Origin of the sequence: Paenibacillus nanchangensis (genome assembly GCF_046543445.1) — a bacterium.
GTDB classification, from domain to species: Bacteria; Bacillota; Bacilli; order Paenibacillales; family Paenibacillaceae; genus Paenibacillus_AQ; species Paenibacillus_AQ nanchangensis.
On record NZ_JBHOFD010000043.1, the window covers coordinates 1 to 53527 of the forward strand.

Here is a 53527-nt window from a genome sequence, read left to right on the forward strand (position 1 = left end):
CCTTCTGAGTCCGCACACTTGTCCCCCTACTTTCTCTGGCGGCTACAAAAAGGCGGGAATCTGGGATGAATTCCTGAAGCACGTTATCATTAAGCCGAACTTTGGTTACCATTGAGCCCGATTTCGAGCAGATGATGATGATGGATACAACCATAGTCCCAGTCCATCAGCATGGGGCCGTGCAAAAGGGGGCAAAGCAAGCGATCGGACGTTCCCGGGGCGAATTAACGACTAAGATTCATGCTGAAGGATACTTATAAAGAACGGCATTTAATCGAAAGCTTTTTAATAAAATGAAAAGTTATCTGCGTTTGTCAACCTTTATGACAAGACAGCGAGCATGTTCAAGGCTTTTTGGCGTTGATTTCGAAAGGTTATGGCTGAAATGAGTTTGCGTACAGGCTCTAAATTGGCGCTAATCCAGCAGGCTGTGCAGTTGTTCTTCATTGATGTTTTCTGTGAGCGTCTGCTGAATTTTCCCGGCTTCGAGATAGGCAACCGCCGGCACGGCAGGGATTCCCAGCTTTGCGGCAAGCCCCGGCGACTTATACACATCCACTTTGGTTACTTTTACCTCTGCGGCATGCTTCTCTTCAAAGCTTTCGATCAGCGGCAGCAGCTCGCGGGATTCCGGCTCGGTCGCATTCCACAGATACACAACCGAAGGTTTACCGTGATTCAAAATTTGATGCTCGTACACCTCACATTCCGAAATGTACCTCTCCGCCCCGTATCCGGCAATTGCGCCGTCGCCCACCGCGGTGGCAACCTGCTTCAAATACTTTTCGCAGATATCGCCGGCCGCAAACACACCGGGAATATTGGTCTCCATTTTTTCATTCACCAGCACATATCCGCGCGAATTCAGGTTAATCTGGCCATTGTAAATCTCCGTATTTGGCGTATAGCCGATGAACAGGAAACACGTATCCGCTTTTACCGCCTGCCGCTCCCCTGTCTTCAGGTTCTTCAGCACTACTGCTTCCAGATGCTCCCCTCCCGCAAATGAATCCACCATTGTATTCCACAAAAATTCCATTTTGGGATTATCCAGCGCCTGCTTTTTGGCGATTTCATTGCAATCCATGTTTCCGTGATCATGAATGACCGATACCATTACTTTATCCGCAAACTTTGTCAAAAACATTCCTTCCTCAATCGCCGCATCCCCGCTGCCGATCACCATTACCGTCTTGCCTGCATTGGCCGCCGCGTCACAGGTTGCGCAGAAGGAAATCCCTTTGTCATACAAAAAGTTCTGCTCGTTCTCCGCTCCGGTCAAACGCGGTTTCCCGCCTCCCGCCACAATGACGGCCTTGCATTCATACCGCACCCGGAACGTCTCGACGACTTTCGTCTCCCCGGACAGCGATACCGCTTGGACATCGGTCATTTTAAATTCGACGCCAAACTTCTTCGCCTGCTTGTGAAACAATCCCATTAGCCCCGTCCCGGTGGTCCCTTCGGGAAACCCGGGGTAATTTTCGATTTCATTCGTATAGGTGGCAAGCCCGCCGACCAGCGTTTTTTCCAAAATCAGAGTTTTGAGCCGGGCGCGCCCGCAATAAATCCCCGCCGTTAGCCCTGCCGCACCTCCGCCGATAATGATCACATCGTACGTTTCCGTTCTTTTTTCCATTCCGGTCAGCCTCCGTTTTCGTGGTGATTGTCAAACAAACAGGCCGACCCCTAAACCATAAAGTCAGCCCGTTTGCACGTTCTTCTGTTTTTCGTTCCTTTACATAAAAAATTTGGCCAACAATTTGCTGCCGATAAAAGCGCCGATCAATAAAAACAACCAAAAGATCCAGCCCGACAGCGACAACGAGGAAATAGACGTAAATAAAGCGCCGATATTACAGCCATTGGCCAACCTTGCTCCGTACCCCATCAGCAAACCGCCTAATACAGCCGCAGCTACCTGTTTCCAGGAGCGAATTTTTTTAATCTTGAACTCCGACGCAAACAGCGTTGCTAACAATGCGCCCAAAATGATGCCTAAATTACGGATAGAACCCCCATCGTTCATAAAACCGCCGGACAGTGTTTTTTGCGCTTTCTCCGAACTGAAATAAGCCCAATTGTCCACATTGCCGCCTACCAGCTGGTACATCCATGCTCCCCAGTCCGCAAAAGCGCTTGTGACCCCCCAGCCTTTCGAAAAAACAGCAAGATGGGCGATCGAAAACACGGCAAGCAGGACAGCCCCCGTTACGTAGGTCAGCGGCTCTTTCAGCAGCTGCTTGTAAAACCGGTTGGAGGATATTTTTAACCAAAACGCGTTCACCGCTCCAACTCCCCCCTTCCTGACGATATGGCGAACCTATTTTAGCTTTTCGATCACAATCTCCCATTCCCCATCATCCACTTCTTCAATTTCCACGTTGTGCCCCTGCTTTCTGGCCCACTCCGGCACATTTTTCATCGCACAGCTGTGATCAATCGAGACCACCAGAATATCGCCGGTCTGAAGCTCGGCCATTTTCTTTTCCGTCCGCATCAAAGGTACCGGACAAGCTTCTCCCATACAATCGAGTGTAAATTCCGCCATTGTAATAACCACCTTCGTTTAGATTTGTTTAGATCTACTTAATTTTGTGAACATTTTCACTTTTACTGATAAAAAAGTCCGCTTCCGATCAACCTACAGCATGCTTCTATCATTGCCTGCTTCCTTCCTTCCTTCCTTCCTTCCTTCCTTCCTTCCTTCCTCCTCCCGGTCATCCCGTCCGCGTTCTTACTCCGCACTGCCCATCTTTTTCTCCTGCCATTTGACCGAAGCGATATAAAGCAAAATGATGATCAGAAACTGAACCAGCAAGGCGCCAAGCCAACCAAAGACATCCGGCAAAAATACCGCAGGCGCTTCCTTGATTACATGCGCCCGCCACCAACCCATGTCGTGCGCTCCCCACAGCGAGCCGATCACAAAAAACAACAGGGACAGCATCTGCATTGTAAAGCCTTCCCCCACCCGCATCAGTGTACCTGAAGCGCAGCCGCCGGCAATGACCATGCCCATCCCAAAAATCACAGCACCAACAACGAGGGCCAAGCTGATCTGCCCGACATTATCCATGCCCGGGATCGGGTTCCCTGCCGAAAACGCCGAGTATTTGATCGCCGTAAATCCGATCGTGGCCAGACTGCAGGCGATTAATACCGCTCTTGTGACGGACGTGCTGCCCGTAATCCACGGATCACGCATCGAGGCGGTAAAACAAAACCTCGCTCTTTGCAAAACTACGCCAAACGCCAGCCCGAAGAGCAGATACACCACCATTTTGTCGTTATAGTGGTTCAAATAAAACCCGAATCCCGCAACCACAGCCGCAGCCAGCAGCGCAAACGGCAATTGGCTTTTTTTCGGTTTTCTAGGCGCCCGGCTGCGGCCGGCCCTCGCTGCGGAAGCAGCGTTTTGCTCCATCCCTAAACACCCCCGGATTTGTTTTAAACTGACTATGTGAAAAGAATAACATTCTTTCGGATTCCGTAGTTATCGGTCTTTCTCATGCTACATAAGCTTTTCTAATAGCAAACCGGCGGCAAACGATTTATGCTATTCTCGGGCTACCGGAAAAGAAAGGAAGGCATAATCATGAATTTGGAAACGCTTAAATTATTTCTTGATATCGTGTCGCTCAAAAGCATCTCCAAAGCGGCGCAAAAATCCCATCTGACCCAGTCCGCGCTCAGCCAGCAGATCAAAACCTGGGAAACATCGCTGGGAACCCAGCTTTTGCATAGAAGCAACAAAGGAGCGGAGCTTACGGAGGCAGGCAGAATCGCCCAAAAATATGCGGCACAGATCTGCAAGCTCTATGAAGATATGGCCACTGAAATCGAACAGCTGCAGCCCGCCCGGCACCAGCTATCGATTTATGCGGTCCCGGAAGTGTGCAACTATGCGCTGCCCTGCACCTTATTTGAGGTGAAAAAGCATTTTCCGCACTGCCAGATTGCTTTAAATGAAGCGCCTACTCCGAGTGTTGAGGAGCATATTCTCCTGGGAGAAGGCGATATCGGCTTTATCTCCGGCCCGTCCTCCAGACCGGAAGTGAACGCCCGCAAGGTGTTTTCAGACCGGATCATGCTGGTGTTAAGCAGCGCCAAACCTGCTCCAGGGGAAATCGGCATACACGAGCTGCCCCGGTATCCCCTGATCTGGTCTTCCCAGCTTTCCTGCTTGCAGCCCCAGCTGGCGCAGGCGTTAACGGATCAAACGAAGCCCAACGTGCTCTACAGCCTAGATTCCATTGAAGCCGTAAAGCTGGCGGCCATCAAAGGGCATGGCGCGGCATTTTTACCCTACATGTCCATAAAAAAAGAGCTGTATACGAAACAGCTCAAAATTATCCGGATTCGCGGTCTGGAAGTGAATAACGACATTTATATGATTAAAAAAGAGGTTCAGCAATGCAGCCGTGAAGTGAAGCCGCTGATCCGGTATTTTGAGCAGACCTTGATCGACACGCTGTGTTAAGGCGCCCAGATCACGATTTCCCAGACTCCGTTCATCACTTCCTCTATCGAACACTGCAGGTGGGTCTGCCTGCAGTATTCGGTAATGGATTTTCTCGCACAGCTGTGGTCGGTGACCAGCAGCACCCGGCTCCCAAGCCGGATCGCTTGAAGATGCTTTTTAAGCAGCATCACCGGAACGGGACACACTTCCCCCAAACAGTCGATTTCAATCATCTCGTCGGATTCCCCCTGCCAGGCCGTTTCATGAGTTCAGTATAGCCTCGGGCTGTTTGGCCGCGTTATTGTAAATATCACAGTAACTTGGCCCGGAGAATCGGGTTCTGAATCATACTTCTGGTCATTCTTTCCGCCCCAATGCTTGCCGGCCCGCTTCCAGGGCGGCAATAATTTTATCCGTATCGTAGACACAGCCCTGCCAAGTTCCGCCGCTTGCGGCCTGCAGCGCGGCCCATAGTCTGGTATCGTCGGGCAGACCCGGATCTACAGCCAGGAACGGATGCGCAGTGCGGGCAGCCAGCAGAACATTTCCATCTGCGGCAGTGCCCGGCTGCTCGCCGTCGCCAACCAGATTTACGCTGCCCTCAAGCTTGATCGTATCGACAGCAACTTCTACCCAGTCACCGTCCTTGAGCCTGCCGAGGGGGCCGCCAACCAGTGCTTCCGGGCCGATATGCCCGATACAGGCCCCCGTAGAGACTCCGGAGAAACGCGCATCCGTTATCAGAGTAACGTATTTGCCAAAAGGAAGATGCTTTAATGCCGAAGTTAACTGGTAGGTTTCTTCCATACCTGTACCGCTGGGCCCGCGTCCGATGACGGCCAGAATATCTCCTGCCTGGATCAGTCCAAGCTTGATGCTGCGGATTGCATCTTTTTCCGCAGTAAATACCTTCACCCTGCCCGTATGGCGGTAGACGCCTTCACTGTCCAGAACCGAAGGGTCAATAGCTGCCGACTTGATCACCGAGCCCTCGGGGGCCAGATTTCCGGTTGGAAAGGTCATTGTCGAAGCCATTCCCTGCCGCTTCGCCTCCTGCGGACTCATAATCACGCTATCCGGGTCAATCCCGTCGGCTTCTCTCAGCCGGTTCCGCATGTCCTGGCGTCTGGCCGAGTTCTCCCACCAGTCCAGATTCTCTCCAAGGGTTCTTCCCGTCACCGTAAGAACCGATTCGTCTAACAGGCCCAGCCTCCGCAAATGCAGCATGACCTCGGGAACACCTCCGGCGAGAAATACCCGGATTGTCGGGTGCGGAACGGGGCCGTTCGGCAGGACGCTGACCAGCCGCGGCATCCTGCGGTTCACTTCATTCCAGTCCTTGACGGTTGGAATGCGCAGTCCGGCGGCATGGGCGATTGCGGGAATATGAAGGAGCAGATTCGTTGATCCTCCGAATGCGGCATGGACAACCATCGCATTGTGTATCGCCTGGTCGGTCAGAATATCCTTCATCACGATTCCGCTGTGCTCCATCTGCAGCAGTGCGCGGGCAGACTGGCGGCCGACGTCCTTCCATATCTGCTGCCCGGAAGGAGCCAGAGCTGCATGAGGAACCGACATGCCCAGCGCTTCGGCTACGACCTGGGCTGTTGCCGCCGTCCCCAGGAATTGGCATCCGCCGCCGGGTGTTGCGCAGGCGCGGCAGCCGAGGTCCGCCGCATCTTCCAGCGACAGCTCCCCGTTGCTGAACCTCGCTCCGATGCTTTGCACTTTACCGGCGTCTTCCCCCTCTACAGGCGGCAGCGTGACACCTCCCGGAACAATAATTCCCGGTAAATGATGCATGCCCGCCAGGGCCAGCATCATCGCAGGCAGCCCCTTGTCGCAGGTGGCCACCCCAAGCACTCCCTTGCGTGTCGGCAGCGAACGGACTAAACGGCGCAGAACGATTGCCGCATCGTTCCGGTAAGGCAGGGAATCGAACATTCCTTCAGTACCCTGGGAGCGGCCGTCGCAGGGATCACTGACATAACCCGCAAAAGGAGTTCCCTCGTGAGCGGTTATTTCATGGGCAACCTCTTGCATCATCAGGCCGATTTCCCAGTGGCCTGTATGGTAACCAAGAGCCAGGGGACTGCCGTCCTCACGCCGGATTCCCCCCATGGTACCTAGGATAAGGTATTGCGGCCTGTTCAGCAGCAGCGGATTCCAGCCCATTCCCGCGTTCTGGCTCATACCGAAGATTTCCCCGCTCGGTGCGCTACGCAGCATATGGTCTGTAATCGGAAGACTGCCGGAGGGGCCTTCAGCAGCAGTATGTACAGGCACCGGCTCCCCGGCGGTCTCTTTCATAATATCCGACAAGCTGAGTTCCATTGTATGCCCTTCTTTCCCGTCTATATTGTAGTGCAGGTACCCGGAATTGTAGTGCAGGTACCCGAAACTTAAGCCCGGGACAGCTTTTTCCCCAGCCGGATGACTTCCCGAATTGCCGCTTGCTGTTTGTCCAGATAAGCATGGCGCAGCATGGATGTGCTTACCGCAGCAACTGCTTTACCGGAAGCATCCATCACAGGAGCTGCTACACAGTAGATCCCCTCTATAATTTCTTCCTGATCCACCGCATACCCGCTGGAGCGGATTTCAGCCAGTCTTTCTGTAAACTGTCCCCAGTCTGTAACAGTATGAGAGGTTACCGGAGACAAAAGGCTGTCCGGATACCTTCTGGTCAATTCATCAAGCGGAAGCAGCGCCAGCATCATCTTGCCCATCGCAGTCGCATGGGCCGGGAACCTCATGCCGGGACTCGATTCCAGCTTCACCAGCGAAGGACCTTCCTGCTTGGCGAGATAAATAATTTCACTCCGGTCCAGCACCGACAGCTGGAAGGTTTCCCCAACGGCCTTGACGCTCTCCTGGGATTTCTGCAAAAATTGCTCTACCAGATTGTAATTCTGCTTATACGATTCATTAAATACAGCATTAAGGTACGCCATCCCCGCTCCCAGAGAATAGACTTCCTGTTCATCCCGCTTGACCCAGTTCAGCGCCTCCATGGTCCGCAGCAGCGAAAACATGGAGCTTTTGTTGATCGCGGTGGCCTCGCACAGATCTGTAAGTTTGTACTCCCCCTGCTTCCGGGAAATCGCCGTCAGAATTAAATCGGCCCGTTCCAAAGCGGGAACCCAATATTTACGGTCCACCCCTTCAATCCCCTCTCTAAAAACAACAATTGATTAACCCTTTCAGGTTCAATATACTAATTTTATGTTTATAATATCAAACTCGGAGGCAAAAACAAATGAAAAATATTCGATTCAATGCAGGTATCATTCCTCCTGTACCGACAATTTTGAACGAAAACCGGAAGCTGGACCGTCCCGGAATGAAGCTGCTGATTGACAGCCTGATTGACAAAGGGGTGCATGGCTTGTTCTTCCTAGGCACAGCTGGGGAATTCAACCAGTTCGATGCAGGTGAGCGGGAGGAAGTTGCGGAGTTCTGCATCGAGTGTACCGCCGGACGCCTGCCGGTCTGGATTGGAACCGGCAGCAGCACGACTTCAGAAGCGCTCCGTCTTACCAGGCATGCTGCACACAGCGGGGCAACCGGTGTGGTGGTCATCAACCCTTATTACTGCAAGCTGAGCGATGACAGTCTCTTCGCCCATTATGCCGCAATTGCCGAAGCCTCTGAGCTGCCGATGATGCTGTATAATTTTCCTGCGCTGACCGGTCAGGATTTAAGCCCCGCCTTTGTCAGACGCCTTGTGACAAGCTATACCCAGGTGTGCGGCATCAAGGAAACCGTGGATCAGCTCAGCCATATCCGTCAAATGATATTGCTCGTCCGGGAGGTCAATCCGGATTTTGCCGTGTTCTGCGGCTTTGACGAATATTTACTGCCCACCCTGGCGGCCGGCGGAGCCGGTGCGATTGCAGCCAGTGCCAATTTCGCCCCGCAGCTGATGCTCGGCCTGTACAAGAGCTATCAAAATAACGACCTCCCGGAGGTGCTTGAGTATCACCGGAAGCTGATCCAGATTCCTCCGCTGTATGCGCTGGATGAACCGTTTATCCCGACCATCAAGGAAGCGGTCCGCCTGTCGGGCCTTGCCCTCCCTACCTTCAGTCATTCTCCGGCAAATCCCTGGAACGATGGAAAGGAGCAGCAGCTCAAGCAAATTTTCGACAATGCAGGCATATCTTATCCGGATACAACAAGCTTATAAAAACCCCCGAAGCAGACAGGGCCGTGCTTCCCTTGCGGGAGCCGCTGCCCTGTTTTTTTATGGATACATTCCGCTGACAGCGCAAAATAATATGATTATAGATCAATAACTGATGAGGATTGGTCATTGTTTGAACAGATTTGATAACTTATTATAATTCCATAATTATGAAAGCGTTGTCATATTAAACATCCGGAAAATCACGATTTGCTGCATCATCACACAGCTGATTTTGGATGGAGGGAGGGTAGTCCGGATTCAATTCAGCAAACAGCACTTGTAATGCAATTCTTCTAAGTTCAGTCTTTCAAAGAGAATACGAAGAGGAGTGAACCGATGCGAAGTCACAGCGTAAGACGCAATTCGATCAGAAACTTTCTTTATATCTCGCCCTTCATGGTTTTACTTGCTGTCTTTGCATACTATCCGCTCTATGGATGGGTTTATGCATTCTTCGATTACATGCCTCCGATCCCGCTGTCACAGTCGCCGTTTGTCGGGCTGAAATGGTTTCATTCCCTGATTGAAAACGAGGTGAAGATTGACCAGCTTGTTCAGGTAATCAAAAATACCTTCGGCATCAGCGGGCTGGGCATCCTCTTCTCCTGGCTTCCGATGGTTTTTGCAATCTTCCTGACGGAAATCAAAGCCGTCCGGTTTCGCAAGTTTATACAAACCGTAACCACCCTTCCTAACTTCATCAGTTGGGTGCTCGTGTATTCCCTGGCCTTTTCCATGTTCTCAAGCGAAGGCATTGTCAACGGATTTTTGAATCAAATCGGGTTTATTGATTCCCCTGTCCTTTTTCTGCAGAGCTCGGAGCATGTCTGGATTACGATGTGGATATGGGCTACCTGGAAGACACTGGGCTGGTCGGCCATCTTGTATATAGCAGCCATTATGAGCATTGATGAGTCCCTGTATGAAGCAGCCTACGTGGACGGCGCCACAAGAATGCAGGTCATCCGGCATGTGGTTTTACCGAGTATGCTGCCAACCTATTTTGTACTCCTGATGCTGCAAATCGCCAGCTTCCTGAATAATGGCCTGGAGCAATATTTTGTTTTCCAGAACGCTTTTAACAAAGACACCATACAGGTATTGGATTTATATGTCTACAACCTGGCCATGGGGGGCGGCAGCTATTCCGTTTCCGTCGCGATCAGCATGCTGAAGAGCCTGATTAGCGTCGTGCTTCTTTTCTCGGTCAACGGGCTGTCCAAATTGTTAAGAGGTGAGGGCATCGTATGAGTAACAACCGAACCGGCCTGGAGCCGAATGCCGCAACTGTCCTTGTCTCCGCAAAAACCAAAATGCAGGTCAGTGCAACCGACAAGCTGATTTCGGTAACGATTTACTTCCTGTTTTCTCTCTTTGCATTTGTATGTGTCTATCCCTTCTACTCTATCATTATCAACACCATAAGCGCTAATGATCTCAGTGCCAAAGGTGAAATTGTATTCTATCCCAGGGGTCTCCATTTCCAGAACTACATTGACGTATTCAAAATCCCGGGACTATGGAACGCCTTTGTCATTTCTTTGGGAAGAACGGTGATCGGCACTTTTTTAACTGTCGGGGCATCCGCCTTTCTAGGATTCATGTTTGCCCAGAAGGACATGTGGGGGAGAACATTCTGGTACCGCTTCACCATCATCACAATGTTTTTTAATGCCGGTATTATCCCGTGGTATTTGACGATGAGATCCCTGCACCTGACCGACAATTTTCTGGCTTACATTCTGCCGTCCATTGTAGCTCCCTTCTTCATCATTCTTGTCAAAACATTCGTGGAATCCACACCGAAGGAACTGCAGCAGGCAGCCAGCATTGATGGAGCGGGGATCATCACGATTTTTTACAGAATTATTCTGCCGATCAGTAAACCGATCCTGGCGACCGTCGCCATATTCTCGGCAGTGAACCAGTGGAATTCCTTTCAGGATACATTGCTGTTGGTTACGGACAGCAAATTGTACAGCCTGCAGTTTATTCTGTATAACTACATCAATCAAGCCAGCTCCTTGTCGACTATGGTCAATCTGCAAAATGCCGGATCAACCGCTATGGCTAGTCTGGCCACCAAGCAGACCTCAACCTCTATCCGTATGACCGTTACCATCATTGTTGTGGCACCTATTTTGCTGGTTTATCCGATATTCCAAAGATTTTTTGTCAAAGGGATTATCATCGGTGCAGTCAAAGGCTGATGTGTATGATTTTAAATAAAATAATCTTTCGGGGGGCTGTCCATGTTTACTAACCGTAAGCTGGCCAACAAAACGGCGATGTGGCTCGGGACGACTATGCTTTTTTTAACAACGGTTTTAAGCGGATGCAGCGGCAACTCCAACAATGCGGCAGGCACCTCAGCAGGACCGTCCGATTCCGGCAAAACCTCAGAGTCATCCGGTCCGGGCACCGGAATCGATCACAGCAAGCCCCTGACGATTACCGTGTTTAACAACGCGTCCAATTACCAGGGGGAGCAGACCGGATGGTACGGCAAGCTGATCAAGGACAAATTCAACATCACACTTAACATTCTATCCCCGCAGGTTGCGGGCGATCAGTTGTACAAAACAAGATCGGCATCGGGAGACTTGGGAGACCTCCTCATTATTGAGAACAGCCAGCTGGAAGAGCTGATTCCGGCGGGAATGATTATGGATCTGACGGATAAGCTCAAGAATACCGAGCATCTGTCCAAATATGTAGACAATCACTTCAAACCTTTCAATGCCGCCTTCGAGAGCGTTAATCCGGAGGGCAAAATTTATGCGCTGCCGACCTTTGTATCGGACACCTCCCCGACCACCTTCTCGGAGGAGCTGCCCTATTCCAGTCCGATTATGCCTTGGGATTATTACAAAGGTATTGGCTCACCCAAGCTGAACAACCTCACTGATCTCATGAATGCCCTGAAGCAGATGCAGGAGAAATATCCCAAGACACCGGACGGGAAACCCATTGTTCCAATTACGCTTTGGAAGGATTGGGATAACGGAAGCATGGAGAATGTACGCTGGTTAAGCAACTGGTACGGTTACGAGCAGCCTAACGGAACCTCCACCATCCAGTTGAATGCCAAAGGCGATATTGTCCCGCTTGTTGACGACAACAGTATGTACAAGAAGATTCTGCAGTTCTATTTCGACGCCAACCAGATGGGCCTCGTTGACCCTGACTCCCCGTCTCAGGACTGGAACAAAGTCGCCGAGAAGCTGACCAACAAACAGGTTCTCCTCCTGTGGTACTCCTGGCAAAGAGGCTTCTACAATACCATAGAAAGAGGCAATCAAGGCGACGGCAATGTGGCTATTCCGATCGCGGACACTCACCTTATCCAGAACAGTGACGCCTACTTTGGAAACGGAAGAGTATTTGCTGTCGGTTCTAAGGCCAAAAGTCCGGAAAGAATCATCGAATTTATGGATTGGCTGTCTTCCCCTGAAGGTCTGCGTTACTACACGAACGGCTTCGAAGGCTTTAACTATGAAAAAACGCCGGACGGCAAGTTTAAGCTGACGGAAATTGGCCAAACGGCTTTCCAGGAAAACACTCCGGTTCCCGATGAATACGGAGGCGGAGGATATCAGGACGGACAAAGCAAGCTCAACACAATGATTATGAGTGACTTTGTCAAAGATCCGGAAACGAATGAGTTCTATAACAGCACCTACTGGAGCTCAACCATTGAGGCGAACAAGACGGTTCTGACTACCGAATGGCAGAAGGCTTATAATGCAGCGACGCCGACAGAATATTATCAGAAAAACAATATGATCGATATTGTGCCGAACATAAATACCAGTCTCGGATCGGACTCTTCGGATATCAAGAATAAACGCAGCCAGATTTCCGATTATGTGAAGAGCACCTCCTGGAAAATGATTTTTGCCAAGGATCAGGCAGAATTCGACCAGCTGTGGAATAAACTGAAGACGGATGTGACGGGTCTCGGCTGGGAGGATGTGCTTGCTGTCGATAAGGAAAGAGCGGAGAAAATCGTCAAAATGCGCGCTGATGCAATAGCCGGCAATTAACTTACGATAAATCGAATAGAGGCTGCTCATTAACTGAGCAGCCGACTCCTCACACCATCGTATGTACCTTCGATATACGGCGGTTCAACCGCATAAGTGCAATTTAAACAATTGCTCGTACTGTGCAGGGAAGTCATAAACCCGGCCTGTACGAGCCTTTCGTTTGTAATTCCCTGTATATTAATTGATATATCCAAAGGATTGAAAGGAGAAAGCAATGCCTAAGATATACTATGTCGAATATGACGCCGCTCATCCGGACGACTTTGTATACAGTATACCTGACGGTTTGAATGCCTGGCTTCTGCTGCTCACACAAACTGCGGCGTTGTTTGAAGTGAACGGGGAACTGAAGGAGTTTCCGGCCCATTCAGCTGTCCTTTATCCGCCCAAACACAGGATCTATTACCGCGCTTGCGCCAATAAATACGTTAACGACTGGGTCCGTTTCCATGCGGACGAACCCTTTATTACAGAAACTACCCTGCCGCTTGGTGTCCCGTTCTCATTGCCTGATCCCGGCTACTGCCATCAGCTGTTTCAATTACTGGCCACAGAGCACACCTTTAATAATGATTACCGCGAGCTTTCCATCGACTACTTGTTCAGAATTATCTTTAACAAGCTGTGCGAGGCTTCTCAAGACAAACTGAGTCCCCAATATTATAATTTATTGGAATTGCGCAAGCTGCTCTACAATAATCCCACCCGTCCCTGGACTATTTCTCTAATGGCTGAATATTTGCATATCAGTCCAGGTTATCTGCAGACGATCTATAAATCCACCTTCGGCATTTCCTGCATGGAGGATGTCATCCACTGCCGAATCCGGCTGGCCAAGGAAAAGCTCAGCTTCGGCCCGCATAAAATCGCCGAGGTTGCCGCGCTTTGCGGTTATGCCAATGTGGAGCATTTCTGCAGACAGTTCCGCCGGCTCACCGGCAGTTCTCCCCGCGCCTACCGGGACAAGCTAGCCTCCAGGGAACACACGGTCCAGACCGGCTTGTAGAACAATTGCCTTGGCCGCCGCCGTTCGCAAGTCTTTGTTCGAGTGTTGTCCGCGCAGCATCATCCAGTTCAGGTGTGTGCCCCATAGTGAAATGGTATATGTGATATACGATGATTGTTGGCCCAACAAAAACTGGTTTTTCGACAAGTCAGCATGGGCTAAGCCGGTTATGCAAGCACCATCACCTGCATGGAGCAATCGGCATAATCTGGGTGGACATCTCTCTCCCCTGCCACTTCAAGCACAGGCGTGCCCTTGACATTGAAGTGGACACGGTGCATCGCCGAGCATCGGGTTCCATGCTTCACTAGCTGCTCTTCTCCGTGATACAGAATAATTTGTAAAATCAAAAATCTATTCTATGCTTTTTAACGCTTCAATCATATTAATTTTCGTTACTTTTCTCTTCAGCAGCAGGTTAGCCAGAATGGTTAGGAGAAATGCAAGACATATTGACAGCAGTATAACGGCCATATTTTGTTGATCGGGAATCTGCTGGTGCGTACTGGATAATGCCTTTATAACAACCTTATATACATACCCGCTTACCGGTAAAGCAGCAAGGACCGCTGCTGTGGTGAGAACAATGGTCTCAACAAAAATCAGCCGGTTTATTTTATTTTTTTGATAGCCCAATACTTTAAGGGTTGCAAGCTCCCGGCTTCTTTCGTAGATGTTGATGGAAGTTATCGTATAGATCGCCCCAAAAGAGAGGACCACGGCACAAATGATAAACATGATAAATACAAAGCTGTTTTGCTCCATAATATATTGGGCTGTCTTCTTTAAGTCCGTTTTATCCGCAATGATATCTATATTGGGGTCTTGTTCAAAGAAATTGCGGATGCCTGCCAGATCTGCCGCCTCGTTAGCTTTAACTAAAAGCGAGGTGGGTCGGTAATCCAGCCCAAAGCTCTCCAAATAACCGGGAGTGATATAAAACGACGGGTTTGTGTACTGGGAAGATATTTTTGCAACCTTCATAGCTGCCGTTTTGTTCTTAAGCTCGGGTGCCGCAAACCTGATTTGAATGAGGTCCCCTTCCGAAATCCGGTATTTGTCAGCGTAAGATTTAGGCACCAGTACGCCATTCTCCTCCAGTTGAATTGGATTGTCATTTTCGTTAAAAAAATGAATAAGACGGTTTTCTTTTTCCGTTACCACTAAAGACGCCTTTTCGGCTTGATCGTTTTTAATGATTTCGACGGGATAGCTGGATAAAAAATAGCTGTTTTGTATACCGGAGGGAAAAGTAGCCGTATTCAAAAGGGTGCCCGTTTTATAATCTGCTCTTAGATCATAGGTGTATACCTGTTCTACTTGGTCGGCTACTTTTTGCAAAGAGGCCTGTGTGCTGAACGCCGTAATTAATAAAACCGTGCTCACCACGACTCCGATCGAGCTTGCCAGAGCTTTTTGTTTATTCAGGAAAATATTCCTCAAAATGAGCTTGTAGCTGTATGGAATACGGCCCCATAGGCCCGGATTTCGTTCCAGGAGGATTTTTTTCATCGTTTTTGGCGGTTTCGGGCGCATCGCCTGGGCTGCTCGTTCTTTTAATAGGCTTCTGCCGCTGAAGTAACAGGATAATATTCCAAAAACACTGGAGGCAAGAAGAGGAGGAAATATCAATTCATACGATAGCGGAAATTGGATACCCGGCAGCGAATAAGACCTTGCATTCGATTCCACGATCATGGGGATAAACACAACTGCGGCAATTACATAACCGAGAAGGGTGCCTGCAATACCGACCAGCACGGGATAACCCATATAGTGAAGCATAATTTTTCCATTACCCACCCCTAGAGCTTTCATGATACCGATTTGGTTCCTTTGCGAATCGATGATCCTAGACATCGCAAGAAACAGGATAATCGCCTCAATCAAAAAGAGTACCAAAGGAATAACCTTGCTCATCAGCTTATTATTATGAATGGTGGCATTCAATTGCGAATAACTGAACATCCGTTCTTTACTTATCTCGTTCAGGTAGGTATGTGGATTGGAGTTCTCCCTGATGGATTCTCCTATTTGTTTAATGTCGTAACCGTCTGCCGCATCAACCAAAATCTCATTGTAAAACAAGCCGCCTGCAACTTCTGGCACGCTCTCTTCGCCAATGTAAGCAATCCCGTGAGCTTTATGATCCTGTACTTCATTTTTTTTCGCATACTCCACGTTTTCGGCCAAGCCGCTAAGGGTGAAGGTCAGATCTTTATCGTTTGCACGTAAATTCAGTTCATCTCCAATGCGGTATTGATGTTCTGCGGCATAATGGGAATCTACTACAATTTGGCCTTTGCTGGAAGGGAGTTTTCCCTCGATCAGAGTAAGCGTGTTGATTTCATTATTTTCAGGAATCGAGTGAATCTTTAACGCAGCTTTGTTCCCTTCAAAAGTTTGCACAGCATCAAAAGTATAACGCCCTTCCATCTTATTGATGCCGTCCACTCCGCGTAAGTTCTCCACCTCCTGCTTGGTAATTTGACTGTAATACACATTCAAGTCGCTTAGATTATGCTTTTTATAATAAGTATCCTTGTATTCGTTCAGATTACCGCTCAAGGTGACCAGCCCCGTATAGAAAAAGGCTCCAACAGCAATCACCAGCACAAAGGACAAAAATTGGCCGGCAGACTGTTTGATATCCCGAAGTAATTTCAACCCTAACTTCATATTTACCACTCAATCCCTTCAACACTTTGTTTTTGTTTATTGATGGTTATACTTTCAATTTTCCCGCTTTTCACCCTAATAATTTTATCAGCCATAGGAGCAATCGCTGTGTTATGCGTGACCAAAACGACACATTTCTTCATCTGCTTGTTCAAATCTTCAAGCAGCTTTAACACGGATTTGCCCGTAACATAATCCAACGCTCCAGTAGGTTCGTCACAAAGCAGCAGCATTGGGTTCTTAGCTACGGCCCTAGCAATGGCCACCCTTTGCTGTTCGCCTCCGGAGAGCTGGGAAGGGAAATTTTGAATCCGGTCCGTTAATCCGACTTGATGCAGGGTTTCTTTAGCATCCAGATGGTTTTTGCATACTTCAGCGGCAAATTCAACATTTTCCAGGGCGGTTAGATTCGGGATCAGGTTGTAGAATTGAAATACAAACCCCACCTTCTCCCCCCGATATTGCGTTAGTTTTTTTTCACCTGATTTGGTTAGTTCCCGGTCGCCAACAAGCACTTGCCCTGAAGTAGCCGTATCCATCCCCCCAAGAATATTCAGAATGGTGCTTTTCCCCGCCCCGCTAGCGCCCAGAATAACAACAAACTCCCCTTCTGATATGGAAAAGTCAACGCCATCCAGCGCTTTGATTTGCACTTCCCCCACTTTGTATTCCTTCGTTACATTTTTGAATTCAATTAATGGATTCACTTCTTTCCTCTCCTTTGGTCCCGAGTTCTGAAACTGTGCTTTCTCTATCATGCCAAGCAGCTTATTCCCGGAATGTTAGTGTGTTACTCATGTAGCATACTGTAATACCCGATTTAATTATTGTCAACAAACGATTTTATGTTCTTGTATAAACTCATTGACCTTTGTCCCGGAGCCCATCCTCAAATGTTGACAAGGATTTGTGCATGAATTATGGTATGTTAGATGAGTAACATACCAATATGATGAATGGAGAACTAATGAGCGTTACTTTCGACGATAAGCAACCGATTTTTCAACAGGTCGCCCACATTATTGAGGATGATATTCTAAACGGCACTTTCCGTGTGGATGAGCAGGTTCTTTCCGTTGCCCAGTTCTCTCAGCTGTTTCAGATCAACCCGGCAACCGTAGTCAAGGGGATCGGCCTGCTCGTAAATGAAGGTATCCTGTACAAAAAAAGAGGGCTTGGCATGTTTGTCTCCACAGACGCAAAGGAGAAAATTCAGTGGAAACGAAGAGAACGTTTCTCCAAAGAGCTGTTGTCTCATTTGGTGGATGAAGCCGACAAGCTTGGGCTGTCAACCGAAGAGATCATCAGCATGATCAAACAGTTGAGAAAGGAGGAATAGCAGGTGGGGATCGCATTGTCTTGCGAGAATTTGGATAAAAAATACGGCCGGGTCCACGCCTTGCGCGGTCTGAATCTGCAGCTGGAGGAAAACGTGATTTGCGGCTTGCTCGGACGAAACGGCGCCGGCAAAACGACGCTGCTTGACATCGTGGCGGGCGGTATCTTAGCGGACGGCGGAACAGTCGAGGTAAACGGAGGAAAACTGCGAAAAGGAGAACTGCCTAAGGATTTCTGTTACGTCCGCGAGAAGTTCAAACATTTTGGCGGAAGGCGCGTTATCGAAGTATTGCAGTTTGCCGCCGGTTTTCATCCCAATTGGAACTGGGCGTTCGCTCACGAGCTGCTTGAAACCTTCCAGCTTGACCCCCGCAAAAAAATCAGGCAGCTTTCTAGAGGTGCAGAAACGATCGTAGGAAATATCATCGGTCTAGCCAGCCGGGCTGCGCTGACGGTATACGACGAGCCGGTGCTGGGACTTGATGTCTTGATGCGGGAGCGGTTTTACAAGATGCTGCTGGAGGATTACGCCAGCCATCCCCGCACCATTTTATTGTCTACGCATTTAATTGACGAAATCGTTCCGGTCGCAGAACAAGTCTATATCATCGACGGAGGGTCTTCCCTGCTTCATGATGAGATAGAGCGAATACAGACGGCTGCTCATCAGCTCCGGGGAAATTCGGAGGCAGTAGCTTCGTTTACAGCCGGAAAGCGGGTACTACATACGGAATTATATGGCCGGGGCACACTTGCCGCTATTTACGAAACATTGGATGAGGGGGATCGGCAGCGGGCGCGTGAGCTGGATATTTCGATTGAACATCTATCGCTGCAAAAGTTTTTTTCGTATTTGATCGAAGGGGGTCCCTGAATTGGGTTCAATGTCCGTTCATTTAAAGGCGACTTATTTACAGATGAGGTTTTACATCTGGTTCGTAATTATGGTGATCCTGCTTGGGAGAACGGCGGAGATCATTGTCAGTATCAGTACGGACACCTATGGACTTAGCCGCCTATCGGAAACCAACATGTTACTGCTGATCTTGCTTTTTTTCGCCAGCTTGCTCCCGCTTAATTATTACAAACGCATCGTTAACTTAGGTGCAAGCCGAGCACAATACTTTAAGGGCCTGCAATTTGTATTTACCGTTTGGGCAGCAGCCATTGCTTTGTGCAATTCCGTATGGTTTATGCTCGAAGTCCATGTGTTCCGGAATCATGAGAATGCCGTTGGCCTTATTCAGGCTTTTCATTGGGATGACTTTGGCTTGGCTGGTTCATTTCTTTACCAGACTGCCTTTTACTTAATGGTGATGGCCCTTCTAAGCATGCTGTTCTCCGGCTACTATCACCCTGTTGGCTGGCTTCTGTCGGCACTGCTCATCGCGGCAATTCCGGTCGGAACAGCAATTCCTTCCCTTCGAGTACACGTGGTTTCCTTTTTCCAAGCCCTTTTATTCAATCGCTCCCTGCTGGCGGGTATCGGATTTAACCTTGCCCTTTATTGCGTTTTTTCGGCCGGCTGCTGGCTTTTCACACGGAGAAGAACGCATTAAGAACATGGCTTGGAGCCATCTTGATCAAGACAGGAAATCCTAAAATTTTACTGTGAAAGCCTCGGAATGTTATCCAATGTAGTAAAGCACCTGTCGTATTGGCCAGGTGCTGTTTATTGATTATGACTTTCTTACTGGTCTGATATATTTAAAAAACTGTTCCGGATAAAAATAAAAGTAGATGATTCTACCAGGGGAAGTATCAAAGCAGTAACCAGTACAGGCAAAATCAAAAGTTGCCATGACTTTTTCAATCTTTTCCTCCACACTACGATTTTCCTGCTCATAATCAAATGGCCCGTGTTCAAAAACTATATATTCGGCTTCGGGAACATCAATCATGAGCATTGGCGAGGGTGCTTCATCTTTATAATCAAATGGCAGCCGTACACCGTAACATTCTGTACGTGGAAACCCCCAGTCGCAGATTCTTCCGTCCGGATCGTTAATGTACGCCATAATCTGACCGCTACCACCGTTAGATTCGCTCCCTCCACCATCATCTAGTTTACCTTTGATACTATCGAGTAAGCCGCAAATTGTTTCGCAGTCCTGACCCGGAATAAGACTTTGCTTTTGCCAAAAATCCCAATAGCCATTACTCTCATAGTTCTTTATGTGCAAAAATTTGTGTGCAGGAATGGTTACATAATAAATTCTAACATCATCACTAGATTTCGTCATACCAATCTCCCCCAATCCAAAAAAGTAACGGTCAAAAGGGTTTATTTTTGTACGAAGAACGACTGGTTTAGGCTTTTTTCGGTAGTTGCTTGGAGTTACACCGTAGGCTCCTTTGAAAGCTCTGGTGAAAGCTTCATTTGATGAAAAACCATAATCAATTGCAATTTCCAAAATACTTTTTTCACTATCTCGAACCTCCTTTAGTGCGAACGCTAATTTCCTGTGCCGTAGATAATCCCTTAATAACATACCCGATATTTCCTTAAATTTTCTCGTCATATGAAATTCGGAATAACCCAACTTACGAGAAAGAAACCTCAGCGTTACGGCTTCACCATTACGGTGCTTAATACACTTGTCAATTTCATCAACGATTACTTGGATTTGCTTATACCACTCGTACATTCGTCGGTTCACCTCGTCCCAACCATTCTATAGTCATTATAGAATAATGAAGATCGCACTACTTGATTTCACTTGTGCAAAACCTTGAAAGTTCCTTATATGCAAAAAACCCCTGAATTTCCTCGAAGGAAAATCAAGAGCTTGTCATTGTTAGGCTAATGCGGTCGAGAGGACTCGAACCTCCACGGGGGGTTAGCCCACACGGACCTGAACCGTGCGCGTCTGCCAATTCCGCCACGACCGCATATTTGAAAGTGATATCTGCGTTCCGCAGTCACAAGATAGATCATATCATGAACAATAATCACAGTCAATAGTTTTTCACCAACAGTGCTGCTGCACAAAAATTGGCATAAATGTTGCAATTAATGGGTGTTCGGATTATAATAAGAACAAAGGTTCGCATCCTAAGATTTGAGGTGATTCTTATGGCAACTGCCGTTGAAGTTACCCAGGAAGAACTGTCCCTTATCCGAAGTTACCTGTTACTGACGTTTATTCATAAAGTGTTCGAACGCGACTGCCGGGTGATCGGCAAGAGCGGTCTGTTTAAGACCCCTCAGCTGTACATGGAGCTGGTGGGCAACGGAGCCAAGAAGACTTCGCTTATGCTGCAAGAGGTTTCCCGCGAATTGGACCGCCACAAGCTGAAGATTAGCAGCGTGCGCCAGGACCAGCGGGGTGTAGAAGCTTCGTATGTATGCCGGGGAATTACCGGCGATCTGAAGATTCAATGGCCAAGCTTCCGGCGGGAGATGATGGTGCGCATGCGCGCCTATCTGGGTCTGGCTAATGAGTTCTCGATCAGCAGCCGCGAAGAAGAGCTGAAGACTTTGGCCGCTGTGCCGGTATAAACCAATTATGGGGCAGTTCGTTCCGCCGCCGTTACAACAAGAGGGTGATAAGCGCTTGCGCTTGTCACCCTCTTGTTGTTTCATGTTTTATTCATCCTCCAGACGGTCGATGGCTTCGTTCCACTATCCCTCTCCACCTATGGACGATCCGCCTGTCGTCTATCCCGTTATCGCTCCCCGAGCAGCCTGCCTTACGGTATCTACCTGGCTGAGCAGCGCAGGAGGTTTTTCAAGCGTTCACCTTTATGTGCTTACTCCCTCATATATCCGCTTCGGACAGCATGTCCGGTCTGGGCTCGCTGAATGGCTGGATCCGGTAGCTGCGGTCCAGCTTCACCACTCTCCGGTTGGGCCGGCGGATCATGACCTGCTGCTCGTCCCAGGCAAGTACAATCCCCACCACATCATTACTGGCCAGCCCGTCGCGGATTACCCGGACCTTCTCCCCCGATAACCGGTAAGCGTTCAACAATTCGTCGCTAATCATGATACTCCCCCTTTTTCTTCGGATTCTGCTCATAAAGAAAGACCCCAATGAATGGTCATTCGGGTCTTCATCATTAAGAAAAATAAATGCGGCTCACTATATTAGCGCTGTGCGTGTTCGATGCTGTCGTTCTTCTCGAACCAGAAATCGAGCACTTTGGCGGACATCACCCGTTGTTCCAGATACTCCACTTGCTTCGCAGTGAACGTCTCTCTCCAGGAGTAGGACAGTTCTTCGCACAAGCCGGCGATCGTCAGCAGTTCCGACCAGGCTACGTAGCGTTTGTACCAAAAAAACTGAGGATGTTCTATCATATAGGGATACAGATCGTCAAATTCGGTATGCTTACAATCCAGCGCCCGTTCGAAATGATCCTTAGCCTCGGCCAGCTTATCTAAAAGAAATTGTTCGGTCACCGGTTCTTTCCCCATTGTGACGCCTCCTCTCCTCTGTCTATTTTTTATTATAATTGAAAATCTATAGGGAGGAAAGCCAATGTTCGAAATTGGGCGGTTGTTTTCGGATTCACAACCCCCTTATTCGTCGAATACGATTTGTCCATCTGCCAGCGACAAGATCCGCACTAGAGATTCCAGCCGGATTCCCTGCTCCCGGATTGTTCTGGCGCCGGCCTGGAAGCTCTTCTCCACCACTACGCCAAGACCCGCCAACTCCGCACCGGAACGCTCGATGATCTTGATCAGACCCCGGGCAGCATCGCCATTGGCGATGATATCGTCGATAAACAAAACCTTATCCTCCGGACCAATGAATTGTCTGGACAGCATAATGTCCGTAACAATCCCTTTGGTAAACGAAGGCACCCGTTCGCACAGCGCATCCGGGTCGGCCAGCAGCGTTTTTTTGCGGCGGGCGAAGACCAGCGGCACATTCATGACCAGCGCGGTGGCAAATGCAACGGGGATTCCCGAAGATTCAACAGTTACGATCCGGGTTACGCCGGCCGCTTCAAACCGTGCGGCAAATTCACGTCCCATCTCCATAGTCAGCTCCGGATCCACCTGGTGATTCAGAAGCGCGTCCAGCTTCAACACCTGATCCGATACGACAACCGCCTCCTGCATAATCCGCTGTTTCAACAATTCCATGAACAAGAACCTCCCGGCCAATAATATTCCAACGTTTCTTTCCGCCGGATGCGTGTTTCATCACGCGTGTCCCGCTGCGGAAAGTCATGTCCTACTGTTCCTCATCATAACCTGTACTAAGCGGACAGCACAAGAACATCCGCTAAAGCGTCATGGAGGGAATCAGAGGGAGGCAGACCGTGAAAGCAATCATCCGAACACTGCAAATCGCTTTTACGTATATCGGAACTATCGTTGGGGCCGGCTTCGCCACCGGGCAGGAGATCCTTCAGTTCTTCACCCGATACGGCCATTGGGCTGTGTTTACCATTATGCTGGCGACCGCCCTGTTCATCTGGCTTGGGACCAAAATGCTGGTGCTGGCGCGCGCGATCCAGGCCGATTCCTATGAAGACCTGAACCGTTACCTGTTTGGTCCAAAAACCGGAAGCATCATCAGCCTGTTTACGCTCGTCATTCTGATCGGAGTGAACAGCATTATGCTTGCCGGAGCGGGAGCGATCTTCGAAGAGCATCTGGGACTTCATTTTCAGACCGGGCTCGTGATTACACTTGTGGGTTCGTACATTCTGCTGAAGCGGGGCATATCGGGAATCCTGCAGATGAATTCCATTGTGGTACCACTGATGCTCACATTGTCGCTGCTGATTGTGGTTAACACGTTCGACATGCCGGGGGCCGGCCGGTTTCTCGACCTGGATACGGAGATGAGTCCTGTGCGCGCTTGGCTCTCGCCGCTCTTATACACGGCCTTTAATCTGGGAATGGCTCAGGCGGTTCTCGTACCGCTCGCCAAACATACGGATCAGGAACGGCACCTGAAGCTCGGCGGCATCCTGGGAGGAGTAGGCATCGGTTTGATGCTCTTTGCAGCGCATTTTGCCATGAGTGCGCACATGCCGGGCATCACCCAATACGAAATCCCGATGGCAAGCATCGCCTTCCGGCTTGGACAAGGTGTACAAGGCATCTATCTGCTGCTTATTTTTCTGGAAATCTTCAGCACCTTCGTTGCCGATATTTATGGAGTGACGGCCCAGCTGCGGCAGCGGCTGTCGGTTCCCCCCGGATGGATTATTCCGGGTGTAATGGCGGTCTGTTATTTTTTTAGCCAGTTCGGTTTTAGTTCGCTGTTGGCTTTTTTGTATCCGATTTTCGGTGCGCTTGCGCTTGTGTGGGCCTTTAAGCTGCTGTTGTCCGGCCCTGTCCCGCCTTCAAGCGGCGGTAAAGTGTCTCCGCCGGGAGGCGGGAAAAAGGAGGCTGAATCTCCCCCTGCTACAGCCGGCATCAGTGCAGCTGTTCAGGCGAGGCCTGAGGTCAAACCTCCGTCCACCCTGTATATAGCCGAAATTCCCCAGGTCAAAAGTGCTGCAGAACCACTGAAGCGGCGTGAGGGTTAGCTGGGGTTGGCAGGAATAAGAGATTGCCCTCTTTTGGGTGTTTCTTGTGAAATAAAAACCCTTTTCTGTGTGAAAAAAAACGAAAACCGGGCGGACAAAGGGACTCCCTTGCCAACCCGGTTTTTAGGTTTCTTTAAGCTTTTTGGCTTCTAGGCTTCTTAGGCATTTAGGCTTTCTAGGCTCGTAGGCCCCTCCCCCGCCTAACCCTCCTTAAAGCTCTCCTGCGCATGCCGCAGATAGGTGCGTTTGAGTTCATTGGCCACCCGGGTCAGCGAGTACTCGCGTTTCGCTTTATCCCAGGCGGAGCGCGACAGCTCGTAGCGGTAAGCCGGGTCGGTGATAACCTTCTCCAGCGCATCGGCAAGCGCGGTTACATCTTCCGGCTCTACCAGGAGCCCATTTACCCCGTCCTCAATCTGTTCGGGAATGCCGCCGACACGGGTGCCCACCAGCGCGAGACAGCTGAGCGCCGCTTCCGCAAATACCGAACCAAACGCCTCCGCCCGGGATGGCAGGACAAAGATATCAAAAAACGGCATAAATTCCTCGGGATGCAGCGTATAGCCGTAAAAAATCGTCTCATTATAAATTCCCAGCGACTGGGCCAAATGCTCCAGCTCCGTTCGGGACGGGCCGTCGCCGATAATGTGGAGCACATAATCCAGCCCTCTGTGCTTCAGCTCGCCGCACGCCTGAAGCAGGACATCCAGCCCTTTGGCGGGTACGAGACGGCAGACCGTTACGAGCTGTGGAACATCATTGTCGTGCGGCACAGGCTTAAAGCGCTTCTCGTCGAAGCCGTTAGGGATAATTTCAATCCGCTCGGGACGCTCCGTATAGCTGGACAAATAATCGGCAAACGCGTGCGAAACCGTCATCAGCCGGTCTGCTTGATGCTCCAGCTCCCTGTACACCCGGACAAGAAATTGATGTTCAGGACCCTCCTCCCTGATTGCCCCGTTCAAAATCAGCTCCCGTTCATAGCTGGAGTGAACCGTCTGAATCAGCGGCGTATCCGGGTACACCTGTTTCATCGCAAGTCCGGCAATCGGGTGATGGGCATGGATCACATCATATTTTTTCGACAGCCGCAGCTTCGTCCACCACAAATAATCCCGGTAGGTCTGAATATATTTCTGTACGACCGGGCTGTCCCCGTATACCGTCCAGTCAAACGTTTCAAACACAACATCTTCCCGTCCTTTGTTTCGGATCCGCTTCGGCAGCCAAAACAGCTCCATCTCCCAGCGGCTCGAGCGGAAACGGTCCTGCAGATAGGGAATCATAGATGAGACACCGCCGGGCTGTTCCGGCGGAAAGAAGAGCGCTTGCAGCAAGTTCATTGGGTTACATCCCCTTTACATTGAGGCCTGAATCGACTATCGCTTCAATTATGATAGCCTAGAACATTCGTTTCCGTAAAGCGAAACCGTTACACAAGTCTGTATTCCAGCCCAACATTTATGGTACACTTTCTCTCACAAGAAACAGATAAAGGAGCAATGCAGTATGACGTTATCCCGGCTTCCGGCCCCTTTCGTCCGGTCGGTAAGCGAAATTCTGGGCGGTGAAACGGAAGCTTTTCTCTCCGCTTTCTCGCAGCCGCGAACCCAAGGGCTGCGCTTTAATCCGCTGAAGACCGTGACGGAGGAGGGGCGCAGGGCCGCTGAGCGTTCGGAACAGCATTTCGGGTTGACCCTGGTCCCTTGGTGCCCTGATGGCCGATACTACGAGGAGCCCGTCCGCCCGGGACGGCATCCGTACCATACCGCGGGACTATATTATATTCAGGAGCCTTCCGCGATGTCCGCGGCTGAGCTGCTCCAGCCCCTTCCGGGAGAAATTTTGCTTGATCTCGCCGCCGCGCCGGGAGGCAAAACCACTCATATCGCAGGCCGGATGCAGGGGCAAGGTTTATTGGTTTCAAACGAAATCCATCCGGAGCGCGCCAAAATTTTAGCCGAAAATGTGGAACGGACGGGAATTGCCAACGCGCTGGTCACAAGTTCGGCGCCGGACGGCCTGGCCGCGCGGTTTCCGCAGGCATTCGACGGCATCATGCTTGACGCTCCCTGCTCCGGCGAAGGCATGTTCCGGAAGGACCCGCAGGCGCCTGAGGACTGGACGCCTGAGCTGGTTGACCTGTGCGCCGCCCGCCAGTGGGATATTGTTCAGGACGCCTACACGATGCTGAAGCCCGGCGGACGGCTGACCTATTCTACCTGTACCTTTAACATGCAGGAAAACGAAGAACTGATCGGCAGGCTTCTGGAGCGTTACGCCGATCTGGAACTGGTAACGATCAAGCGGCTTTGGCCGCATAAGGAGCGGGGCGAAGGCCATTTTGTCGCTTTGCTGCGCAAAGCAGAGGATGCTGACGCCCTAACGGAGCGCATCTCGAAGAGCAAACCTCCGGCCAAAGGCGGAAAAAGCGGGCGGCGCGGCGACGCACCAGCCGAAGCCGCTTTCCGGGAGTTCAGCGACTGGGCGGCAGCCGAGCTGCCGGGTTACTCCCCTGAAGGCCGGCCGGTTCTTTTTGGCGATTCGCTGTATCTGCTGCCGCCAGCTTTTGAACGTTCGTTCCCGGCTCAAATCCTTGACGGACTACGAGTTTTACGGGCAGGACTTCAAGTCGCCCATATCAAAAAAAACCGGCTGGAGCCGGCGCATGCGCTGGCAATGGCGCTGAAGCCGGACCAGGCGGCCCGGGTATTCGAACTGCAGGCGGAGGATACCCGTGTGCCGGCATGGCTGCGGGGGGAGGCGCTTGAATGCCCTTCTTCTTTACGCGGCTGGACGCTCGTTACCGTGGACGGCCTGCCGCTCGGTTGGGGTAAAGCCAGCGGAGGCTGGCTGAAAAACCACTATCCGAAAGGCCTGCGCCTTCCGTAACACTCGCCCAAATCTCGGGCGGATAGGCGGATGGACCAACCAGCACCCGATTTTCCGAATAAGATGTGACTATCCCAAGGGCGCCCGCTTCCCAGGGCAGCCGGGTGAAACACACAAAGGAGGATTTTACTTATGGGTACAGCTGCAGGCGGTTACGGCTACGGATTCACGTCTACAGGCGCAATTCTCGTATTGTTTATTCTGCTCGTTATCATCTCCAGATCCCTGTTCGTCTAAGGCACGGGCCTGCTTGAACGGCCGCGGCTGCGGCTGCAAACAAGCGAATCCTCCCGCCACAGCCCCGGGCTGATGAACGGGCGGGAGCGGCCTTCATTTCAGAGTTTCATCCAGATATCCATTCCGCGCACCTGCAACGATGCGGATTTGCAAAACGCCCATAAACGCACAGAAGCGGCCCCGATCCACAGACCGGGAGCCGCTCTTTTTTTTGTCATATTCATTACCTTGGATTAATGTAACCGTCCTATAACCTCGTCAGGAGATCATCAAGAGAGACAATACTCCCGCAGCGTCTTGGCAACGCCATGCTCGTTGTTCGTCACCGTCACCGCGTCAGCCGCCGCCTTCACCTCCAGCGGAGAGTTATCCATCGCGACACCCAAACCCGCATACGTCAGCATTGAAATATCGTTATAGTAGTTGCCGGCCGCCAGCACTTCTTCCCGGGCAACCCCAAGCTGTTCAGCCAAATGCTTAAGCGCATTCCCTTTCGATGCATCGGTGTGCATAAAGTCCACAAAAAATTCCCCGCTGCGCACGATATTATACGCCGGAATCCACGTTCTCCACTCACGTTCCGCCTCATTTAGCGCCTCGGCAGTTCCGAATGCGGTCAGCTTGACCACCGGCTCGGCAAATTCCTCCCAGGCTGGCAGCGCCGCGGGAATGATCCGGAAATGGTTGTACATCTGTTTGGCTTCTTCCGTCAAATTTTCTACATTGTCCACAAACATCCCAAACGCGGTATTGATATCGAAGTGAATGCCGTGTTCCCGGCAGTAGCTCATGTAAGGGTCCAGTCCGCGGGGATCCAGATCAAATTGATGCAGTACCTTGCGGTCCTCCACACGTACGGTAGCCGCTCCGTTATGGGCAAGAACATACCCGGTTAATCCCATTTCCTCCATAAAAGGAATGGAATTTTGCGGGCTCCGCCCGGTGCAGAGTACAATTTGCCCCCCGGCCTTTGTAACCTCCCGGATGGCTTCCATATTTTCACGGCTGAGCTGATGATCATCGTTCAGCAGGGTCCCGTCCACATCCAGCGCGATCAGTTTGAATCTCATTCTCCACTCTTCCTTTCCGTCACTCTCTGTCTCTTATGTCTCTTTGTCTCTCTTAAGCCTCTTCCCTCCGCAGCTGCGCCAGCTCCTGCTCCGTCAGCTCCCGGCAGGCGCCAGGTGCAAGCGATTCGTCCAATTGCAGCGGCCCCATTTCCACCCGCTTTAAAAAGAGGACCTTTTTGCCGACCGCCTGGAACATGCGTTTGACCTGATGAAACTTCCCTTCCGTGATCGTCAGTGAAATTAGGGATTTCACGGTCCGTCCCCGGTCCCGGTTTAAAATCCGCAGCTGCGCCGGCAGCGTCACATAACCGTCATCCAGCTCCACACCCGCCGCAAACGCCTTGACATCGTCAGGTCCGACATCCCCCTCCACCTCGGCTTCGTACACTTTGGGCACATGCTTGCGGGGCGACAATAGATCATGCGCCAGCTTACCGTCATTGGTCAGCAGCAGCAGTCCAACCGTATCCTTATCAAGTCTTCCGACAGGGAAAGGCTCGAACCGGGCATAGTCCGGCTCCAGCAAATCAATCACAGTCTGCCCATACCGGTCTTCGGTAGCGGACAGCACCCCCGCCGGCTTGTTCATCATCAGGTAGATATGCTCCCGGTAGTTGATCCGCACGCCCGCGGCAACAATTACATCCGTTTCGGGATTGACATGCGCCCCGCTGTCTTTGACGACCTGTCCGTTAACGGTGATGCCGCCCTGCTTCGCCAGCTTGCGGATGTCGCTGCGCGAGCCTGCGCCCGATGCCGCCAAAATTTTGTCCAGCCGCTGCGTGCCGCGTCCGCCTTCTTTGGTTTTGGCCATGTTTTATGTCCACCTCCAGCCTGCAGGATATTCGTTTTTCAGCAGGCCGTCCTGCCATTTCCCCCAGCCTGCGGCATATCCGTCAATACAAATCAGCACATAACCCTTGGGAGACGCATCCTGCTTCAGCACCAGCCGGCCGGCCGGAACCTCCAGTGTCTCACCTTTCAAATAACGTACCGCTTCGCCGCCGTCCGCAGCAAGATCCAGCATCCTTACGCTTTCACTGGCGTTGAGCGCGGCAGCCAGCGGGTGTCCCGGAATGAAACGGCTGTTTTTCACTTGTCCCATGTACCAGCCGGGCCGGACCGTCTTCAGCCCGTTCAGCGCTTCGGCCGGCAGCGGCGACAAATACAGATGGTCTCCAAAGCGCACAGGATATCCTTCCGGAATCCGGGTAAGCTGTTCTCCGGCGAAGCTTAAAAATGCTTCGTACGGTTCCTGCTCCGCCCGTCCGGCCGTTTTCCGCCCGCCTGCCCCGGCGGGGGCCCGGTCTCTGCCGCCCTGCCCGGACCTTCCGCTTGCGGTTTTGCCCTTGGCCGGCGACGGACGGCCGCCAGCTCCGGGTCTGGAGCCTCCGCCGTCCTTCACACCGCGCAGCCGGTCCTCGCCGCGAAGCCGGTTCGCTTCGCCGCGGCGGCCCGCTCCGCTGTGCGGGTCCGGTCCGGAATGAAGCGCCTGGCCGCCGCCCTTCGCGGGCGCCGGGTCTACGCTTTCCTGAGGCACACGCTCGCTGCCTTCCTGAAGCCTGCGGTCACCGCCTTCGCCTATGTGTCGCAGCACGGCGACGAAGTGCCCTTCGCCCTTCACCTTATGCGGCCACAGCCGCGCCGTTCCCCGCAGCGACTCGCGTCTCGCCTCATCCGCCGCGGTTTCGTCGGCCGATCCGGCGGATGTCCCCGGCTCGCGTCCCGGCCAGTCAGTCAACCCGGGGCCATAACTTGCTCCCTCCGGCACAGGCTGCACTTCAAACTCGGGATGCTCCCGCAAAAACGCCAGGATCATGCCCTCATTTTCCTCTGGCGCAAAGGTGCAGGTGGAGTACACCAGCGTGCCCCCGGGAGCCAGCGCCTTTGCCGCACTGCGCAAAATCTCCCGCTGCATGTCCGCGTATTTGACCGGCGTCCCTTCATCCCACTGCCGGTACATGTCTTCGTCTTTGCGGAACATGCCTTCGCCCGAGCAGGGCGCGTCCACCAGCACCCGGTCGAAAAAACCGGGAAACGCCGAGGAGATCCGCTCCGGCGTCTCGTTCAGCACCACGGCGTTCCGCACGCCGTACAGCTCCAGATTTTTGGCCAGCGCCTTGGTCCGGTCCGGATGCAGGTCGTTGGAGACCAGCAGGCCCTGCCCCTGCAGCTTCGCTGCGATCTGCGTCGACTTGCCGCCCGGAGCGGCGCACAAATCCAGCACCCGGTCGCCGGGAACCGCGCCCAGCAGCTCGCCTGGCGCCATGGCGCTCGGCTCCTGAATATAATACAGCCCCGCATGATAATAAGGATGTTTGCCAGGCCGGGCACCGGGCACCGTATAAAATCCCGACGGGCACCACGGGACCGGCGCCAGCTCAAACGGGGAACGCTCCAGCCACTCGTCCACCGTCAGCTTCAGCGTATTCACCCGGATGCCTCCGGCGGGCTCCGCTTCATAAGTCTTGATAAACTGCTGATATTCCTCGCCCAGCAGCGCCTCCATCCGCACAGCGAACGGACCGGGCAGTTGTACGGCCATCTTGAGTTCCTCCTGATGAATGCATAGTTAGACGAAAAGGGAGCCCAGTTACCGGGTTCCCCTCTCATTAAAAATTATGTCCGCTTTGCCTTTGCTTTGTCCGGTCTCTGCGGTCCCCGGCGCTGCGGAATATTGGGCGCAAGGCCCGGGGCGGTCCGCCGGACTTCGGCAGCCAGCTCCGGATCCATGATTTCAATCGTCAAATCTTCGTACGCAAACGGCTCTGTTTCGTACCGCTGCAGCCGGCGGGCATAATTCGTGCACTCCGCCGCAAGTTTGTCAATTCGGATTCCCAACGTTCCCGGCGGATAAGCGGCCAGACGTTCGCCCGAGCCGCCAAGCATGATGGCAGCGCCCCGGATGTTGCCGTTGCGGAAATGATACAGACCGACAGCCGCCTGGAGCAGCGCTTTGTACAGCGGATCGCGGTCTTGTTCCAGCCACAGCTCTTCCAGCACTTCATGACACTCGAAATAATCGCGATCCCGGTTGAAGTAAATCAGGTATGCGACATACAGCGGTTCATAGGCCATCCGATAAAAAATCCTTTTTCGCCTTGGATAGCATTCCCCGGACCGACTGCAGCAGCGCCTTCATCGCTTCCTGATCCTGCGACTGCCAGATCTCGTTGAACTTCGCCTGGCAGTCGATCGCTTCATTAACCAGATGGTAAAAATACAGCTGATGGATCGCATTCAGCACCTGCGTGGTTGTATTCGATTCTTCCTCAAACTTCTTCTGGGCTTCGAGAATCTCTTCCCGGATGCTCGACATCTCGCTGTCCAGAATCGAAGCGGCCTCGGCGGCCGTCTTCAGCCGCAGCCGGATTTCATCAGGCAGGCTCTCCCGGTATTTGTAGTTCAGCGAATGCTCGATCGTCGCCCAGAAATTCATCGCCAGCGTGCGGATCTGGATTTCAGCGAGTACGATTTTTTGACCCAGCGCCGTCTGTACGGGATATTCAATGATCATATGAAAGCTGCGGTAGCCGCTCTCTTTGTAATTGGTGATGTAATCCTTCTCGTAAAGCACCTTCAAGTCCTTACGCGCCCGGATATACTCGGCCACCCGGCGGATATCCTCCACGAACTGGCACATGATGCGCAGCCCCGCAATATCCTCGATGCCCTGCTCCAGTTTATCCATCGGCACGTTAAGCCGTTTTGCTTTTTCGAGAATGCTTGACAGGCGTTTGACCCGGCCGGTGACAAATTCAATCGGCGTATATTCTTCCCGCTTCTTCAGCTCGGAACGCATCGTCTTGAATTTCACTTTCAGCTCCTCAACCGTCTGTTCATAAGGCAGCAAAAATGTCGCCCAGTCTCTGCCGTCCATACGCTTCGTCCTCCTGTTCCTATGCGCGCTTCTACCTCCGGTGATCCGCTCCCACCGCTTCGGAAATGTGGCGGAATCCGTCCGCCTTGAGGAGACGCCGCAGCCCCGCATGCAGCTTGCGGTTCACCTCGGGCCCTTCGTAGATCAGCGCCGTGTAGATCTCAACCAGACTCGCGCCCGCCCGGATTTTGGCATACGCGTCCCGGCTGTCGAAGATGCCGCCCGAGCCGATAATCGGCAGCTTCCCGCCGGTCTGGCGGTAAATCTGCCGGATAATTTCAGTCGAACGGTCCCGGAGCGGCTTGCCGCTAAGACCCCCGGTCTCCCCTGCGTTGCGGTGGGTCAGGCCGTCCCGGCTCACCGTCGTGTTGGTGGCAATGATGCCGTCCACGCCCGCGTTAGCCAGCGTTTCGACCATCGCCTCGAGCTCCGCTTCGCTGACGTCCGGCGCGATTTTGACCAGCAGAGATTTGGAGCCGCGCTCCGCCCCCTGCATAGCCATCTCTTCCTTCACCTGCTCAAGCAGAAAAGCCAATCCGCTGCCGTGCTGAAGGCTGCGCAGATCCGGCGTATTCGGCGAGCTGATATTGACCACAAAAAAATCGGCGTACGGATACAGCGTGCGGATACAGCGCCGGTAGTCCTCATGCGCCTCTTCGTTTGGCGTGATTTTGTTCCGTCCGATATTGACGGCGACTGGTATCGGCCGCTTGGACAGACGCCGCAGGCGGACCGCCATCGCTTCCGCCCCCTCATTGTTAAAGCCCATCCGGTTGATGAGGGCTTCATCGGAAGGCAGGCGGAACAGGCGCGGCAGTTCGTTGCCGGGCTGTCCTTTGGGCGTGACGGTTCCCACCTCCATAAAGCCGAAGCCGATCGACGAAAACCCGGTCACTGCCTGGGCGTTCTTATCGAGTCCGGCGGCAAGACCAACCGGCGTGGGAAAATGCAGACCGAACAGGTCGACGGCCAGATCGGGCGTCTCCGTGACGCCGTACATCGCTTTCAGCGCCGCCGCGCCGCCCGGCAGCCGGGCCGCACTGTGCATCCCGTCAATGACAAGATGATGCGCCCGCTCCGGGTCCATTTTGAAAAATATAGGTTTGGCCATGCGGCGATACAGCACCCGTCTTCGCTCCTTTTGTTGGGGATCCTGGCTGACAGGTGTCGTTCTCCCCGCTTCTATAAATGGTATCCTTATTGATTTTAGCCTTTTCGCGCCGAAAAGGAAAGGGAGGTATTGCTTCCGCCACGGCACCTCGGTATCGCAGCCGCAGCCGCTCCACGGCAGTATAGTATTTTCAATGAAAACGCATTACAATGGAGGTACATGCACCGATCTTGATAGAAGGAAGGTAGAACCCGATGTCAGCCAAACGCAAACCCCCTACTCTCCAGCAAAAGAAAGAAGAAGTGAACCGCAAGGCGATTCTATGGATCGGCGTCAGCATCACGCTGCTTATCCTGCTGATCGTCGTTCTTCTGATCGTGCTCGGCGGCTGATTGCTAGTTCAGCCAGTGATATTGTTTATGGGGGTTGGTCTGATCCTCCGTTTCCTGGACCGCAAAACGCGTCTCCGGGACCAGCGGAGCACCGGACAGGCCCCCTTTGCCTATATAGACCGGCGTGCCTTTTGGCACAAGGTCAAACAGCTCCTCCACATCCTCCCGGCCCATCCGGATACAGCCTAATGATTCGTTTTTGCCGATGCTGTCCGGCTCATTTGTGCCGTGAATTGCGTATTTCCCTCCCGTCAGCTCCATCCCCCGGCTCCCGAACTCGCCGTCATCCCGTCCGTTCGGATTTTTCACCTTGTCGGTTACCCGGAACGTTCCTTCGGGCGTGCGGTCTCCGCCCAGCCCAACCGGATACATCCGCAGCACCACTTCCCCGCTAACCACGGCGAGGCGGTGCGTTTCTTTGTCCACGACAATGCGCAGCGGTTCGGTAAAATAAGGCGGGTAAACCTCCGTCCCCGTCCCTCCGTCCGCGGGGACGCTGCCGGCGGGCGAGGCCCGCAGCTCGTCCGCCGCAGGCTGCCCGGCTGCTCCCGCTCCCGCGGCCAGGCCAGTCAGCGGGCCGAAGGCCAACTCCATGGCCGGCGTCGTACCGGCCAGCCAGTTGCCGGGGAACGGCCCGGCCAGCTGCGCCAGCGTAGCCGGCAGCACGCCCTTCGCTTCGCGGAAGCGCAAAATGGCGCTCCACAGCGAAGCAAGCTCCTCCTGCCGGCGCTGCCAGGCGGCCGCATCCGGCGCGGCCGCTTTCGCGTCCGCCGGCGGCTCGCAGGCGCACGCAGCGGCGTTGTACGACTGGTAAGCGAGGCGCCCCGGTGCCGCTTCGAGTGTGAACTCGAGCGGCAGGCGTTCGCTCCACAGCAGCCATTTGCCGCTGCGTTTCATCCCGAGCGCCGCAACCCGCCCCGCGCCGGGGCGGCGCATCAGCCCGCCCGGAGCCGGCAGGGTGCCGCCCGCTTCGACCGCCGTGTACAGCCCGGCGGGTGCTCCTGCGGCGTCCGCCGGCTGCCCGGCCGCCTGCGGCGCATCCGGCTCCTGCGCGCCGCTCGCGGCGGGCACGGCAGGCTCCGGCGCAAGGCCCGGGGCCAATGCGGGCGGAATCAGCGCCGGCAGCAGCAGGATGCACGCAAGCAACACCCGGCGGCGCCGGCGGCGGCGGGCATCCCGCGAACGGCCGGCTTCAACCAGCCGCTCTTCATATTCCTGCAGCAGCTCCGCCGGCACCTTGCTGTGCTCAAATGCTTCATACACCGAACCGGCGCGGTTGAAGCAGTAATTGGCTTTGCCCTCCTGCCCGTTTTTCACATATTCCTTGCCCAGCAGGTACCAAGCCATCTTGTTGTCCGGATGGCTCTGGACATACTGTTTGAGGTACTGCGAATTTTTCATCGTGACCTCCGTATTTTTCCTTATGTAGTCTTCTTACATTATATCGGCATTTATAGGCAAAAAGAAAAAGCCCCCAGTCCTATCCAGCCGCACAGCCGGATAAATACGGGAGCTTTGTCAAAAGGTTTAAGGGCAACGGACGCTGCCGCGCCTGCTGCTTAGCCTTCTTTATTGAACGGTTCGTCTGCGATTTTGATGGAGTCGGTCGGGCAGCCGTCGCACGCATCTTGAAGATCGTCGAACAGCTCGTCCGGAATGACAGTCACGCCGCGGTTGCCGTCATTTTCGTAAATGACTTCCGCAAGCCCTTCATCATCGTAATCATAAATATCAGGGGCCGTCGCGCCGCATGCGCCGCAGGCGATGCATGTGTCCTTCTCGACCCAGGTATACTTAGCCATAGTTTTCTCTGCCTCCTGTTTAACCTATACAGGCTTCTTGGAATCGGCCTGTTATTTTTCTCATATTAATATAAATAGGCTGTAATATCAATCGCTTTCGCCCGGTGTTTACATATCTGTCGTATATTGCGGGAGCAATACTGACAGCCTGAAAGACGTTCGTGTCAGTCGTTCGCCTCATCCGGCCGGGACAAATTATCCTTCTGCAGCGAGGTGCCGCGAGCCTTGTGATTGCGCAGCAAAGCGGTATGCGGATCGCCGAGCATGCCGGCCGTCAGCACCGCGTTTTCGCCGAATTTGTTGCGGAGCATATCCATCGTTTTGTTCAGCGATTCCTTTTTCGGCTGCCGTTCGTAATCAAAAAGATCCAGCTGGATCGCCGCTTCGTCCTTTGGCGTCAGCTGGTACAGCGTCACCCCAAGCAGCCTTACCGGCCTGCTTTCGTTCCAGTGCTTGACGAACAGGGAGCAAGCGGCTTTATGAACCTCCTCCGCCGTTTCGGTCGGCACGTCCAAAAGCCGTGAGCGCGTGATCGTCTTCATGTCCGGCGTCCGGATCGTCAGCTGCACGCCTGAAGCAACCAGGTTTTTCCGCCGCAGCCGCCGGGCCACCTGATCGCTGAGGCTCAGCAGAACGGGGCCTGCTTCCCGGATGCCCGTCACATCGCTTGGCAGCGTCGTCGTGTGCCCGATCGACTTGCTCTGCTCCCGCCCTTCCGTCACGGGCGCGTCGTCGAGGCCGTGTGCCGCCCGCTTCATCCACGCGCCGTTGATGCCAAAGCGGTCGACCAGCACAGACTCCTCGGCCGCCGCCAGCTGGCCGATGCTGTAGATGCCCATCGATCGCAGCTTCTCGGCCGTCTTCCCGCCGATGCCTAACAGCTCGCCGCAAGGGCGCTCCCACAGCACCCGGGGGACGTCCCGCAGACGGAGCACCGAAATGCCGTTAGGCTTCTTCATGTCGCTTGCCATCTTCGCAAGCAGCTTGTTCGGCGCGATCCCGATGGAGCACGGCAGGCCAAGCTCCTCTCCGATTCGCCGCTGGATTTCGGAAGCAATCTCCAGCGGCGTACCGAACTGACGCGAACCGGTAATGTCCAGGTAACATTCGTCTATCGACACGGCTTCCAGCAGCGGCGTATAGCTGTAGGCAATCTGCATAAATGCCGCGGAATACTGCCGGTACAGCTGAAAATCCGGCTTGATCACGATCAGCGACGGACACAGCCGCAGCGCCTGCCCAACCTGCATTCCCGTCTTGATGCCGAACCGCCGGGCCGCGTAGGAACAGGTGACGATGATCCCTTTTCGCAGCTCCACACTGCCGGCAACGGCGGTCGCCTTCCCTTTATACTGTTTCGGCTGCTCCGCTTCATGCACGGAACAATAAAAGGCGTTCATATCAACATGCAAAATGACTCTGCCTTTAGCGGGATAATGACCCGATACATTCTCCATACGATCTACCTCAAATCCTTGCGGATTTCCGTTTTTCCGCTCCTTCTATTTTACCGCTAACTGTCCCAAAACTAAAGCCGTGAATCGGGCAGCTGCATAAACTGAACGGTTGAAATACAGGATGGTGGGGATGGCACGGAGGCAATTTGGAGATGGAGGAGCGAACGCGTTTGCCTTTATTTTCGGAGTTCTCCCGCTAACTGGTCCTACCATTCAAGAACTCCGAAACTAACAGCAACCGGAAGCCCCAAATCGGCCGCAGTGGCAGCTCGGGTCCACTTGTCCTTTTTAAGTTCGGTCTGTATAGACCCTGCCTTAGGACGGCGCTTAGGCGGAGGGGCTTCAATTGGCCGGGAATTGGCAGAGCAAAATGGGCGCTTTTTCTTTCATTCTTTGTTACATTCCCGCGTAGAAATGCTATAATATAAAAATCTTAAATGGCGGCGATCCGTTGCCCCTATATCCAATTCCCAAAGGAGGACTCTCATGACCACGTCCATCTCCATCTTCGATACTACGTTGCGCGACGGCACCCAGGGCGAAGGCGTCAGTCTGTCGGCCGACGACAAACTGAAAATCGCCAAAAAACTCGACGATTTGGGTGTGCACTATATTGAGGGTGGCATTCCGGGGAGCAACAGCAAGGACATCGAATTTTTTAAGCGGGTCCGGCAGCTGGGGCTAAACGCCAAGATCACCGCATTCGGCAGCACCCGACGCAAAAATTCCTCCGCCGAACACGACGACAACCTCCGCCGCATGCTGGATGCCGGCGTGCAGGCCGCCACTTTGGTCGGCAAGTCGTGGGATTTCCACGTGCATACCGCGCTGCAGACCACCCTGGAGGAGAATCTCGCCATGATCGGCGACTCCATCAGCTTCTTGAAACGCAGCGGACTGGAAGTCATCTTTGATGCGGAGCACTTTTTTGACGGCTTCAAGCATAACCCCGACTATGCGCAGGCAGTCCTGGCCAGAGCGCGTGAAGCTGGAGCAGACTGGCTTGTGCTGTGCGACACGAACGGCGGCACGCTGCCGCATGAAGTCCATTCCATCGTGTCCAGGCTGACCGCCTCGTTCCCGGACGCCGGCTTCGGCATTCATACCCATAACGACTGCGAACTGGCGGTGGCCAACGCGCTCAGTGCGGTCCAGGCCGGCGCACGGCAGATTCAGGGAACGATCAACGGATACGGCGAACGGTGCGGCAACGCCAATCTGTGCTCCATCATTCCGACGCTGCAGCTAAAAATGGACTTTCCATGCATCAGCACCGAAGCGCTGGCCCAACTGACCAACACAGCCCGTTACGTAAGCGAGGTTGCCAACGTCAATATGCCGGTCAACCAGCCTTATGTCGGTTCGGCGGCCTTCGCTCACAAGGGAGGCATCCACGTCTCGGCAATTTTGCGCGACTCCCGTACCTACGAGCATATTGCGCCTGAGCTGGTCGGCAACAAGCAGCGTGTACTGGTCTCTGAACTGGCGGGACAAAGCAATGTGCTGTCCAAAGCGCAGGAGATGGGGCTTGCCTTGGATACAAGCAGCGAGCAGACCCGCGCGATGATCGAGCGCATCAAGGACCTTGAGCACCAAGGCTACCAGTTCGAGGGCGCGGACGCATCGCTGGAGCTGATGATGCGCGAAGCCACCGGGGAGCTGACCGAGCTGTTTACCTTTGAATCGTTCAAGATGCTGGTGGAAAAAACGGCCGGACGCCCGGTTGTGTCCGAAGCGTTCGTCAAGCTGAAGGTAGGCGGTGCGAACCTGTATACGGCGGCCGAAGGCAACGGCCCGGTCAACGCGCTCGATAACGCGCTGCGCAAAGCGCTGCTGAATCATTTTCCTCAGCTGCGCGATATGCATCTCTCCGACTACAAGGTCCGCGTGCTGGATGAAAAGGACCAGACGGCCGCCAAAGTCCGCGTGCTGATCGAATCCAAAAATTTCACCGACACCTGGAGCACCGTCGGCGTTTCCAGCAATGTGATTGAAGCCAGCTGGGAGGCGCTGGTGGACAGTATGCGCTACGCGCTGCTCGGCCAGCTCTCGCCCGCGGAGACCGATATGACGGGTACGGAGGCACGCGGGCTGGTTAATCACTGATCCCGGCTCAAGCTTGACGGTCAAGCAGCATTTGCCGCCGCACAGCGTCCGAAACCGTTTCTACAATTATCATACCGCAGCAGCCGGACTCGCTGTCCGGATTGCTAGACAGTAAAGGGCTGTTCCCGCCATCCTTACGGATGCGGAAACAGCCCTTTTTTGACGCGTATTCGGGTTATCCAGCTCCTCTACCCCTTGGTCCCCGCCGTTAAGTTCATCCCCTCAATGAAATACCGCTGGAAGAAGAAAAACAGCAGAATGACCGGCACCAGCACGATCACCGAACCGGCCATCAGATAGTTCCACTGGGTCTGCATGGAGCCGCGGAACGTCTGCAGTCCGATCTGGAGCGTATACAGCGATTCATGGTTCACGTAGAGCAGCGGACCGAGGAAATCGTTCCAGGCTCCGTTGAACGCAAAAATTGCAATCGCGGCCAGCGCCGGCTTGGACAGCGGAAGAATCACCCGCGCCCAAATCTGAAAATGGCCGGCCCCGTCGATCCGCGACGCTTCGCTGAGCTCCGACGGAATCGTGAGATAAAACTGACGCAGCATGAAGATATAAAAGGCGCTCCCCAGAAACTGCGGGATGATGATCGGATAATACGTCCCGACCAGTCCCAGCTTGGAGAACAGCACGTACTGCGGGATCAGCGTAACAAAGCCGGGAATCATCATGGTGGCGAGCAGAACCGAAAACCACAGTTTTTTGCCGCGGAACCGGATTTTTGCGAACCCATATGCTACAAAGGAGTTGACCAGCACATTCCCTGTCACGGCGAAAAAGGTCAGCAGCAGTGTATTCATCGTATACCGCGTGAACGGCGCCGCCTCCCAGGTCTTCATATAATTGTCGAAGTGGAATGTGTTTGGCACAAACGTCGGCGGGTACTGCGAAATCTCCTGCATCGATTTCAGCGAGGTGGAGATCATCCACCACAGCGGCAGCAGGAACAGAATACTTCCTGCCGTAAGGAGAATGAATACAATCAGCTGACGCAGAGTAAATTTCCGCTTCGAACCGCGCCGCGCCGGCTCTGCTTCGGTATCAATGCGGCTGCCGGTGCGCCGTTTACTTTTGCCGTAAGGCAGCGCCTGACCCATTACGCATCCCCTCCTTCATAATGTACCCACCGTTTGGACAACTTGAGGTTCAGAATCGTCAGCACCAGCACGACCACAAACAGCATCCAGGCCATTGCCATCGCGTACCCCATATCAAACACTGTAAACGCTTTGTGCCACATATGCAGGTTATAGAACAGCAGCGAATGCATCGGACCGCCTTCGCCCGCTTCGGTCATGACGTACCCTTCCTGGAACACCTGGAAGCCGCCGATCAGGCTCGTCACTACGTCGTAAAAAATTACCGGCGAAATCATCGGCAAAGTAATATGCCGGAACCGGCTGAATGCTGACGCGCCGTCCAGCTTGGCGGCTTCGTACAGCTGCGGAGGGACGCCCTGCAGACTGGCGAGATACAGCAGCATGCCGCCCCCGATCCCCCACATTTTCATAAAAATCACGGCAGGTTTCGTCCAGAACGGATCGGTCAGCCAGGCCGGACCTTGAATCCCTACCCAGGACAGCACGGTGTTCACCAGGCCCGTCGACGGGTTCAGCAGCTGCATCCACAGAAAGTAGACGCCTACGCCCGCCAGCACGGACGGCAGATAAAAGATGGTGCGGAACACCCGCATGCCCGCGATTTTTTCGTTCAGCAGGAGCGCCAGCAGCACGGACCCGATGGTCGTCAGCGGCACCATCCAGAGCACGTAATACAGCGTGTTGTAAAGCGATTTCCAGAACAGCGGATCGCCTTCGAACATCCGGCGGAAATTGGACAGCCCGATAAAATCCATCCGGGAGGTAATATCGTAGTTTGTAAAACTGCCATACAGCGAAAATGCCATCGGCAAAAGTGTTATCCCGAAGAAACCGATCAGCCAGGGTGCGATGAACAGGTATCCCTGCCACTCTTCTTTCCGGGCCAGCTTGCCGGGCCGTACGGCGCGCGGTTTGCCGTTTGCCGGCCCCCGCCCGCTGCCGCTTCCGGCTTTAACGGACATTCCCATTTCCCTTCCCCCCCTTTTTTACTCTCTCGGAATAAATAGAGAACGCCCGTCCGCTTCAGCGGCGGCGTTCCCCGGCAGCCGTTATTGCCCGTTTTGCTTCATCATGTTCTTGACGTCTTCTTCCGCTTTCTTCATGGCATCCGCCGGACTCAGCTGTCCAAGCAGCGCCGCGTCGATTTGTGGCGTGATCAGATTTTTATAATCCGGCACAGCCAGCGGAGCGCGGTAATGGGTAGTAACCTCCATATTGTCGACCGCCATTTTGTAGATCGGGTCTTTCATCAGCTCCGGATCGGAAGCCGCTTTCTGGTTGGCTACATTATCGAAGTTCTTCTGCGCCCAATATTTCTGCGCGTCGTAATCGGTCAGGAATTTGATGAACTCCCAGGCCTCATCCGGGTGTTTGGCGCCATACGGAATTTCGACGACAAAACCGCCGCCGCTGCTGTAATGGCCGGATCCCGCGGTCCGTTCTGGCACCGGTGCAACGCCGACATCCATTCCTTGACCGTAATCGCGGATTTGGGTAGCAAATGTTCCCTGGTGCATCCACATCGCTACCTTGCCGGAGATAAACGGATTGCTTTGTTCGTTGCCGAATTCGGCCTGCAGCGCATCAACGTTCTTTTTGCCGAGCCGGTCGTTCCATTTTTTCACCCACTCGATTGTCTCGACTTTGGCCGGGGTGTTGATGTACATCTTGCCCTCATTGTCGAAAAAGCCTTTGCCGCCATCGGCGTTCAGCATCCAGTTGTCGACACCAAAATCGCCCCACTGCGGGTGGAAGCCGACACGGTCATACGTATTGCCGTTCTTTTTGTCCAGCTTGATGGCATATTGCTCCAGTTCATCCCAGGTTGCCGGCGGCTTCTCGGGGTCGAGACCCACTTCGCGGAACGCTTCTTTGTTATAATAGAGGAAACGGGTATCGGTGTTAAAAGGAATGGCGTAAGCCTTGTCTTCGTAGGTCACGTTTTCCCACAGGCTGGGGTAAAAACGGTCTTGAATATTATCCTTGGCCAGGTATTGGCTGAGGTCGGTGTTTTGTTTTTTGGAAGCGCGCTGATCGACGCTCGCAATGTCATTGATAATTACGTCGGCCGGATTTTTTGCCGCGATGGATGCCAAGTTCTTCGTCCAGATATCTCCCCACGGCAGATATGTATGCTTGACGATAATCTTGTCTTGCGATGCGTTAAAATCATTGATGATCTTTTCGATAATCGGACGCCGCGTTTCCGAACCCCAGAAGGTCCAGAAGTCGATTTCGACTTTGCCGCCGCCTTCCGCTGCGCTTGTTGCCTCTCCGCTTGTCTCTCTTGGCGTGCAGCCGGCGAGAAGTAATGACAGCAGCAGGGACAGCGCAAGTCCCCAATGAACCAGCTTACGTGTACTCATGCTCTTGTAGCCTCCCTATGTCGTTTTCTGTCACAGCTGTTTCATCCTATCTATTAAACGGATACCTAATCCTTTGAATCCATCCTGAACTGTATCATTTTTACATTTTTGCGCACAAAAAAAAAAAAAAAAAAAACGGGCCTCGGCTTTTATTGCCAAGGACCGCAGAAAATGCGAACCGAACCAGCTGCGCGTAAACGTGTGATTTAGACCTCCCATCAGTATGGATACCAGACGGGGTTGGGGTCGGCACTGACGTTACTTTCGCACCAGCTTGCCGACTTTATCATCCAGTTCTTCAAGACTGAGGGCGCCAAGGATCACTTCCCGAACCCGGCCGTCACGTCCGATCAGCACATTGGTTGGGAAAACCGCGCCGCCGTAGCTCTCGTAGACCTTGCCATCCGTATCGAACATGACCGGATAGCTGACCTTATATTTCCGGATGAACCGCTCGGCGTTCTGCCGGTTGTCATAACGTGTAACATTTACGCCGTAGATGTCAAGACGCCCGTCGTATTTGGCAGCCAGCTGATTCAGATCCGGCGCTTCTTCTTTGCAGGGTCCGCACCAGGAAGCCCAGAAGTTGACCAGCACCGGATTTTCCCTTGGGCCGTCCACGGAATAAGAGGTGCCGTCAGGGCCCTGCAGGGTAAAAGCAGGCGCTTCCGTATCCGGCTTGGGAAGGTTGGCGCTTTCTTCAATCGACTGTCCGGAAGCGGGCAGCGCACGCGGACCGGGCTTCTCCATCCCTCCAAGCGCAATTGCCGCAAGCCCGAATATGAGAAGAATGACGGCGAGATTTCGTATAGTCACAGCTTTCATAGTCGCTTATCCTTTGCATACAGCGGCATGCCGCATGAAACCGTGGAGGAGAAACCAGCGAACAATCGCCTACGCCCTACTGGACGATTAAGAGTTCAAGATTCGCCAGCTTCCTGCCTCCAGGCAGGACACCCGCTGCTATAGTTTATCAAGCTGCCTTTATTGTACCCCGATTCTGCCGCATTTCAAACCTGCCCGAGGGCAATTAGCTGGGGAGGCGGTCCGAAGCAGCGTTCTGCAAGAGCGTTTGGCAGGGGTACTTAGCAGAGTGTTCGTGACAGTGTATTCCGCAGAGGCGTTTACCATTGGTGTTCGGGCTGCGGCAGTGTTCGGACAGGAGTAGCCTTTTGCGCCAAAAAAAAGAGATTCCCGGCAAACGCCGGAAATCCAAAGAAGAGAGGGGGTGAACAATTTGACAGCATTCCAGGGAAACATCACAGCCTTGCAGCTGAATCCTTCCTTACGGCAGGCACTGGGGGAGCACCTGCTGTCCAGTTATCCGCACGAAGCCTGCGGACTCCTGCTGGGTGCTGCCGCAGCGGGCGGCATGCGCATCAACGGCTATACGCCGATGCGCAACGTAGCGCCTGACCCGCTGCATACGTTCGTGCCGCATCCGGAAGATTGGGTCACGGCCGCATTTAGCGATCCGGCTCCGGTCGGTTTTTTTCATACCCATCCGAATTCGCCGCCCGTCCCGTCACTGCGGGATCTTGAGGGTCTTAGCTCGCTTGGCCCGAACTATCGGGTGTATCTGATCGGCGCACCGGACCCTGGGTCCGGCATCCGGCTTCAGGCTTATGAAATACAGCGCAGCACCGGGCCCCAAGGCATCGCGGACGGCCTGATCCCGATTCCGCATCAGTTTCTGCTCAAATAAGCGTATAAGTCGCCCAGCGTGTCAACCTGGTTGCGCGCAGCGATTTCCTCCTGGTACGCCGCCCACAGCTTGGCTGTCATTTTGGAGTCCTCCAGCGCATGGTGCCTGCCGGATATCGGGATACTGTGAATGGCGAGCAGCTCGTCTAGGGTGTAGCTGCTCCGGTGCGGCTCCAGCCAGCGGGCCAGCATCATTGTATCGAGAACCCGATGGGTTAAATGCACCTTGGAGGTTTTCCACAACGCGGCATTCAGGAACGCTTTGTCATGGGCGCTTGCGTGAGCCACCAGGACGCTTTGGCCAACAAAAGACATGAAGTCGTGCAGACAATCCATCAGACAAGGCGCGTTCCGCGTCATATCCCCCGAGATTCCCGTCAGGTCGGTAATATTCGAGGGAATTGACGCCTGGCAGTTCACCAGCGTGTAGAATGTCTGGTCTTCCAATATCCGGGTACCGATCATTTTTACCGCACCGATCGATATAATTTCATCTCCATGCTGATAAGCAAAGCCGGTCGTCTCCAAATCAAAGACCACGGTTTCCAGTTCGGATAATGGCGTATGCAGCACCTCGGGCCTGCGTTTTTCCCTCATTAAAGAACGGATAAACGCCATTTGCTGGGCCGTCTGCTGGGCGCTTCCCCCTCCCCGCATCGATGCCAGCGCGGAAGGCATGCCTCCCTGCCGCAAGCTGCTCCAGAAACCGCCGCCTTTGTTCGGCTCCTTCATTGGCTATTGCCTCCTTTCCTCCTGCCGGAGCCGGCGCTGCAGCGCGCGATGGATACGCCGGACCACCAGCAGGCTGTCGCGCAGCTCGGACATCCGCTGTTTGTTCTTCAGTTGGCTTTGAGGCATGTAATCGCTGCTGACCAGGAGTCCGTCTTTTGTCTCAAAAGGTGTCCCCGCCCTGAAACGGAGTGCGGTGAGAAATGCCGAACGCACACCTTCCTGTACGCTCCTCCGGTCCGCGCCAAGCTGCTCCAGCCTGCCGAGTGTCGAAGTCTCCCGGATTCCCGACCGCAGCGCTTCCTGCCTCACACTATTGACCAGCGGGATATAGACGCCATACTTGACATCAAAACCGCCCGCATGATCGCCAAACCGCTCCGTAAGCACCTGTCCAAGCAGATTTAAGGTAGCTTTATGGCGCACCGTATTGCGGAGCACCGCCGTGTGAAGTCCAGGATGGCGGAAAAAACCTTCCATATAATACTCCCGCCACTCCTCCGCCAGCCTCTCGCTGCCGGCAACATGCCGCATATCTGAAGCGATTATCAGATAACGCACAGGCTCCCATTCCAGCGCCGCTGCCCAACCGTCCAACTGCTCCTTCCACTCCCGCATCGTCCGCGCCCACATCGGTTGGGAGCACATCACTTTGCCGCTGCATTTTTCATATCCCAGCGTTTCCAGCAGATCCGACAGCTTGCGTCCAAACGCGCCAAACCATACCCGCTTAGCTTCCGACGGTTCTCCTTCTATAAGAAGCCCGTTATCCTGATCGCTCCACAAAATTGCTTCCCGTCTGCCTGCGCTGCCGAACACGACAAACGAAAAGGCGCAGGGAGGCGGGCCATAGCCCGCCTCAATCATTTCCTCCTCGCACAGCTGGACCGCCCGTACTGCGACCGCATCATGCATACGGTTCGTCCGGCTTAGCCACTGCTCGATCGGTACATCATTCAACTGCTGAAGCAGAAGCGTCTGCCACGTTATGCGGCTGTGTTTCAATTCCAGAGGTGATGCCGCGCCGGCGATGGAGTCAAAGCTGACATTTTCTTGATCGTTCCATGGTTCCATCGGAGTCGCATCCTCCTCCTTTCGCCGTGTTCTCAGGATGCCCGAACCGGCGGACCGGATCAGGTGATCCGATCCGCCGGCGAATGGCAGGAAGGTTTTAATGCTTCAGCGTTTTGGATTCCGATTCAGTAATCAGCTTCATTTGCTCCGGATAACCGTATGTGCCGTGTTCGCTGATATCGAGACCCATCAACTCTTCTTCCTCCGTAACCCGGATGCCGATGACAAGCTTCATGACATACAGAATGATGAAGGACAAAACCGCAACGAATGCGAATGTTCCAATTACGCCCAGCACCTGTACGCCAAGCTGGTGGAAACCGCCGCCGTAGAAGAGACCCGGTTCGCCGACGCCCACTTGTTCAACAAGCTCAGGCGTTGCAAACAATCCTGTGGATACCGCACCCCACATACCGGCGATGCCGTGTACGGAGAATGCATAGATCGGATCGTCCAGACCGGCGCGTTCCAGCCACTGTGAAGTCATAAATGTGAACCCGCCTGCCACAAAACCAATCAGAATCGACGCCCAAGGCGAGACGAAAGCGCAGGCGCCAGTGATCGCAACAAGCGCGGCAAGCACGCCGTTCAGCATTGCCGGAATGTCGGATTTGCCGAAATACATCCAGGAGACGATCAGGGCAGCCAGGCCGCCGGCCGCTGCAGCCAGGTTGGTCGTTACCGCTACGTGTCCAAAAAATCCGCCCATAGGGGACAAAGCGCTCATCGGGTTAAATCCGAACCAGCCAAACCAGAGAATAATGACACCGAGTACCGTGAACACTTGGTTATGACCCGGAATGATTACCGGTTTGCCGTCTTTGTTGAATTTGCCGAGACGGGGCTTAAGCAAAATGGTTGCGACTACCGCCGCCGTTGCACCGGTAAGGTGAACAACCGTCGAACCGGCGTAATCCTGCATGCCCATTTCAGTCAGCCAGCCGCCGCCCCATACCCAGTGGGCAACTACAGGGTAAATTACGATCGAGAACAGTATACCAAAGATGATATATACGCTCAGCTTCGCGCGTTCCGCCATGCCGCCGGATACGATGGCCAGGGAAACGGCCGCAAATGCCATTTGGAATAGGAATTTCACGTTCAACGTCACGTCCGAAGCAGCCAGCGAATCAAAGGATGCCGCCGTCGATTCTCCGCCGTAGAAGAAACCGGTTGTTCCGAAGAATCCGTTACCGTTGCCGAAGCCGAGGCCAAAGCCTACTGCCCAGAAGCATAAGCTTGCAATCGCCAGCGTAAGCACGGTCTTGCCGGCTACGTGACCGGCATTTTTCATGCGGACCGATCCCGCTTCCAGCATGGCGAAACCCGCTTGCATAAAGAAGACAAGAATAAAGCCCAGGAACGTAAACAGCGTATCCAGTCCAATTTGCAGTTCCGGAGAACTTGGTCCGTCTGCAGCGAACGCACTGACCGGATAAATCATTAATGTTACTGCCGCCAGAAACATCATCAGCAATTTCTTTTTCATTTGCCCCACTCCCCTGTTATGTTATATTCTCTAACACATCATGAAATTCTTATTGTCATTATAAGCAAAAGGCAGTGAAATTGACAAGATATATTTTCATGAAAGAAAAAATAATTTCTGATGTCATATTCGCTGCCTTGGAAGCATACTTTATGAAAGTGTGACGTTTGACTGTATGGTTTGGTTTAAAGTATGATGGATGTAGTAATAACTACTATAGGAAGAAGTTATCTTCCCTTGGCATCAGTACAGGAGAAAATCGCAATGCGAGGTGAAAGAACATGGGGATAAACCGCTGCTCCGGATCGGAGAATTAGCCAAAGCGGCAGGAATTAGCGAACGAACAGTAGATTACTATACCAAGCTCGGACTGATCGCTCCGGAATCGCGCAGCATGAAGAACTACCGGCTGTACAGCGCTGAAACCTTGACCGTTCTCGAACGTATAAACCAGTTGAAGCATGAAAAGTATACATTGGAAGAGATCAAGTCCATGGTCGGCAAATGGAAATCAGCCAAAGTGGAAGGCGACGTCTCCGATAAGCTGCTGGAGCTGGAAGCGCATATGCAGACGCTGGAGCGCGAAGTCAAGGCACTGGAGCCGATTCTCAAAGAGCTGAAGCCCGGGCAAGCCCGGCGGGTGCTGGCAGGCCTTCTCCCGCAGGGAGCCGCCTGTATGGAGGCCATCCGGCTGCTGCTGTCGCAAGGACCGCCAATGTAGCACTTACTATTAATACGGAGGAATGCAGATATGAATGGCTTTATGTATTTGTTAGTCATTATTGCCTTTATTTTTTCACTGTGGGCCCAGTTCCGCGTGAAGGGCTCCTTCAATAAATGGTCCCAGGTGGCGAACCTGAACGGGCTAACCGGCTACGAAGCCGCCCGGATGATGCTGGACCGCAACGGACTGCATGATGTGCCGATCGAACCCGTACCTGGAGTACTCAGCGACCATTATGATCCGGTCCACCGGGTTGTCCGCCTGTCCGAACCGGTGTACTACGAGCGTTCCATCGCTGCCGTTTCCGTCGCCTGCCACGAGGTTGGTCACGCGATTCAGCACAAAGTACACTACCCGATGCTTACTCTCCGCCACCGGATGTTCCCTGTTGTGAACTTTGCCAGCGGCGTGGCGCCGTTCCTGCTGCTCGCCGGATTTTTGTTTGGCGCCTTGAATCTGGTCGGAATCGGCATTATCTTCTTTTCGGCTGCTGTGCTTTTCCAGCTGGTTACGCTGCCGGTCGAATTTAACGCCAGCAACCGCGCCCGCCAGGTAATGGTGGAGGAAGGATTTATCCGTAACGAAGAAGAACGTGGTGTAGCGAAGGTATTGAACGCGGCCGCCCTGACTTACGTAGCCGCCGCATTGGTTTCCGTACTGGAGCTGCTGCGTCTGCTTACAATTTTCCTTGGCAACCGCGACTGATTTAATTGCGTTGCTCAATTGAACCGCAGCGCTTAACCCAAAGAACACCCCGGTCATCCGACCGGGGTGTTCTTTGTGGGCTTCAGCCCGAAGTAATGCAGCAAATACCCGCGGAAGGACCTTGCCACAAGCGGCAGCTTGCCATCGGCCCGGTGGATCAGCCCCACGGTCCGCGTTATATGAGGCTCCTCAATCTTAACCTGTGCAGGCTGCAGTGACGCCGTAGGGAACAGCGCCATCTCCGGAAGAAGGCTGACTCCCATTCCGGCGGCAACCAGGCCGCGAATCGTGTCCGTCTCCCCGCCTTCAAACGCGATTTTTGGCTTGAACCCGGCCTGAAGGCAGGCCCGCCAGACAATCGGCCGCAGCGAATAGCCCGGGCTGAACAAGACGAAGTCTTCCTCCCTCAGCTGCTCCAGCCGGATGGCGGCTTCACCGGCCAGCGGATGGTTCGGCGGCAGGATCGCAAACAATTCCTCCGTCATGACGATATCGCCCTGTACCCGCTCATCTCCCTCCGGAAACGGCGAGATGAACGCCAGGTCGACTTCACCGGAGACCACGTCTTGGACCAGCGAGCCGTATGTCCCCTGTTTAAATCTGAATTTTACATTCGGATAGGCTTTTTTGAAGCTGGCCACAATGGCCGGAATCAGATGTGTGCCCAAGCTGTGCGGAAAACCGATGCGGATCTCGCCTTTTTCGGGATCAAGAAATTCATGCACCTCGGCAATGCAGTGATCCAGCTCCTTCAGCACATGCTCGACACGTTTGCAGAACAGCTGGCCAACCGGTGTAAGCTGCAGGTTCCGTCCCTTTTGCATAAACAGATCGACACCTAACTCCTGCTCAAGCTGGTGAATCTGACGGCTGACCGCCGACTGGGCCACATGCAGTTCTTCCGCTGCACGGGTTACGTGCTCTTTTTGCGCCACCTTCAAAAAATACTGCAGCTGTCTTAACTCCACCTTGTTTCTCTCCCGTCTATCCTATTAAACGCCCGTTTCGCGGCGCTTTTCTTCTGCGCGGCAGCAGCCGGATAATCAGCCCGTACAGCAGGAAGCCGGCGGCCAATCCGCCCAAATGGGCTACCCAGTTCACGTGCGGCGTGGCAAAGGAAGTAATAACCCCCATCACCAGCAGGCTGTACAGCGTCTTACGCGAGCCTACATCCATGATGTTGCGTTGAAGGAGGGCAATGTACAGAAAAGCTCCATACACCGCGTAAATCGCCCCGGAGGCGCCCACCGATACGGTGGCGAAATTCTCCATGTTCCGCTCCAGATCGGCCATTGTCAAAATATTGCCGGCGACACCGCCAAGCAAATAGAGCAGCGCGTATCTCCCCCAGCCCATCAGCCGCTCCAGCGGCGGCGCAAAAACAAGCAGCGCAAAGCTGTTGAAGAACAAGTGCTGGAAACCGTTGTGTAAAAAAATGGAGGTAAAATACCGCCACAAATCCTCCTTGTAGAGCGGATGGTCGGTCAATGCCCCGTAATCCACCAGCGTCTGCAGATCTGTGGAGCCGCCGTTCAGCGATACAATCACAAACATCACCACATTGGCCAGCAGCAGCAGGCTGGTTACGGGATAGTACTTCAGATAGCTTCTCCAATTCTCATAACGGATAAAAATCAATTCGGCCTCACCTTTCTCCACGCCTGAACCGTGATTCATCCCTCACTCTGTACACGGTTGGACACAGTCTTGTAATTACGATTATAATTTAATCTGGCAGGCCGTACCACCTGGCCAACTACCCTTAAGGAGGAATATCGGATATGGCACAAGAAAGAACAGGCATCGCCACCTTCAAAGGCAACCCGATCACACTGCTCGGTCCCGAATTGAAGCCCGGAGATGCAGCACCCGATTTCACGCTGTCAAAAAATTTGCTCGAGGACGTATCGCTGAAGGATTACGCCGGCAAAATCAAGCTGATCAGCGTCGTTCCTTCGCTGGATACCGGCGTGTGTGATGCGCAGACCCGCCGGTTCAACACGGAAGCGGCGGAGCTTGGCGACGAGGTTGTTGTCCTGACCGTCAGCATGGACCTCCCGTTTGCACAAGCACGCTGGTGCGGAGCGGCGGGCATCGACCGCGTGATTACGCTTTCCGACCACAAAACCGCTTCTTTCGGGGAAGCATACGGCGTTCTGATCAAGGAGTTCCGCCTCGATATGCGGTCCATCTTCGTGATCGACAAGTCGGACAAGCTGACCTACGTTGAGTATCTCGGCGAGATGGCCGAGCATCCCGACTATGACGGAGCGATTCAAGCCGTCAAAGCACTTTTATAGAACCGATGTAGAAAAAGCGGAAGAAGCTCCCTTCTCCCGCTTTTTTTGTATGGTAGCGGATACGATCAGTCCGCTTTATATTTGCCGAGTTTTTTGTCGAGGGCATCATAAAGTCTCATGATTACCCGATAGTTGGCACCCAGATCACCCAGCGAGCCGCGAGACGCCGAATACATGTCCACTGCGCAGCGTACAGGCGTGGTGTTGAGAACGGATACGGTAATATCCAGCGTCCGTCCGAAAGCCGTACGTTTCTCCAGCGTGATCTCTCCCACGGACTGCACCTCATGCAGCACTTTAAACCCAGGGATCTTCTTCAATGTGGACGATACTTCTTCCCATGCCTTTTCCTTCGTTAGGTTATAATAGCGCGTTTTCAATTTCGGATCTTTGGCCCGGTCGCTGGTTCCGTCATGACTGCGGAACAGGCCGACTAAGGTTCTCTTTAACGACAACATTCTTCCCCCTCTTCAAGTCCGTAATTCACTCTTTTAAGTTTATCACTCTTGCGCCCGGAACAAAAGCAAAAGCCGCCGATTCTCCTGGTTCCGCCATAAAAAAGCATGGATGTTAGCCAAACAAGGTCATTTCCGGCCAATGCTAGGCCTCCGTACACGTCAACGTCCGCATACAACAAATACGGCTTTCCGGTCACAAACAAGCGAAAACGCCCTGCAGCCGGTAACCGGCCCTCAGGGCGCCAAGCCAAAACGTTTTGGGAAAACCCGCCTATGCCGTCCGATTGCAGTGTCTTCTGAACCTGCTAGAGCAGGTGGGTGACCGCAGGATACGGGTTTGAAGTCCCCATGTCATATAGACAGGGCCTTTCAGCTGCGTTCCATTTAGATCTCCCTAGACAACATCATTGGTTCAAAACAACGAGCAACCGTTAACGTACATCGCAGGATTTGTATCTATTATATTGCGTTTTAATGAAAAAGTAAACCTGTATGCGCTTTATTTTACTCTTAATTCATAAAGACGTCATCAAATGGTAAAATTCAGCCTGCACCTTCAGGCCTATAGGGCCTGTTCTGCCGGGCTTTATTTCCGTTCCTCACCGCGCGGTTCGACGGACTCAAGCTCCGGGACATCGTCTTCTCCGCGCTCTTGGGCGGCCGCCTCGGCTTCTTCTTCCTCCTGGCGTTTCTTCGCTTCCGCCTGCAGCTGCAGCTTGTTGTAAGTCGCATAAAAGTTAAAGAAAGCCACCATGGCGATCAACGCCGGAATGCAGACGAAGTACAGTGCCGGATACCGGAGTCCGATGTACATAAGCACCGCAGCCAGAATCAATGTCGTAAAGACGCGGATCGGGCGGGCCACCGTCAGCAGCATCGCGTTCGTGATTACCTGCTTGAACGTCATTTGATAATGAACGACAATCGAAAAAAAGTTAAACATGGAGATAAACATCAAAATCATCAGCACCAGCATGACAATGCCCAAAATACGAAGATTGCCCATTCCCATGTAAACCGTTACATCAACATACATAATAACGATCAGCAGTGTGTAGATCAGACCGCCGAGCATGCTTTTGAGGTAATTCTCCTTGTATCCTTGAAAAAACGTCTTGAACGTACTGACGTCCGTGTTGCCCATAACCCACTTGCGCACCACGGTAAATAATGCGGATGTCGCGGGGAACACGGTGAACGGCGCCAGGATGCCCAAAGCCCAGTTCAAAGTGACCTGTTCGTTTGGTCCGCCCTGCTGCGTCGCGATCATGATCACCTTCATCACCGCTATAAATAAAAACGGAATTGAACAGAGCGCCCATAAAATATTGCCGAACGCGATCCGTGAAATCCATTCCGTAATGCGGTATAAACCGCCCATTGCACCTTTGAATTCCAAAATTCCTTCCTCCTGTCTGCATCTCGATACTGCCTATCCTAACTATACCTTATTTATGCCGCACATTTCCATAGCCCAACTTTATGACAATTGGGTATGAATCTAATCCGCTGGCAGTCATACGTCATATGCTAGGTTTGTAATTCCAAAGCCATTCCCCGAGCAAAGGAGGTATGTTCTATGTCCGCTCCTGCAGGTTACGGCGCTTGGACTTCCACCGCCACTATTCTGGTGCTGTTCATTCTGCTTGTCATTGTCAGCCGTACTTTCTTCATCTAATGCTTGTTCCGATATGC

At 53.1% G+C, this 53527-nt stretch carries 54 protein-coding genes, 1 tRNA gene, 1 other RNA gene and 1 pseudogene; 21 read left to right on the forward strand and 36 right to left on the reverse strand.

All coding sequences use genetic code 11. The features are described from left to right. Positions 1-113: 113 nt before the first annotated feature. Positions 114-245: pseudogene (locus ACE6ED_RS25660) on the forward strand (IS5/IS1182 family transposase); the annotation flags it as partial. Between the two features lie 170 nt (positions 246-415). Here ACE6ED_RS25660 and ACE6ED_RS25665 read toward each other — a convergent pair. The 4 genes from ACE6ED_RS25665 to ACE6ED_RS25680 form a co-directional block, all read right to left on the reverse strand. Then, entirely contained in the window at positions 416-1639 is a 1224-nt protein-coding gene (locus ACE6ED_RS25665) for an FAD-dependent oxidoreductase (protein ID WP_410830295.1), read from the reverse strand. Between the two features lie 99 nt (positions 1640-1738). Then, positions 1739-2287: a YeeE/YedE thiosulfate transporter family protein gene (locus ACE6ED_RS25670; protein ID WP_410830296.1), complete on the reverse strand. Its 549-nt coding sequence runs from the start codon at positions 2285-2287 to the stop codon at positions 1739-1741. Between the two features lie 36 nt (positions 2288-2323). Continuing rightward, positions 2324-2551, reverse strand: a complete 228-nt coding sequence (locus ACE6ED_RS25675) for a sulfurtransferase TusA family protein (RefSeq protein WP_410830297.1) — start codon at positions 2549-2551, stop codon at positions 2324-2326. A 186-nt stretch (positions 2552-2737) separates the two neighbouring features. Further along, positions 2738-3427: a YeeE/YedE thiosulfate transporter family protein gene (locus ACE6ED_RS25680; RefSeq protein ID WP_410830298.1), complete on the reverse strand. Its 690-nt coding sequence runs from the start codon at positions 3425-3427 to the stop codon at positions 2738-2740. Positions 3428-3598: 171 nt separating this feature from the next. Here ACE6ED_RS25680 and ACE6ED_RS25685 point away from each other — a divergent pair, with 171 nt between their 5' ends. Continuing rightward, the gene (locus ACE6ED_RS25685) at positions 3599-4483 is read left to right on the forward strand and encodes a LysR family transcriptional regulator (protein WP_410830299.1); all 885 of its coding nucleotides are present in this window, start codon (positions 3599-3601) and stop codon (positions 4481-4483) included. Here ACE6ED_RS25685 and ACE6ED_RS25690 read toward each other — a convergent pair. The 3 genes from ACE6ED_RS25690 to ACE6ED_RS25700 form a co-directional block, all read right to left on the reverse strand. Beyond that, positions 4480-4698 (reverse strand): sulfurtransferase TusA family protein, encoded by a 219-nt coding sequence (locus tag ACE6ED_RS25690; RefSeq protein WP_410830300.1) that lies wholly within the window; start codon positions 4696-4698, stop codon positions 4480-4482. The genes ACE6ED_RS25685 and ACE6ED_RS25690 overlap by 4 nt on opposite strands. 124 nt (positions 4699-4822) lie before the next feature. After that, positions 4823-6802, reverse strand: a complete 1980-nt coding sequence (locus ACE6ED_RS25695) for a YjhG/YagF family D-xylonate dehydratase (protein ID WP_410830301.1) — start codon at positions 6800-6802, stop codon at positions 4823-4825. A gap of 68 nt (positions 6803-6870) precedes the next feature. Beyond that, on the reverse strand, positions 6871-7629 hold the full coding sequence (locus tag ACE6ED_RS25700; RefSeq protein WP_410830302.1) for an IclR family transcriptional regulator: 759 nt from the start codon (positions 7627-7629) through the stop codon (positions 6871-6873). A gap of 98 nt (positions 7630-7727) precedes the next feature. On the opposite strand from ACE6ED_RS25700, the gene ACE6ED_RS25705 reads away from it, so the two are divergent. The 5 genes from ACE6ED_RS25705 to ACE6ED_RS25725 all read left to right on the forward strand — a co-directional run bounded on the left by ACE6ED_RS25705 (position 7728) and on the right by ACE6ED_RS25725 (position 13712). Continuing rightward, positions 7728-8657 carry a dihydrodipicolinate synthase family protein gene (locus ACE6ED_RS25705; RefSeq protein WP_410830303.1) on the forward strand — a complete coding sequence of 310 codons (930 nt, stop codon included), beginning with the start codon at positions 7728-7730 and terminating at the stop codon, positions 8655-8657. A 336-nt stretch (positions 8658-8993) separates the two neighbouring features. Continuing rightward, the gene (locus ACE6ED_RS25710) at positions 8994-9908 is read left to right on the forward strand and encodes an ABC transporter permease subunit (protein WP_410830304.1); all 915 of its coding nucleotides are present in this window, start codon (positions 8994-8996) and stop codon (positions 9906-9908) included. Next, positions 9905-10867, forward strand: coding sequence for a carbohydrate ABC transporter permease (locus ACE6ED_RS25715; protein WP_410830305.1), 963 nt, complete (start codon positions 9905-9907; stop codon positions 10865-10867). Before ACE6ED_RS25710 ends, ACE6ED_RS25715 begins: the two co-directional genes overlap by 4 nt. 42 nt (positions 10868-10909) lie before the next feature. Continuing rightward, positions 10910-12703: a type 2 periplasmic-binding domain-containing protein gene (locus ACE6ED_RS25720; protein WP_410830306.1), complete on the forward strand. Its 1794-nt coding sequence runs from the start codon at positions 10910-10912 to the stop codon at positions 12701-12703. 217 nt (positions 12704-12920) lie between these two features. Next, positions 12921-13712: a helix-turn-helix transcriptional regulator gene (locus ACE6ED_RS25725; protein WP_410830307.1), complete on the forward strand. Its 792-nt coding sequence runs from the start codon at positions 12921-12923 to the stop codon at positions 13710-13712. A 354-nt stretch (positions 13713-14066) separates the two neighbouring features. On the opposite strand, the gene ACE6ED_RS25730 is transcribed toward ACE6ED_RS25725, so the two are convergent. Together ACE6ED_RS25730 and ACE6ED_RS25735 are read right to left on the reverse strand one after the other, a co-directional pair. After that, a complete protein-coding gene (locus ACE6ED_RS25730; protein WP_410830345.1) occupies positions 14067-16391 on the reverse strand; it encodes an ABC transporter permease in 2325 nt (774 codons plus the stop codon). A gap of 2 nt (positions 16392-16393) precedes the next feature. After that, positions 16394-17098 carry an ABC transporter ATP-binding protein gene (locus tag ACE6ED_RS25735; protein WP_410830308.1) on the reverse strand — a complete coding sequence of 235 codons (705 nt, stop codon included), beginning with the start codon at positions 17096-17098 and terminating at the stop codon, positions 16394-16396. A 260-nt stretch (positions 17099-17358) separates the two neighbouring features. On the opposite strand from ACE6ED_RS25735, the gene ACE6ED_RS25740 reads away from it, so the two are divergent. Genes ACE6ED_RS25740 through ACE6ED_RS25750 form a run of 3 tightly spaced genes read left to right on the forward strand, consistent with a single transcriptional unit; the run spans position 17359 to position 19288 of the window. Then, positions 17359-17730 (forward strand): GntR family transcriptional regulator, encoded by a 372-nt coding sequence (locus ACE6ED_RS25740; protein ID WP_410830309.1) that lies wholly within the window; start codon positions 17359-17361, stop codon positions 17728-17730. A 3-nt stretch (positions 17731-17733) separates the two neighbouring features. Further along, positions 17734-18603: an ATP-binding cassette domain-containing protein gene (locus tag ACE6ED_RS25745; RefSeq protein WP_410830310.1), complete on the forward strand. Its 870-nt coding sequence runs from the start codon at positions 17734-17736 to the stop codon at positions 18601-18603. Between the two features lie 10 nt (positions 18604-18613). Continuing rightward, positions 18614-19288: a hypothetical protein gene (locus ACE6ED_RS25750; protein ID WP_410830346.1), complete on the forward strand. Its 675-nt coding sequence runs from the start codon at positions 18614-18616 to the stop codon at positions 19286-19288. Positions 19289-19408: 120 nt separating this feature from the next. On the opposite strand, the gene ACE6ED_RS25755 is transcribed toward ACE6ED_RS25750, so the two are convergent. Next, positions 19409-20377, reverse strand: coding sequence for a helix-turn-helix transcriptional regulator (locus tag ACE6ED_RS25755; protein ID WP_410830311.1), 969 nt, complete (start codon positions 20375-20377; stop codon positions 19409-19411). A gap of 159 nt (positions 20378-20536) precedes the next feature. Next, a tRNA-Leu gene (locus tag ACE6ED_RS25760) sits at positions 20537-20621 on the reverse strand. 184 nt (positions 20622-20805) lie between these two features. Here ACE6ED_RS25760 and ACE6ED_RS25765 point away from each other — a divergent pair. Beyond that, positions 20806-21231 (forward strand): hypothetical protein, encoded by a 426-nt coding sequence (locus ACE6ED_RS25765; protein ID WP_410830312.1) that lies wholly within the window; start codon positions 20806-20808, stop codon positions 21229-21231. Positions 21232-21490: 259 nt separating this feature from the next. On the opposite strand, the gene ACE6ED_RS25770 is transcribed toward ACE6ED_RS25765, so the two are convergent. The 3 genes from ACE6ED_RS25770 to ACE6ED_RS25780 form a co-directional block, all read right to left on the reverse strand. Then, on the reverse strand, positions 21491-21718 hold the full coding sequence (locus ACE6ED_RS25770; protein WP_410830313.1) for a hypothetical protein: 228 nt from the start codon (positions 21716-21718) through the stop codon (positions 21491-21493). A gap of 101 nt (positions 21719-21819) precedes the next feature. Next, entirely contained in the window at positions 21820-22149 is a 330-nt protein-coding gene (locus ACE6ED_RS25775; protein ID WP_410830314.1) for a hypothetical protein, read from the reverse strand. A 105-nt stretch (positions 22150-22254) separates the two neighbouring features. Continuing rightward, complete coding sequence (locus ACE6ED_RS25780) at positions 22255-22827, reverse strand: xanthine phosphoribosyltransferase (RefSeq protein WP_410830315.1); 573 nt, start codon at positions 22825-22827, stop codon at positions 22255-22257. A gap of 179 nt (positions 22828-23006) precedes the next feature. Here ACE6ED_RS25780 and ACE6ED_RS25785 point away from each other — a divergent pair, with 179 nt between their 5' ends. Continuing rightward, the gene (locus ACE6ED_RS25785; protein ID WP_410830316.1) at positions 23007-24227 is read left to right on the forward strand and encodes a YkvI family membrane protein; all 1221 of its coding nucleotides are present in this window, start codon (positions 23007-23009) and stop codon (positions 24225-24227) included. 200 nt (positions 24228-24427) lie between these two features. Here ACE6ED_RS25785 and ACE6ED_RS25790 read toward each other — a convergent pair whose 3' ends face one another. Continuing rightward, on the reverse strand, positions 24428-25570 hold the full coding sequence (locus ACE6ED_RS25790) for a glycosyltransferase family 4 protein (protein WP_410830317.1): 1143 nt from the start codon (positions 25568-25570) through the stop codon (positions 24428-24430). A 166-nt stretch (positions 25571-25736) separates the two neighbouring features. On the opposite strand from ACE6ED_RS25790, the gene ACE6ED_RS25795 reads away from it, so the two are divergent. Both ACE6ED_RS25795 and ACE6ED_RS25800 read left to right on the forward strand, forming a co-directional pair. Then, positions 25737-27119: an RsmF rRNA methyltransferase first C-terminal domain-containing protein gene (locus tag ACE6ED_RS25795; protein WP_410830318.1), complete on the forward strand. Its 1383-nt coding sequence runs from the start codon at positions 25737-25739 to the stop codon at positions 27117-27119. A 132-nt stretch (positions 27120-27251) separates the two neighbouring features. Then, positions 27252-27356 (forward strand): YjcZ family sporulation protein, encoded by a 105-nt coding sequence (locus tag ACE6ED_RS25800; protein ID WP_410830319.1) that lies wholly within the window; start codon positions 27252-27254, stop codon positions 27354-27356. Positions 27357-27625: 269 nt separating this feature from the next. On the opposite strand, the gene ACE6ED_RS25805 is transcribed toward ACE6ED_RS25800, so the two are convergent. The 6 genes from ACE6ED_RS25805 to ACE6ED_RS25830 all read right to left on the reverse strand — a co-directional run bounded on the left by ACE6ED_RS25805 (position 27626) and on the right by ACE6ED_RS25830 (position 33432). Beyond that, positions 27626-28426, reverse strand: coding sequence for a Cof-type HAD-IIB family hydrolase (locus tag ACE6ED_RS25805; RefSeq protein WP_410830320.1), 801 nt, complete (start codon positions 28424-28426; stop codon positions 27626-27628). 52 nt (positions 28427-28478) lie between these two features. After that, positions 28479-29240, reverse strand: a complete 762-nt coding sequence (locus tag ACE6ED_RS25810) for a pseudouridine synthase (RefSeq protein ID WP_410830321.1) — start codon at positions 29238-29240, stop codon at positions 28479-28481. A 3-nt stretch (positions 29241-29243) separates the two neighbouring features. Next, positions 29244-30971 carry an RsmB/NOP family class I SAM-dependent RNA methyltransferase gene (locus tag ACE6ED_RS25815; protein ID WP_410830322.1) on the reverse strand — a complete coding sequence of 576 codons (1728 nt, stop codon included), beginning with the start codon at positions 30969-30971 and terminating at the stop codon, positions 29244-29246. A 74-nt stretch (positions 30972-31045) separates the two neighbouring features. After that, complete coding sequence (locus ACE6ED_RS25820) at positions 31046-31504, reverse strand: DUF309 domain-containing protein (protein ID WP_410830323.1); 459 nt, start codon at positions 31502-31504, stop codon at positions 31046-31048. Continuing rightward, on the reverse strand, positions 31494-32306 hold the full coding sequence (locus ACE6ED_RS25825) for a GTP pyrophosphokinase (protein WP_410830324.1): 813 nt from the start codon (positions 32304-32306) through the stop codon (positions 31494-31496). Before ACE6ED_RS25825 ends, ACE6ED_RS25820 begins: the two co-directional genes overlap by 11 nt. Before the next feature lie 31 nt (positions 32307-32337). Next, a complete protein-coding gene (locus ACE6ED_RS25830) occupies positions 32338-33432 on the reverse strand; it encodes a quinone-dependent dihydroorotate dehydrogenase (protein WP_410830325.1) in 1095 nt (364 codons plus the stop codon). A gap of 239 nt (positions 33433-33671) precedes the next feature. Here ACE6ED_RS25830 and ACE6ED_RS25835 point away from each other — a divergent pair, with 239 nt between their 5' ends. Next, positions 33672-33809, forward strand: a complete 138-nt coding sequence (locus ACE6ED_RS25835; RefSeq protein WP_410830326.1) for a hypothetical protein — start codon at positions 33672-33674, stop codon at positions 33807-33809. A gap of 3 nt (positions 33810-33812) precedes the next feature. Here ACE6ED_RS25835 and ACE6ED_RS25840 read toward each other — a convergent pair whose 3' ends face one another. From ACE6ED_RS25840 to ACE6ED_RS25850, 3 genes are all read right to left on the reverse strand, one after another. After that, the gene (locus tag ACE6ED_RS25840) at positions 33813-35210 is read right to left on the reverse strand and encodes a L,D-transpeptidase (protein ID WP_410830327.1); all 1398 of its coding nucleotides are present in this window, start codon (positions 35208-35210) and stop codon (positions 33813-33815) included. Between the two features lie 158 nt (positions 35211-35368). Continuing rightward, positions 35369-35611, reverse strand: a complete 243-nt coding sequence (locus tag ACE6ED_RS25845) for a ferredoxin (protein WP_410830328.1) — start codon at positions 35609-35611, stop codon at positions 35369-35371. A 164-nt stretch (positions 35612-35775) separates the two neighbouring features. Further along, positions 35776-37068, reverse strand: a complete 1293-nt coding sequence (locus tag ACE6ED_RS25850; protein WP_410830329.1) for a DNA polymerase IV — start codon at positions 37066-37068, stop codon at positions 35776-35778. Positions 37069-37554: 486 nt separating this feature from the next. Between ACE6ED_RS25850 and cimA the strand changes: the two genes are divergently transcribed. Then, on the forward strand, positions 37555-39174 hold the full coding sequence (gene cimA / locus ACE6ED_RS25855) for a citramalate synthase (RefSeq protein ID WP_410830330.1): 1620 nt from the start codon (positions 37555-37557) through the stop codon (positions 39172-39174). A 188-nt stretch (positions 39175-39362) separates the two neighbouring features. Here the strand turns inward: cimA and ACE6ED_RS25860 are convergent, their stop codons facing one another. From ACE6ED_RS25860 to ACE6ED_RS25875, 4 genes are all read right to left on the reverse strand, one after another. Next, positions 39363-40280, reverse strand: coding sequence for a carbohydrate ABC transporter permease (locus tag ACE6ED_RS25860; protein WP_410830331.1), 918 nt, complete (start codon positions 40278-40280; stop codon positions 39363-39365). Next, complete coding sequence (locus ACE6ED_RS25865) at positions 40280-41251, reverse strand: carbohydrate ABC transporter permease (protein ID WP_410830332.1); 972 nt, start codon at positions 41249-41251, stop codon at positions 40280-40282. Before ACE6ED_RS25865 ends, ACE6ED_RS25860 begins: the two co-directional genes overlap by 1 nt. 81 nt (positions 41252-41332) lie before the next feature. Further along, positions 41333-42649 (reverse strand): ABC transporter substrate-binding protein, encoded by a 1317-nt coding sequence (locus tag ACE6ED_RS25870; protein WP_410830333.1) that lies wholly within the window; start codon positions 42647-42649, stop codon positions 41333-41335. Between the two features lie 258 nt (positions 42650-42907). Then, positions 42908-43474: a TlpA family protein disulfide reductase gene (locus ACE6ED_RS25875; RefSeq protein WP_410830334.1), complete on the reverse strand. Its 567-nt coding sequence runs from the start codon at positions 43472-43474 to the stop codon at positions 42908-42910. Positions 43475-43886: 412 nt separating this feature from the next. Here ACE6ED_RS25875 and ACE6ED_RS25880 point away from each other — a divergent pair, with 412 nt between their 5' ends. Beyond that, positions 43887-44354: a M67 family metallopeptidase gene (locus tag ACE6ED_RS25880; RefSeq protein WP_410830335.1), complete on the forward strand. Its 468-nt coding sequence runs from the start codon at positions 43887-43889 to the stop codon at positions 44352-44354. On the opposite strand, the gene ACE6ED_RS25885 is transcribed toward ACE6ED_RS25880, so the two are convergent. The 3 genes from ACE6ED_RS25885 to ACE6ED_RS25895 form a co-directional block, all read right to left on the reverse strand. Next, positions 44336-45085 carry an exonuclease domain-containing protein gene (locus tag ACE6ED_RS25885; RefSeq protein WP_410830336.1) on the reverse strand — a complete coding sequence of 250 codons (750 nt, stop codon included), beginning with the start codon at positions 45083-45085 and terminating at the stop codon, positions 44336-44338. The genes ACE6ED_RS25880 and ACE6ED_RS25885 overlap by 19 nt on opposite strands. Before the next feature lie 3 nt (positions 45086-45088). After that, positions 45089-46156, reverse strand: coding sequence for a DUF294 nucleotidyltransferase-like domain-containing protein (locus ACE6ED_RS25890; protein ID WP_410830337.1), 1068 nt, complete (start codon positions 46154-46156; stop codon positions 45089-45091). Between the two features lie 97 nt (positions 46157-46253). Beyond that, complete coding sequence (locus ACE6ED_RS25895; protein ID WP_410830338.1) at positions 46254-47645, reverse strand: ammonium transporter; 1392 nt, start codon at positions 47643-47645, stop codon at positions 46254-46256. A 271-nt stretch (positions 47646-47916) separates the two neighbouring features. Between ACE6ED_RS25895 and ACE6ED_RS25900 the strand changes: the two genes are divergently transcribed. Further along, complete coding sequence (locus ACE6ED_RS25900) at positions 47917-48366, forward strand: MerR family transcriptional regulator (protein ID WP_410830339.1); 450 nt, start codon at positions 47917-47919, stop codon at positions 48364-48366. Between the two features lie 30 nt (positions 48367-48396). After that, on the forward strand, positions 48397-49074 hold the full coding sequence (locus ACE6ED_RS25905; RefSeq protein WP_410830340.1) for a zinc metallopeptidase: 678 nt from the start codon (positions 48397-48399) through the stop codon (positions 49072-49074). A gap of 53 nt (positions 49075-49127) precedes the next feature. Here ACE6ED_RS25905 and ACE6ED_RS25910 read toward each other — a convergent pair whose 3' ends face one another. Together ACE6ED_RS25910 and ACE6ED_RS25915 are read right to left on the reverse strand one after the other, a co-directional pair. Continuing rightward, positions 49128-50042, reverse strand: a complete 915-nt coding sequence (locus tag ACE6ED_RS25910) for a LysR family transcriptional regulator (protein WP_410830341.1) — start codon at positions 50040-50042, stop codon at positions 49128-49130. A 16-nt stretch (positions 50043-50058) separates the two neighbouring features. Further along, entirely contained in the window at positions 50059-50712 is a 654-nt protein-coding gene (locus ACE6ED_RS25915; RefSeq protein ID WP_410830347.1) for a rhomboid family intramembrane serine protease, read from the reverse strand. 143 nt (positions 50713-50855) lie between these two features. On the opposite strand from ACE6ED_RS25915, the gene tpx reads away from it, so the two are divergent. Beyond that, positions 50856-51374, forward strand: a complete 519-nt coding sequence (gene tpx, locus ACE6ED_RS25920) for a thiol peroxidase (protein ID WP_410830342.1) — start codon at positions 50856-50858, stop codon at positions 51372-51374. Between the two features lie 65 nt (positions 51375-51439). Here the strand turns inward: tpx and ACE6ED_RS25925 are convergent, their stop codons facing one another. From ACE6ED_RS25925 to ACE6ED_RS25935, 3 genes are all read right to left on the reverse strand, one after another. Continuing rightward, a complete protein-coding gene (locus tag ACE6ED_RS25925; RefSeq protein WP_410830348.1) occupies positions 51440-51829 on the reverse strand; it encodes a DUF1499 domain-containing protein in 390 nt (129 codons plus the stop codon). Between the two features lie 263 nt (positions 51830-52092). Further along, a non-coding RNA gene (gene ssrS, locus ACE6ED_RS25930) (6S RNA) lies at positions 52093-52285 on the reverse strand. A gap of 133 nt (positions 52286-52418) precedes the next feature. Next, entirely contained in the window at positions 52419-53231 is an 813-nt protein-coding gene (locus ACE6ED_RS25935) for a YesL family protein (RefSeq protein ID WP_410830343.1), read from the reverse strand. Positions 53232-53411: 180 nt separating this feature from the next. Here ACE6ED_RS25935 and ACE6ED_RS25940 point away from each other — a divergent pair, with 180 nt between their 5' ends. Then, positions 53412-53510 carry a YjcZ family sporulation protein gene (locus ACE6ED_RS25940; protein ID WP_410830344.1) on the forward strand — a complete coding sequence of 33 codons (99 nt, stop codon included), beginning with the start codon at positions 53412-53414 and terminating at the stop codon, positions 53508-53510. Positions 53511-53527 lie beyond the last annotated feature (17 nt).

What these genes read in the sequence shown, in the direction of transcription:
- ACE6ED_RS25720 (WP_410830306.1), top strand. Translation starts at nt 10,910, where the DNA reads ATGTTTACTAACCGTAAGCTGGCCAACAAAACGGCGATGTGGCTCGGG.
- ACE6ED_RS25835 (WP_410830326.1), top strand. Translation starts at nt 33,672, where the DNA reads ATGTCAGCCAAACGCAAACCCCCTACTCTCCAGCAAAAGAAAGAAGAA.
- ACE6ED_RS25725 (WP_410830307.1), top strand. Translation starts at nt 12,921, where the DNA reads ATGCCTAAGATATACTATGTCGAATATGACGCCGCTCATCCGGACGAC.
- ACE6ED_RS25810 (WP_410830321.1), bottom strand. Translation starts at nt 29,240, where the DNA reads ATGGCCAAAACCAAAGAAGGCGGACGCGGCACGCAGCGGCTGGACAAA.
- ACE6ED_RS25665 (WP_410830295.1), bottom strand. Translation starts at nt 1,639, where the DNA reads ATGGAAAAAAGAACGGAAACGTACGATGTGATCATTATCGGCGGAGGT.
- ACE6ED_RS25755 (WP_410830311.1), bottom strand. Translation starts at nt 20,377, where the DNA reads ATGTACGAGTGGTATAAGCAAATCCAAGTAATCGTTGATGAAATTGAC.
- ACE6ED_RS25940 (WP_410830344.1), top strand. Translation starts at nt 53,412, where the DNA reads ATGTCCGCTCCTGCAGGTTACGGCGCTTGGACTTCCACCGCCACTATT.
- ACE6ED_RS25730 (WP_410830345.1), bottom strand. Translation starts at nt 16,391, where the DNA reads ATGAAGTTAGGGTTGAAATTACTTCGGGATATCAAACAGTCTGCCGGC.
- ACE6ED_RS25800 (WP_410830319.1), top strand. Translation starts at nt 27,252, where the DNA reads ATGGGTACAGCTGCAGGCGGTTACGGCTACGGATTCACGTCTACAGGC.
- ACE6ED_RS25765 (WP_410830312.1), top strand. Translation starts at nt 20,806, where the DNA reads ATGGCAACTGCCGTTGAAGTTACCCAGGAAGAACTGTCCCTTATCCGA.
- ACE6ED_RS25815 (WP_410830322.1), bottom strand. Translation starts at nt 30,971, where the DNA reads ATGGCCGTACAACTGCCCGGTCCGTTCGCTGTGCGGATGGAGGCGCTG.
- ACE6ED_RS25690 (WP_410830300.1), bottom strand. Translation starts at nt 4,698, where the DNA reads ATGATTGAAATCGACTGTTTGGGGGAAGTGTGTCCCGTTCCGGTGATG.
- ACE6ED_RS25860 (WP_410830331.1), bottom strand. Translation starts at nt 40,280, where the DNA reads ATGGGTCAGGCGCTGCCTTACGGCAAAAGTAAACGGCGCACCGGCAGC.
- tpx (WP_410830342.1), top strand. Translation starts at nt 50,856, where the DNA reads ATGGCACAAGAAAGAACAGGCATCGCCACCTTCAAAGGCAACCCGATC.
- ACE6ED_RS25890 (WP_410830337.1), bottom strand. Translation starts at nt 46,156, where the DNA reads ATGGAACCATGGAACGATCAAGAAAATGTCAGCTTTGACTCCATCGCC.
- ACE6ED_RS25845 (WP_410830328.1), bottom strand. Translation starts at nt 35,611, where the DNA reads ATGGCTAAGTATACCTGGGTCGAGAAGGACACATGCATCGCCTGCGGC.
- ACE6ED_RS25875 (WP_410830334.1), bottom strand. Translation starts at nt 43,474, where the DNA reads ATGAAAGCTGTGACTATACGAAATCTCGCCGTCATTCTTCTCATATTC.
- ACE6ED_RS25805 (WP_410830320.1), bottom strand. Translation starts at nt 28,426, where the DNA reads ATGAGATTCAAACTGATCGCGCTGGATGTGGACGGGACCCTGCTGAAC.
- ACE6ED_RS25885 (WP_410830336.1), bottom strand. Translation starts at nt 45,085, where the DNA reads ATGAAGGAGCCGAACAAAGGCGGCGGTTTCTGGAGCAGCTTGCGGCAG.
- ACE6ED_RS25790 (WP_410830317.1), bottom strand. Translation starts at nt 25,570, where the DNA reads ATGAACTTGCTGCAAGCGCTCTTCTTTCCGCCGGAACAGCCCGGCGGT.
- ACE6ED_RS25770 (WP_410830313.1), bottom strand. Translation starts at nt 21,718, where the DNA reads ATGATTAGCGACGAATTGTTGAACGCTTACCGGTTATCGGGGGAGAAG.
- ACE6ED_RS25865 (WP_410830332.1), bottom strand. Translation starts at nt 41,251, where the DNA reads ATGGGAATGTCCGTTAAAGCCGGAAGCGGCAGCGGGCGGGGGCCGGCA.
- ACE6ED_RS25825 (WP_410830324.1), bottom strand. Translation starts at nt 32,306, where the DNA reads ATGGACGGCAGAGACTGGGCGACATTTTTGCTGCCTTATGAACAGACG.
- ACE6ED_RS25780 (WP_410830315.1), bottom strand. Translation starts at nt 22,827, where the DNA reads ATGGAATTGTTGAAACAGCGGATTATGCAGGAGGCGGTTGTCGTATCG.
- ACE6ED_RS25795 (WP_410830318.1), top strand. Translation starts at nt 25,737, where the DNA reads ATGACGTTATCCCGGCTTCCGGCCCCTTTCGTCCGGTCGGTAAGCGAA.
- ACE6ED_RS25675 (WP_410830297.1), bottom strand. Translation starts at nt 2,551, where the DNA reads ATGGCGGAATTTACACTCGATTGTATGGGAGAAGCTTGTCCGGTACCT.
- ACE6ED_RS25705 (WP_410830303.1), top strand. Translation starts at nt 7,728, where the DNA reads ATGAAAAATATTCGATTCAATGCAGGTATCATTCCTCCTGTACCGACA.
- ACE6ED_RS25840 (WP_410830327.1), bottom strand. Translation starts at nt 35,210, where the DNA reads ATGAAAAATTCGCAGTACCTCAAACAGTATGTCCAGAGCCATCCGGAC.
- ACE6ED_RS25740 (WP_410830309.1), top strand. Translation starts at nt 17,359, where the DNA reads ATGAGCGTTACTTTCGACGATAAGCAACCGATTTTTCAACAGGTCGCC.
- ACE6ED_RS25695 (WP_410830301.1), bottom strand. Translation starts at nt 6,802, where the DNA reads ATGGAACTCAGCTTGTCGGATATTATGAAAGAGACCGCCGGGGAGCCG.
- ACE6ED_RS25775 (WP_410830314.1), bottom strand. Translation starts at nt 22,149, where the DNA reads ATGGGGAAAGAACCGGTGACCGAACAATTTCTTTTAGATAAGCTGGCC.
- ACE6ED_RS25905 (WP_410830340.1), top strand. Translation starts at nt 48,397, where the DNA reads ATGAATGGCTTTATGTATTTGTTAGTCATTATTGCCTTTATTTTTTCA.
- ACE6ED_RS25870 (WP_410830333.1), bottom strand. Translation starts at nt 42,649, where the DNA reads ATGAGTACACGTAAGCTGGTTCATTGGGGACTTGCGCTGTCCCTGCTG.
- ACE6ED_RS25820 (WP_410830323.1), bottom strand. Translation starts at nt 31,504, where the DNA reads ATGGCCTATGAACCGCTGTATGTCGCATACCTGATTTACTTCAACCGG.
- ACE6ED_RS25715 (WP_410830305.1), top strand. Translation starts at nt 9,905, where the DNA reads ATGAGTAACAACCGAACCGGCCTGGAGCCGAATGCCGCAACTGTCCTT.
- ACE6ED_RS25750 (WP_410830346.1), top strand. Translation starts at nt 18,614, where the DNA reads ATGTCCGTTCATTTAAAGGCGACTTATTTACAGATGAGGTTTTACATC.
- cimA (WP_410830330.1), top strand. Translation starts at nt 37,555, where the DNA reads ATGACCACGTCCATCTCCATCTTCGATACTACGTTGCGCGACGGCACC.
- ACE6ED_RS25680 (WP_410830298.1), bottom strand. Translation starts at nt 3,427, where the DNA reads ATGGAGCAAAACGCTGCTTCCGCAGCGAGGGCCGGCCGCAGCCGGGCG.
- ACE6ED_RS25710 (WP_410830304.1), top strand. Translation starts at nt 8,994, where the DNA reads ATGCGAAGTCACAGCGTAAGACGCAATTCGATCAGAAACTTTCTTTAT.
- ACE6ED_RS25850 (WP_410830329.1), bottom strand. Translation starts at nt 37,068, where the DNA reads ATGGAGAATGTATCGGGTCATTATCCCGCTAAAGGCAGAGTCATTTTG.
- ACE6ED_RS25895 (WP_410830338.1), bottom strand. Translation starts at nt 47,645, where the DNA reads ATGAAAAAGAAATTGCTGATGATGTTTCTGGCGGCAGTAACATTAATG.
- ACE6ED_RS25685 (WP_410830299.1), top strand. Translation starts at nt 3,599, where the DNA reads ATGAATTTGGAAACGCTTAAATTATTTCTTGATATCGTGTCGCTCAAA.